Origin of the sequence: Sphingobium sp. (assembly GCF_041987595.1) — a bacterium.
Taxonomy (GTDB): Bacteria; Pseudomonadota; Alphaproteobacteria; order Sphingomonadales; family Sphingomonadaceae; genus Sphingobium.
Window position 1 is genome coordinate 1 of record NZ_JBHIWJ010000008.1, and the last position, 53370, is coordinate 53370.

At 63.3% G+C, this 53370-nt stretch carries 62 protein-coding genes and 1 tRNA gene (1 of these 63 only partly in view); 20 read left to right on the top strand and 43 right to left on the bottom strand.

The features are described from left to right. From ACFC3J_RS03650 to ACFC3J_RS03745, 20 genes are all read right to left on the bottom strand, one after another. Positions 1–309, bottom strand: a 309-nt coding sequence (locus tag ACFC3J_RS03650; RefSeq protein ID WP_375194851.1) for a phage baseplate assembly protein V, incomplete at its 3' end; no start/stop codon positions are given. A gap of 200 nt (positions 310–509) precedes the next feature. Next, positions 510–740 (bottom strand): hypothetical protein, encoded by a 231-nt coding sequence (locus ACFC3J_RS03655; protein WP_375194852.1) that lies wholly within the window; start codon positions 738–740, stop codon positions 510–512. Between the two features lie 432 nt (positions 741–1172). Continuing rightward, on the bottom strand, positions 1173–1508 hold the full coding sequence (locus ACFC3J_RS03660; protein WP_375194853.1) for a hypothetical protein: 336 nt from the start codon (positions 1506–1508) through the stop codon (positions 1173–1175). Positions 1509–1641: 133 nt separating this feature from the next. Continuing rightward, entirely contained in the window at positions 1642–2460 is an 819-nt protein-coding gene (locus ACFC3J_RS03665) for a DNA adenine methylase (RefSeq protein ID WP_375194854.1), read from the bottom strand. A gap of 171 nt (positions 2461–2631) precedes the next feature. Then, positions 2632–2889, bottom strand: a complete 258-nt coding sequence (locus tag ACFC3J_RS03670; RefSeq protein WP_375194855.1) for a hypothetical protein — start codon at positions 2887–2889, stop codon at positions 2632–2634. 30 nt (positions 2890–2919) lie between these two features. Next, entirely contained in the window at positions 2920–5133 is a 2214-nt protein-coding gene (locus ACFC3J_RS03675) for a phage tail protein (protein WP_375194856.1), read from the bottom strand. Next, positions 5100–5663, bottom strand: coding sequence for a phage tail protein I (locus ACFC3J_RS03680; RefSeq protein WP_375194857.1), 564 nt, complete (start codon positions 5661–5663; stop codon positions 5100–5102). Before ACFC3J_RS03680 ends, ACFC3J_RS03675 begins: the two co-directional genes overlap by 34 nt. Continuing rightward, positions 5660–6553, bottom strand: a complete 894-nt coding sequence (locus ACFC3J_RS03685) for a baseplate J/gp47 family protein (protein WP_375194858.1) — start codon at positions 6551–6553, stop codon at positions 5660–5662. The genes ACFC3J_RS03680 and ACFC3J_RS03685 overlap by 4 nt, the downstream gene beginning before the upstream one ends. 114 nt (positions 6554–6667) lie before the next feature. After that, positions 6668–7627 (bottom strand): DUF6602 domain-containing protein, encoded by a 960-nt coding sequence (locus ACFC3J_RS03690; protein WP_375194859.1) that lies wholly within the window; start codon positions 7625–7627, stop codon positions 6668–6670. Between the two features lie 39 nt (positions 7628–7666). Continuing rightward, a complete protein-coding gene (locus ACFC3J_RS03695; RefSeq protein WP_375194860.1) occupies positions 7667–8338 on the bottom strand; it encodes a phage virion morphogenesis protein in 672 nt (223 codons plus the stop codon). Beyond that, positions 8335–8853: a phage tail protein gene (locus tag ACFC3J_RS03700; protein WP_375194861.1), complete on the bottom strand. Its 519-nt coding sequence runs from the start codon at positions 8851–8853 to the stop codon at positions 8335–8337. The genes ACFC3J_RS03695 and ACFC3J_RS03700 overlap by 4 nt, the downstream gene beginning before the upstream one ends. 132 nt (positions 8854–8985) lie before the next feature. Beyond that, complete coding sequence (locus ACFC3J_RS03705; RefSeq protein ID WP_103001269.1) at positions 8986–9381, bottom strand: hypothetical protein; 396 nt, start codon at positions 9379–9381, stop codon at positions 8986–8988. After that, the gene (locus ACFC3J_RS03710) at positions 9378–9830 is read right to left on the bottom strand and encodes a D-Ala-D-Ala carboxypeptidase family metallohydrolase (protein WP_103001270.1); all 453 of its coding nucleotides are present in this window, start codon (positions 9828–9830) and stop codon (positions 9378–9380) included. Before ACFC3J_RS03710 ends, ACFC3J_RS03705 begins: the two co-directional genes overlap by 4 nt. 2 nt (positions 9831–9832) lie before the next feature. Then, positions 9833–10165 carry a hypothetical protein gene (locus ACFC3J_RS03715; protein WP_375194862.1) on the bottom strand — a complete coding sequence of 111 codons (333 nt, stop codon included), beginning with the start codon at positions 10163–10165 and terminating at the stop codon, positions 9833–9835. Between the two features lie 3 nt (positions 10166–10168). Beyond that, positions 10169–10393, bottom strand: coding sequence for a tail protein X (locus ACFC3J_RS03720; protein WP_103001272.1), 225 nt, complete (start codon positions 10391–10393; stop codon positions 10169–10171). After that, the gene (locus ACFC3J_RS03725; RefSeq protein ID WP_375194863.1) at positions 10393–10875 is read right to left on the bottom strand and encodes a head completion/stabilization protein; all 483 of its coding nucleotides are present in this window, start codon (positions 10873–10875) and stop codon (positions 10393–10395) included. Before ACFC3J_RS03725 ends, ACFC3J_RS03720 begins: the two co-directional genes overlap by 1 nt. After that, complete coding sequence (locus tag ACFC3J_RS03730) at positions 10872–11144, bottom strand: hypothetical protein (protein ID WP_375194864.1); 273 nt, start codon at positions 11142–11144, stop codon at positions 10872–10874. The genes ACFC3J_RS03725 and ACFC3J_RS03730 overlap by 4 nt, the downstream gene beginning before the upstream one ends. Before the next feature lie 120 nt (positions 11145–11264). Beyond that, on the bottom strand, positions 11265–12065 hold the full coding sequence (gpM, locus tag ACFC3J_RS03735) for a phage terminase small subunit (protein ID WP_375194865.1): 801 nt from the start codon (positions 12063–12065) through the stop codon (positions 11265–11267). A 39-nt stretch (positions 12066–12104) separates the two neighbouring features. Beyond that, positions 12105–13193, bottom strand: coding sequence for a phage major capsid protein, P2 family (locus ACFC3J_RS03740; RefSeq protein ID WP_375194866.1), 1089 nt, complete (start codon positions 13191–13193; stop codon positions 12105–12107). Positions 13194–13253: 60 nt separating this feature from the next. Next, positions 13254–14057 (bottom strand): GPO family capsid scaffolding protein, encoded by an 804-nt coding sequence (locus tag ACFC3J_RS03745; protein WP_375194867.1) that lies wholly within the window; start codon positions 14055–14057, stop codon positions 13254–13256. A 163-nt stretch (positions 14058–14220) separates the two neighbouring features. On the opposite strand from ACFC3J_RS03745, the gene ACFC3J_RS03750 reads away from it, so the two are divergent. Together ACFC3J_RS03750 and ACFC3J_RS03755 are read left to right on the top strand one after the other, a co-directional pair. After that, positions 14221–16077: a terminase large subunit domain-containing protein gene (locus ACFC3J_RS03750; RefSeq protein WP_375194868.1), complete on the top strand. Its 1857-nt coding sequence runs from the start codon at positions 14221–14223 to the stop codon at positions 16075–16077. Next, positions 16074–17123 carry a phage portal protein gene (locus ACFC3J_RS03755; RefSeq protein ID WP_375194869.1) on the top strand — a complete coding sequence of 350 codons (1050 nt, stop codon included), beginning with the start codon at positions 16074–16076 and terminating at the stop codon, positions 17121–17123. Before ACFC3J_RS03750 ends, ACFC3J_RS03755 begins: the two co-directional genes overlap by 4 nt. 70 nt (positions 17124–17193) lie before the next feature. Here the strand turns inward: ACFC3J_RS03755 and ACFC3J_RS03760 are convergent, their stop codons facing one another. Next, a complete protein-coding gene (locus tag ACFC3J_RS03760; protein WP_375194870.1) occupies positions 17194–17493 on the bottom strand; it encodes a hypothetical protein in 300 nt (99 codons plus the stop codon). Further along, on the bottom strand, positions 17490–17795 hold the full coding sequence (locus ACFC3J_RS03765; RefSeq protein WP_375194871.1) for a hypothetical protein: 306 nt from the start codon (positions 17793–17795) through the stop codon (positions 17490–17492). Before ACFC3J_RS03765 ends, ACFC3J_RS03760 begins: the two co-directional genes overlap by 4 nt. 88 nt (positions 17796–17883) lie before the next feature. Between ACFC3J_RS03765 and ACFC3J_RS03770 the strand changes: the two genes are divergently transcribed. Further along, the gene (locus ACFC3J_RS03770) at positions 17884–18543 is read left to right on the top strand and encodes an SOS response-associated peptidase (RefSeq protein WP_375194872.1); all 660 of its coding nucleotides are present in this window, start codon (positions 17884–17886) and stop codon (positions 18541–18543) included. On the opposite strand, the gene ACFC3J_RS03775 is transcribed toward ACFC3J_RS03770, so the two are convergent. After that, positions 18535–18735 carry a hypothetical protein gene (locus ACFC3J_RS03775; protein WP_375194873.1) on the bottom strand — a complete coding sequence of 67 codons (201 nt, stop codon included), beginning with the start codon at positions 18733–18735 and terminating at the stop codon, positions 18535–18537. The two genes, ACFC3J_RS03770 and ACFC3J_RS03775, sit on opposite strands and share 9 nt — an antisense overlap. Before the next feature lie 600 nt (positions 18736–19335). On the opposite strand from ACFC3J_RS03775, the gene ACFC3J_RS03780 reads away from it, so the two are divergent. From ACFC3J_RS03780 to ACFC3J_RS03820, 9 genes are all read left to right on the top strand, one after another. Continuing rightward, positions 19336–20208 carry a hypothetical protein gene (locus ACFC3J_RS03780; protein WP_375194874.1) on the top strand — a complete coding sequence of 291 codons (873 nt, stop codon included), beginning with the start codon at positions 19336–19338 and terminating at the stop codon, positions 20206–20208. Positions 20209–20315: 107 nt separating this feature from the next. Next, positions 20316–20391: transfer RNA gene (locus tag ACFC3J_RS03785), tRNA-Val, on the top strand. 80 nt (positions 20392–20471) lie between these two features. Then, on the top strand, positions 20472–20645 hold the full coding sequence (locus ACFC3J_RS03790; protein WP_375194875.1) for a hypothetical protein: 174 nt from the start codon (positions 20472–20474) through the stop codon (positions 20643–20645). A gap of 56 nt (positions 20646–20701) precedes the next feature. After that, a complete protein-coding gene (locus ACFC3J_RS03795) occupies positions 20702–20929 on the top strand; it encodes a zinc-finger domain-containing protein (protein WP_375194876.1) in 228 nt (75 codons plus the stop codon). A 50-nt stretch (positions 20930–20979) separates the two neighbouring features. Further along, on the top strand, positions 20980–22422 hold the full coding sequence (gene tldD, locus ACFC3J_RS03800) for a metalloprotease TldD (protein ID WP_375194877.1): 1443 nt from the start codon (positions 20980–20982) through the stop codon (positions 22420–22422). A gap of 93 nt (positions 22423–22515) precedes the next feature. Beyond that, positions 22516–23091 carry a DUF924 family protein gene (locus tag ACFC3J_RS03805; RefSeq protein WP_375194878.1) on the top strand — a complete coding sequence of 192 codons (576 nt, stop codon included), beginning with the start codon at positions 22516–22518 and terminating at the stop codon, positions 23089–23091. 156 nt (positions 23092–23247) lie between these two features. Continuing rightward, positions 23248–23586, top strand: coding sequence for a P-II family nitrogen regulator (locus ACFC3J_RS03810; RefSeq protein WP_013847864.1), 339 nt, complete (start codon positions 23248–23250; stop codon positions 23584–23586). Positions 23587–23599: 13 nt separating this feature from the next. Continuing rightward, positions 23600–25024 (top strand): ammonium transporter, encoded by a 1425-nt coding sequence (locus tag ACFC3J_RS03815; protein WP_375194879.1) that lies wholly within the window; start codon positions 23600–23602, stop codon positions 25022–25024. 151 nt (positions 25025–25175) lie between these two features. Continuing rightward, positions 25176–25679, top strand: coding sequence for a hypothetical protein (locus ACFC3J_RS03820; RefSeq protein ID WP_375194880.1), 504 nt, complete (start codon positions 25176–25178; stop codon positions 25677–25679). On the opposite strand, the gene ACFC3J_RS03825 is transcribed toward ACFC3J_RS03820, so the two are convergent. The 4 genes from ACFC3J_RS03825 to crtY form a co-directional block, all read right to left on the bottom strand. Continuing rightward, positions 25656–26594 carry a phytoene/squalene synthase family protein gene (locus ACFC3J_RS03825; RefSeq protein WP_375194920.1) on the bottom strand — a complete coding sequence of 313 codons (939 nt, stop codon included), beginning with the start codon at positions 26592–26594 and terminating at the stop codon, positions 25656–25658. The two genes, ACFC3J_RS03820 and ACFC3J_RS03825, sit on opposite strands and share 24 nt — an antisense overlap. Positions 26595–26690: 96 nt before the next feature. After that, the gene (locus ACFC3J_RS03830; RefSeq protein WP_375194881.1) at positions 26691–27272 is read right to left on the bottom strand and encodes a TIGR00730 family Rossman fold protein; all 582 of its coding nucleotides are present in this window, start codon (positions 27270–27272) and stop codon (positions 26691–26693) included. Positions 27273–27285: 13 nt separating this feature from the next. Next, complete coding sequence (locus ACFC3J_RS03835) at positions 27286–28767, bottom strand: phytoene desaturase (protein WP_375194921.1); 1482 nt, start codon at positions 28765–28767, stop codon at positions 27286–27288. 16 nt (positions 28768–28783) lie between these two features. Beyond that, a complete protein-coding gene (crtY, locus tag ACFC3J_RS03840; RefSeq protein ID WP_375194882.1) occupies positions 28784–29944 on the bottom strand; it encodes a lycopene beta-cyclase CrtY in 1161 nt (386 codons plus the stop codon). A gap of 76 nt (positions 29945–30020) precedes the next feature. Between crtY and ACFC3J_RS03845 the strand changes: the two genes are divergently transcribed. From ACFC3J_RS03845 to ACFC3J_RS03855, 3 genes are all read left to right on the top strand, one after another. After that, the gene (locus tag ACFC3J_RS03845) at positions 30021–30293 is read left to right on the top strand and encodes a metal/formaldehyde-sensitive transcriptional repressor (RefSeq protein WP_375194883.1); all 273 of its coding nucleotides are present in this window, start codon (positions 30021–30023) and stop codon (positions 30291–30293) included. After that, positions 30290–31342, top strand: a complete 1053-nt coding sequence (gene dmeF, locus ACFC3J_RS03850; RefSeq protein ID WP_375194884.1) for a CDF family Co(II)/Ni(II) efflux transporter DmeF — start codon at positions 30290–30292, stop codon at positions 31340–31342. The genes ACFC3J_RS03845 and dmeF overlap by 4 nt, the downstream gene beginning before the upstream one ends. Positions 31343–31696: 354 nt before the next feature. Beyond that, positions 31697–31939, top strand: coding sequence for a hypothetical protein (locus ACFC3J_RS03855; RefSeq protein ID WP_375194885.1), 243 nt, complete (start codon positions 31697–31699; stop codon positions 31937–31939). A gap of 5 nt (positions 31940–31944) precedes the next feature. Here the strand turns inward: ACFC3J_RS03855 and ACFC3J_RS03860 are convergent, their stop codons facing one another. Genes ACFC3J_RS03860 through ACFC3J_RS03875 form a run of 4 tightly spaced genes read right to left on the bottom strand, consistent with a single transcriptional unit; the run spans position 31945 to position 35746 of the window. Further along, positions 31945–33129: an NAD(P)/FAD-dependent oxidoreductase gene (locus tag ACFC3J_RS03860; protein ID WP_375194886.1), complete on the bottom strand. Its 1185-nt coding sequence runs from the start codon at positions 33127–33129 to the stop codon at positions 31945–31947. Positions 33130–33131: 2 nt separating this feature from the next. Continuing rightward, positions 33132–33560: a TIGR01244 family sulfur transferase gene (locus ACFC3J_RS03865; protein ID WP_375194887.1), complete on the bottom strand. Its 429-nt coding sequence runs from the start codon at positions 33558–33560 to the stop codon at positions 33132–33134. Between the two features lie 60 nt (positions 33561–33620). Then, positions 33621–35390, bottom strand: a complete 1770-nt coding sequence (gene recQ, locus ACFC3J_RS03870; RefSeq protein ID WP_375194888.1) for a DNA helicase RecQ — start codon at positions 35388–35390, stop codon at positions 33621–33623. A gap of 41 nt (positions 35391–35431) precedes the next feature. After that, on the bottom strand, positions 35432–35746 hold the full coding sequence (locus ACFC3J_RS03875; protein WP_375194889.1) for a hypothetical protein: 315 nt from the start codon (positions 35744–35746) through the stop codon (positions 35432–35434). 96 nt (positions 35747–35842) lie between these two features. Between ACFC3J_RS03875 and ACFC3J_RS03880 the strand changes: the two genes are divergently transcribed. Further along, positions 35843–36964 (top strand): serine hydrolase domain-containing protein, encoded by a 1122-nt coding sequence (locus ACFC3J_RS03880; RefSeq protein ID WP_375194890.1) that lies wholly within the window; start codon positions 35843–35845, stop codon positions 36962–36964. Here the strand turns inward: ACFC3J_RS03880 and ACFC3J_RS03885 are convergent. The 5 genes from ACFC3J_RS03885 to ACFC3J_RS03905 all read right to left on the bottom strand — a co-directional run bounded on the left by ACFC3J_RS03885 (position 36961) and on the right by ACFC3J_RS03905 (position 41968). Next, on the bottom strand, positions 36961–37749 hold the full coding sequence (locus ACFC3J_RS03885; protein WP_375194891.1) for a PhzF family phenazine biosynthesis protein: 789 nt from the start codon (positions 37747–37749) through the stop codon (positions 36961–36963). The two genes, ACFC3J_RS03880 and ACFC3J_RS03885, sit on opposite strands and share 4 nt — an antisense overlap. Before the next feature lie 347 nt (positions 37750–38096). Next, positions 38097–39173: a chorismate synthase gene (aroC, locus tag ACFC3J_RS03890; protein ID WP_375194892.1), complete on the bottom strand. Its 1077-nt coding sequence runs from the start codon at positions 39171–39173 to the stop codon at positions 38097–38099. A gap of 70 nt (positions 39174–39243) precedes the next feature. Then, the gene (gene fabI, locus ACFC3J_RS03895; protein ID WP_375194893.1) at positions 39244–40050 is read right to left on the bottom strand and encodes an enoyl-ACP reductase FabI; all 807 of its coding nucleotides are present in this window, start codon (positions 40048–40050) and stop codon (positions 39244–39246) included. After that, complete coding sequence (locus ACFC3J_RS03900) at positions 40050–41018, bottom strand: YihY/virulence factor BrkB family protein (RefSeq protein ID WP_375194894.1); 969 nt, start codon at positions 41016–41018, stop codon at positions 40050–40052. Before ACFC3J_RS03900 ends, fabI begins: the two co-directional genes overlap by 1 nt. Positions 41019–41032: 14 nt before the next feature. Further along, complete coding sequence (locus tag ACFC3J_RS03905) at positions 41033–41968, bottom strand: DnaJ C-terminal domain-containing protein (protein ID WP_375194895.1); 936 nt, start codon at positions 41966–41968, stop codon at positions 41033–41035. A gap of 127 nt (positions 41969–42095) precedes the next feature. On the opposite strand from ACFC3J_RS03905, the gene pdxH reads away from it, so the two are divergent. Both pdxH and ACFC3J_RS03915 read left to right on the top strand, forming a co-directional pair. Further along, the gene (pdxH, locus tag ACFC3J_RS03910; RefSeq protein ID WP_375194896.1) at positions 42096–42674 is read left to right on the top strand and encodes a pyridoxamine 5'-phosphate oxidase; all 579 of its coding nucleotides are present in this window, start codon (positions 42096–42098) and stop codon (positions 42672–42674) included. Between the two features lie 168 nt (positions 42675–42842). Then, complete coding sequence (locus ACFC3J_RS03915; RefSeq protein WP_375194897.1) at positions 42843–44174, top strand: dicarboxylate/amino acid:cation symporter; 1332 nt, start codon at positions 42843–42845, stop codon at positions 44172–44174. 161 nt (positions 44175–44335) lie between these two features. Here ACFC3J_RS03915 and ACFC3J_RS03920 read toward each other — a convergent pair whose 3' ends face one another. Beyond that, a complete protein-coding gene (locus tag ACFC3J_RS03920) occupies positions 44336–45220 on the bottom strand; it encodes a bestrophin family protein (protein ID WP_375194898.1) in 885 nt (294 codons plus the stop codon). Positions 45221–45381: 161 nt separating this feature from the next. Between ACFC3J_RS03920 and ACFC3J_RS03925 the strand changes: the two genes are divergently transcribed. Further along, a complete protein-coding gene (locus ACFC3J_RS03925) occupies positions 45382–46683 on the top strand; it encodes a dicarboxylate/amino acid:cation symporter (RefSeq protein WP_375194899.1) in 1302 nt (433 codons plus the stop codon). Beyond that, a complete protein-coding gene (locus tag ACFC3J_RS03930) occupies positions 46680–47297 on the top strand; it encodes a Pr6Pr family membrane protein (RefSeq protein ID WP_375194900.1) in 618 nt (205 codons plus the stop codon). The genes ACFC3J_RS03925 and ACFC3J_RS03930 overlap by 4 nt, the downstream gene beginning before the upstream one ends. A gap of 333 nt (positions 47298–47630) precedes the next feature. Here the strand turns inward: ACFC3J_RS03930 and ACFC3J_RS03935 are convergent, their stop codons facing one another. The 6 genes from ACFC3J_RS03935 to ACFC3J_RS03960 all read right to left on the bottom strand — a co-directional run. Further along, positions 47631–47993 carry a hypothetical protein gene (locus tag ACFC3J_RS03935; protein WP_375194901.1) on the bottom strand — a complete coding sequence of 121 codons (363 nt, stop codon included), beginning with the start codon at positions 47991–47993 and terminating at the stop codon, positions 47631–47633. Positions 47994–48264: 271 nt separating this feature from the next. Then, entirely contained in the window at positions 48265–48447 is a 183-nt protein-coding gene (locus tag ACFC3J_RS03940) for a hypothetical protein (protein WP_375194902.1), read from the bottom strand. An 89-nt stretch (positions 48448–48536) separates the two neighbouring features. Then, positions 48537–49826, bottom strand: a complete 1290-nt coding sequence (locus ACFC3J_RS03945) for an adenylosuccinate synthase (RefSeq protein ID WP_375194903.1) — start codon at positions 49824–49826, stop codon at positions 48537–48539. Between the two features lie 145 nt (positions 49827–49971). Then, positions 49972–51108, bottom strand: coding sequence for an ATP phosphoribosyltransferase regulatory subunit (locus ACFC3J_RS03950; protein WP_375194922.1), 1137 nt, complete (start codon positions 51106–51108; stop codon positions 49972–49974). Positions 51109–51165: 57 nt separating this feature from the next. Next, positions 51166–52746 carry a phosphoglycerate dehydrogenase gene (serA, locus tag ACFC3J_RS03955; protein WP_375194904.1) on the bottom strand — a complete coding sequence of 527 codons (1581 nt, stop codon included), beginning with the start codon at positions 52744–52746 and terminating at the stop codon, positions 51166–51168. A gap of 120 nt (positions 52747–52866) precedes the next feature. Beyond that, positions 52867–53370: the end of a phosphoserine transaminase gene (locus ACFC3J_RS03960; protein ID WP_375194905.1), read on the bottom strand. The gene runs 654 nt beyond the window's last position; the window shows 504 of its 1158 coding nt (coding positions 655–1158); the start codon falls outside the window, past its right edge — the gene reads right to left on this strand; its stop codon occupies positions 52867–52869.

The following is a 53370-nucleotide window of genomic DNA, read 5'->3' on the forward strand; positions in this document are numbered from 1 at the left end:
ATCGGGCATATCGATCTGGACGACGTCGGGGTCGTTGGACGGGGGCGGATTATCGTCGGAATAGAGGCCCAGAATGACCAGCCCATTCTCCAGATCCCCTTCGGGAGCCAGCACCACGCATTGTTCGCCTACAGACGGCGGCGACCAATAGCGCACCCCTCCCGCGCGCTGGGCGACCCACGGCAATTCTCCGCTGGTCAGGTCGCCGAGCGTGACGGTGCAGGTCGAGTTCGCATGATCGACCGACGCGATGACGCCATACTGGATCGCTTCGCCGACCTGCTGTTCGGGATCTTGGGTGCTTGCCATGCGCGGACCATGGCGCGGGCGCTCAGACCTTTCGCGGCCCTGCATTTGGACAGGCAGCTATCCAAATGCAGGGCGTTGCCGCCGGGGCATCCGTTGCCGGGCAGATCTGACTGATGGCAACAAGGGGGGGGTAGCGGAATGTCGGCTTTGGGAAGATAACCGACGATAGCTGACCTTCAGGAGCAAAAGTCGTCCGAAAGCTATCGCGCCAGCGTCAGGTCCAAGCCCATCTTCATCGCGACAGCGTAGGTCGCAAGCAGCAAGCTTATCAGGGACACCGCCAAGATCGCGGCGATCTTACCAACAGCGCTAATGACGTCACCCTTACGGGCCTTCTTATCCTGATCATAATGCCATTTAATGGCGAAAAACATGCCCAGCCCCAGCACGACCAATTTAAATATTATCAAGCCAACGGGAATTATCTCCATCGTTCTTAATCATCCCAACAATCAAAAATCGTCGCCTCGTATGCCAAGAATGCGGCGACGGACATTGGTCATATTGTCAGCCCTTCGTCTTGGTAATCCAGCCCGCTAACTCTGGATCGCGAATCACCCACAACGCCATACCCACGCGCCATGAACCGCTGTTCCGCCTATACATTTACCGCGTGGCACCCGACACATGCAGGCGCAAGATTGGTCGATGGCCGACCGGCAGCTTTTCCTTTGCAAGATAGGCCGGTCGAACCTGAACGAGTGGCCGCTTCTGAGAGATGACGATGGGCCGCCGAGTGACGACAAATGGTCGTTCCGGATCGGCAGCTTACTCGCCAGTAACCGGACCAGCGGCTGATCGGCGGCGCGAAGTGATCCGCTGGCCGGGAGCGGCGATACCGGGTGGGTAGCGGATGGTCGGGTTTAGATATTAAGAAGGGCGTTGTCGGACCAAACATCCTCATATCCCTCAGCGACCAGAAACCTCCAGCCCGGAGGCAGGGCTATGAACGGCAATGCCGCCGGACAATACTCCTCCAAATGGTAAACATGCAGCGGCCTAAAAAAATCCGGGTCATCGGACCACTCTCCTGACCAGATGAACCATCCTGTCGTCCCACTTTCCGGTGGATGACGAAGACCATTGAGCGGCAACTCACCTCGCAGGGCGCTCTCGGAAATACCGACCTTGTATGTCTCTTCGGACGGCATGAACTTTGCGCCATACCGCTGACATATCTCAAGCTGCATTTCATCCATGCGCTAGATTTAGCGGGGTCTGCCTATGTCCGCTATGGGGAAGCCAGAAAACTATCGTGATCGGCGAAAACTGGTCGCTTACGCTTTGGCAGCTTTGGCCCCCGTCATTGGTAGGATGCGGGGGCCGTCGTGACTAGCGATCGTTCGCGGGCTGCGGGAAATTGCTGATTAACACTTCGCCCGCCTTGGTCGGCTTGCCGCCGACGCTGTAGGTCGTGTCGATCCCGCTGATCGTGAAGCGGGAGAAGGTGTCCCGCACGCCCTCATTATCGTTCAAGGACATGAGGAACCGGCCTTTGATCCCGGCCAGCTGATCCGCCAGTGCGGCAAAGTCATCTCGCCCGAAAACATCAGGACCATAGTCGCGCTCGCATGCCCAATAGGGCGGATCGAGGTAGAACAGTGCGCCGTCGCGGTCATAGCGGCGGACGAAGTCGGCATAGGGCAGGCGCTCGATCACGACGGCTTGCAGGCGTTCATGCACATCGGCCAGCATCGGCTCGATCTTGCTGACGTCGAACCGCGCCGGGGCCGCCGCGTCCACACCGAAGTTCCGGCCTGACACCTTGCCGCCGAAGGCGAGGCGCTGGACATAGAGGAAGCGGACAGCGCGCTGCAGGTCGGTCAGGCGGTCAGGATCCTGCCCCAGCAGCCGCTCGAACTCGGCCCGGCTCGCCACGCGGAATCGCAGCATGTCGACCAGATAGGGATAATGTTCGGCAAGGCAGCGGAACAGCGTCACGACGTCGCCCGAAATGTCGTTGATCGCTTCGGCGCGGGGGCGGCGCGTGCGGCGCAGGAAGATGCCGCCCATGCCCACGAAAGGCTCCGCATAGCTGCTGTGCGGGACGCTATCGATGATGGCGCATATGCGCCGGGAAAGGTTGCGTTTTCCGCCGATATATCCGGCGACGGGCGAAACGGGGCGAACGGGAACAAAAGGGGTAGACATGTAGGAAATCCTGCACGATGTCCCGACGCGGCATGCCACGGAGGGAACTCAAAAACGGGCGGGCGCGCCGCCCTGAGAGTGCGAGTGCAGGCTCGCGGTTTGGAGATGTGGGGACATCCCAAGCCCCCTCCGTAAAGGGGGAGCGGCGGCGTTCATAGCCGCCGTCGGTCGTTATTCGGCTGTCGGTTCGACCGCGGGGATTTCCGGTTCCGGCGGCGGCACGGTGATGACGCCAAGGCCGATCTTTTGCGCGACGCCACGCGCCACTTCTGCAACGCGCTCTTTGGTTGCGGCCCTGTCATAAGTGCCATCGTCTTTCAGCACGGCGTTGACGCGGCGTTCGTGTTTGATGTCGCCGCTGGTGAAGGAGACGGGGACGCTCCGGCTTTCCGGGTCAAAGACGCCGATTTTGCTTGTCAGTTCGGTCATAGGGACTCCAGTGCTTGGGGTTGTAGAGGGTTAGACGCCGGTAGTGCGGACCCAAACCGTCACGGTGCGGTCATCAGCGTTCCAAAAAGTAATGCTGGTCGGAGGCGAACCGTTGATGGCAGTAACGCCGGTATTCTGCTGGATTTGAGTATTGCCGCCAGCCGTATTCACGCCATAGGTCGGATGGACCCAGGACGAATGCGCCGTAGGCAGCGTGTAGGTTGCATAGCTGTCCTGGCCGATCGTGATCGTGCCCCACGTTTCCTTCCGGCCGGACGCGTAAACGATATAGCCGCCGTTAGCCGTGAGGTTCTGAGAAACGATGCGGTCAAAATCGGTGGCCTGATATCCGTCCAGCAAATCGGCGTCGAGGCCGGAACCAGAGCCGTCGTTGCTAGCGCGCCATACATTGGCGATCTGCTGGTCAAAGACAAAGGCCCCAAGATCAGTGACATCAACCTGCCCCTTTAGCCGCAGGGATGGTCCGTGCCATCCGATATAGATTTTGTTGGTGCCTTGACCGGTTCCGCCGCCCTGCTGGACAGGCGTGAAGCCGAGGCGGCCAGCCACGTCGGAATAGTAGCTGCCCTGCTGGCCGTCGAGCAGATCGGCATCAAGGCCCGACCCTGCGCCGTCGTTGGAAGAATGCCAGGCAACGCCGCCTTGGATGTAGAAGGCGCCGCCATAAGCCCAATTCCAGACGCTGCCATATTGCGTATCGTAGAGGCCCAGTGCGACGTTGCTGGCATAGAGATAGGCCGTTTGACCAGCTCGCACGAACTCAACATGCTTCTCAGCGGTGTGAACCGAAGAAAAGACGAGGTTCCCAGCGCTGAAGGCCAACGTTCCCGACATGGTGTCCCCGGCCTTATTGACGGGTGTGTAGCCAAGACGCTGGGGGATATTTGAATAATAGCCACTGTCCTGACCGTCGAGCAAATCAGCGTCCAGCCCAGACCCTGCGCCATCATTGCCCGCATGCCATACAGTGGAGCCTCCCCATTGCAGCGTGCTATCCAAGGTGAGCCGAAGAGAGCCGGGCTGGATCAGAAGCCTAGTGTTCGCGCCCGACGAGGTATCTTCGCGAACGCTAAATGATGAACCGTCGGTGATGACGTGCCATTGTTTCCCGGTATCGGTCTCCGACATCGCAATCCATGGCACCGCGCTTTCGAGCGTCAGCTTGCCCGTCATGGTGCCGCCAGTGACCGGAAGAGGAACATAGCCGAGGCGCTGGGTGATGTTCGAATAGTAGCTGCCGTCCTGCCCGTCGAGCAGATCGGCGTCGAGGCCCGAACCCGCCCCATCGTTGTTCGGTCCCCAAAAGACGCCCTGACCCTGCGATGACGCCATGCCAGCAGGTGTCAGCATCAAACCGCTGACGAACGAAGAACCGAAATTGTCCGTGGTGTATTGCAGGTGAAAATTGCCGCCACTTCCCGCGAGATTAGTCCCGATGGCGCGCCATTTATAGTTCCCGGTGCCCGAAAAATGCAGTTCCTGACTGCCGATTTTGGAGATCGCGAGGTTGCCGGTGAAGGTGTCGCCCGCCCGATTTGCGGGCGTGTAGCCGAGACGCTGCGGGATGTTCGCATAGTAGCTGCCGTCCTGCCCGTCGAGCAGATCGGCGTCGAGGCCGCTGCCGGAACCATCCTGCGCCAGCAGCCACCCCAAGATTGCGGCCTTGGCGGCAACGGGCGTCAGGGCGCGCAGGGCGTCGATACCGGCCTGCGCCTCTGCGACGGTCGCGAGTTCAACCACGCCTTGCCGTTCCGTCGTGGCGGGCGGGTTGAGGAAATTGGTGTCGCCGAAGGTCAGCATGGTGGCGGCCACGTCGGCGAACTGCACGTCGATCGCGAGCAGCATGATCGCCTGCGCCGACTTTTCCAAGATGGCTTCCGCCTGCCCGTAAATGGCGAACAGGGTGCCGTCGGCCAGATAGAGGGCGAAGCTGCGGACCGTGAAAACGTCCGCGCTCTCGTCGCGCACGATCAGATGGATCGTATCGTCGGCAACGACATCGCCGGAGATCGTCGCGATGCGCTTATATTCGCCGGGCAGTGCCGTAATGCCGACGCCGGGAACAACGGCGGTGGCGGTAAGGCCGACCTGCGCGATGGCGACAGGTGCCGTGCCGGTGTTGCTGGCATTTACAAGCGCGGCGCGGCCCGCATTGGTGACGATAGCGGTAAGGGCCATGATTCCTCCGGTCAGGGGGCGGGAGTTTCGGGCGGCGCCGTGCAAGGCAGGCGGGCATAGATGATCGGGCGAACAGCCGCGATCAGGCCGATGCTGGCCTTGGCGGTGATGCCCTGGGTGAAGGTGAAGTGGCTGCGCACCGGCTTGGCGCGACTGACTTCGGCGATGACCTGATCGACAAAGGCCGCCGATGCGGGCGCGCCGTTCTGGTCAAGATTGAGGACGAGGTTGAAGGTGTGCGGATCACCCTTCGGCTCCATCTGCCACCATTCGCGGATAGCGACCGAGCCGCCGAAACTCTGGACGACGGCGCGCACGGATGCGGCGGTGCCCTTCTGACGGGCGATGATGATGGCCTTGCGGACGCGCTCGCGCTTGACGCCTTCCGGCCAATCGCTCGACCAATTGTCGAGCGACAGCCCCCACGCCAGCCATGGCAACAGGGCGCTGGGGCAGTTGGACGGCGACCAGACGTCCCTGACCAGCACGGCGATGTCGAGCAGGCGCGCAATGACCTGCTCCAGCGCCTTTTCGAGATCGGTCGATGCCGGGGGCAGAATGGACGGATAGGTCATTCGCCCGTCCCCGCGTAGCTGAGCGTGATGCCGGTGCAGTAAGGGGCCTGCTCGCGCGAGATCACGATGTCCGCAGCCGGGGACGTCAAGACGACATTCTGCACGCCCTCGACATGCAGGGCGGCGAAGATGCCCGATCGAGTGATGTCGCGGCCAAGGCGGTGGCTGGAGGCGACATAATCATCCAGCTTGGCGCGGGCCGCGTCGAGAACCACGCTGCCATCGGGACCGCTGAATGTCGTGATGGTGGCGTTGACGTTGTAATTGACGATCGCGGCGGACTGGACGGTCACAAAGTCGGTCAGCGGGCGGCGCGTTTCGTCGGAGACATAGGCGGCGACGGTGGCGATCAGCCCGGCGGACGCCGCGCCCGATCCGGTGCGGGACAGGACAGACACCAGAACTTCGCCGGGGTCGGGGCTGGTCGCGCTGGCGTCCAGCACATCGGGGTCCGCCGACAGGGCGTGGAAGATATAGGCCCCTTCCGGCCCAGCCACGGAATAGCCTTCGGGTGCCAGCACCATGCGGCGGCGGAAATCGGCGTCGCTCTCCATGACAGCCGGGATCCCCAGCACTTCATCCGCCGGGGTGATGGTCAGGCGAGTGATGCCGAACAGGGCGGCGATGTTGTCGAGATCCGCGCCCACCGCATAGGCGGGCATGACGGCGCGGGCAGCGTCGTTGACGCGCTGGCGCAGCAGCTGGGCGAAATAGGCGAAGGTCTGGAGCAGCTTGGATGCCGGGTCGCTGTCCCGGCTCACAAATTCCGGCATCAGCGTCTGCATGAATGCGACGGCGTCCGCGTAGATCGTTTCGAAATCTAGCGGGTCGATTATGTCCGGCGCGGGAAGGCGCGACAGATCAACGGCGGTGAAGGTTGCATCGGCCATGGCCGCCATGTCGGGGCAGGCTATGGGGGTGCGCTATGCCCCTGTATTTGGACAGGCGGCTATCCAAATGAAGACTTAGCGTGTGGATCAAAAGGCCGAGGGCCAAATCCCGTTTTAGAAGGAAGCCATTTCCCACTCGTCCCATGTGCCGGTGTTCAACAGTCGCCCACCGTCGATTCCTTGGCGGACTTCAGCGGAGAAAACGGACGGAGGCCAAAATTGCATTCCGCCCGATCCATTGCCCATGAGATCGGTCAGACGATAGTAATCAGCGATGTCCCGAATGCTGGGGTCAGTTTGTGCCAACCTTCTGGTAAGAGTGCAGATCATCGCACCTATCGGCTGAAAGGTGGTCTTCTGCCCGTCAGTTGCGACCGTCGCCCCAGAGAGTGATCCACCCACCCCCCATTCCCCGCCGAACAGTGTGCGCAAGGCCTGTTCTTCATTTGGCATCCAGCTTGCTCGATAGCAGGCCGCTAGCAAAGGTGCCCATGTGCCAACGTCGGCAACGCAGACAAGGTCGATCAAATTAGAGGGACGATTTGCGGCCTCTGATACATTTCGTAAAGCCGTTTCGATATTTTCAGCTGGGCGCGACGCACCGGCCTTCCAAGCATGGGAATGTGCCAAGACACCGTATATAAGAGGGGAGCGCAGTTCTGCAGCTGGGCTGCCCAACCGGTTAGGGAATAAGGCCTTGAATTTAGCGCACCTCTCACCGGAAGCCTTGATGTGTTCAGATCGGAGGGTGGTTTTGCACTCGAAGGCGGCCGCCACACCGCCCGCTAACCAGACCTTCTTTTCGCGCAGCTTCAACGGATAGGAGGGTTTGAGCACAAGGACGTCAATTTGGGGAGACATCCGGCCATCGGTCCCGATTATTCTGCCCTTGGTAGTGACGAAATAATGCGGCGGAAGCCATTCTCGCAGCAAAGTTGCCCAGTTTTCTTCCCCTTCATCACCGGCTGTGCCGGGATCCTCAGCCGTTTTCTCGAATATGCGTTTGTATTCCGAGGCCATTTCAAGGGCGACTTGAGCCATAAATGTATGAAGGTCGTGGACTTTTTCACTCATGCGCGCTGCATAAGAGCATTCACATCGCAGTCCAAGAGTTTAGCCACTCGCAATCTGTTGATAGAGTAGATCCAGCAGCTGCTCGCGATCGGCGGCTGTCGCGCCGAGCAGTTCGCGCTTCAGATAGGGCACGGCTTGCGCCCGCAGGGAAGGCTTGTCCCGCAGGCCATATTGGTGGACGCCCGCGATCTGCGACACCTTGCCGGAAAAACCTACCCAGAAGCCCTGATCGTCCGTGCCGGTGCGCAGGAATCGCCCACTCGCCAAGCGCCGGAACATGGCGCGGCGACGCAGGCCACCCCGGCGGCGCAGGCTGCTGCCGCCCGCGTTGCGATGCTCCTCCGGGACCGGGAGCCATTTGACGACCTTGTCGAACTCGAATGAGCGGATCCCGCCCGCCTCAATATCGAAGCCGGTCATCATGCGGCCTGTCGTCCAGGCGAAAGACTTCATGATGACCTTGCGCGGCTCGACGCCGCCGCCGGATGGATAGAGGAAGCATGTCGCGCCCCGCCCCGGCACCGGCGGGGCCTTTTCCTTTCGCGCCTCGAATTTCGAGCCGTCAGGCTGGCGCTGGGCGGCGATGCGCTCGCGCTGACTCTGGGCCAAGGTGCGGGCCATGCGGCGCATGAGGGTGCGGCGCTGGCCTGACGACAGGCTGCGGATCAGCGCCCCGGCAATGCGCTCGATCTCGGCAAGATCCTCGCTCATGCGTTCGGCGGAATCGCCGGGGTCAGATCCGCGTTGGGATCGGACGTCTCAACCAGCAATTCTGTGTTGCCGAAGCCCTGAAGGAATGAGGCTGTGACGCCGTCGAAGGCGTCGCAGAAATTCGGCTCCGCCGGGTGCTGGACGTCATAGCCGCTGCCATCGGCGCGGGGCAGGACAAGGACGGTTTCGGTCAGGTCGATCGAGATCAGGATGTCCGACGCTTCGCTGTCGAGCAGTTCGGCCTGAAAGGTGAAGGGCTGGGCATCGGTGCGGCGCAGCAGCTGGGGCTGTTCCTTCTCGATCCATGCCAGCATCGGCACCATGATCGTGTCGGCGTCCCCGGCAAATTCCCAGATCCCGACCTTGAGCGTATAGGCATAGACGAATGACAGCGTGCGGGACTGGCGCGTGCCGATCTGCCCGCCTTCCACATAGATCTGGAGGCGGTCAGGGTGGGTTTTCAGGTCGGGCAGGAAGGCGGTGAGCCACTGCCGCAGGCTGTCGGCCTTGCGCATCGTCAGTCCGCCTGTCCGTTCGCCATGCGGGCCTGCGCCTGCAATTCGATCAGGGTGGCGCGGATCTGGCCCGCGACGTCATAAATGCTGGTGAGACTGCCGAGGCATTGCGCCCCGGTCATCTCGCCCGCGTCAGTCCGCTGGACTTTCGGCAATGGGGCGGGTGTCGCCAGCAATCCCCCAGAGATCTTCGCTGTTGGCCGTGGCTGCGGCGCGGTCGAGCAGGCCGACGCCATCAGCATCGACGCACAGATTGCGATAGACCGGCTTTTCGATGACCTTCTGAGTTTCATTGTAGATTTCCCTGACATTGCCCTGCCGGGCATATTCCGCCGCCTGTGCGCGCTCGGTCGAGGCGTCCAGCTGGGCCTGTAGCTTCTTGGCGGCGGCCTCCCGCGCATCGTCGGCGCGTTTCTGCGCCGCCTGTTCCTGCGCGCTGCCGACGCTGGTGCCGTAGAAGAAGCCGCCGATTCCTGCCGTGCAGGCGGCCAGCGCGGCGGCCATGGCGAGGTGCGATTTCCCGATCATGCCAGTAGCCCCTTGAAATAGGCCCGGCGCGAATAGGTCAGGACGTCCTTGCGCAGCCGGCCATCCCGATAGCTGACATGGACCCAGCCGCTGTTGGGCTGGCCCCGCGTGTAATTTTCGAGGATCAGTTGATCAAAAGGCAGGTGGTCGCGGATGAAGGTCGCCACGGTCACATTGTCGATGCCGACAATTTCCAAATCACCGGCTTCGCCCTTCGGATGCTGGCTGCTGTCGGTCGACCCAACGGCGCGGTTCAGGCGCGACGAGCGGAACCCCGAATTGATCCGGACGGGCCGCCCGAAATGGGCGCGCAGCGGCTCCAGCACCTTGACGCATAGCAGGCGCATGGCGGCGATCTGGGCAGCGTTGGGCGTGTTGTCGATCCGCTGCGCGACGGCGGTCGCCGATGCGGTGAATTCGGCCAGGCTAAAATTGGGCGACAGCTGCATGGTCAGTCCTTTTTGGGCAGGAAGCGGTCAGCGAGGCGGCCCGGCACGCTGGTCAGCGTGTCGATCGCGGCCTTGGCGATGCGGGGGGTGGCGTCGAAGGCCAGCAGCGCGACGGCGAACGCGATCGACTGCGCGGCAAAGTGGTTCCATCCCGTCACGGCGATGATGGCGATGGTCGCGTAATAGCTGACCGTCGATCCAACCACCCACTGGAGGAAGCGCTGGCGGAAAGGCAGGGCGGGCTTCCACGCCTGCGCGACGGCGGAACCGATCAGCGACGGGGTTAGCGAGCCGATCAATTCGGCGGCGGATTCCAGAAGGTGGCGCAGGTCCATGGATCAATCCCAAAGCTGAATGAGGGGGCGCACGCGGGTTGCGCTTGCGTCGGCGGTTGCGGGCACGATGACGATGGTGCCGAGCGGAAGAATGGGGCCAAGATCGGCCAGCCCCGGATTGGCGTCGCAGACGCGGGAAATCTCGCTTGGACCAAGCCCGGCATCGCGCCACAGCAGCAGATCCAGCTTGTCCCCTGATCGGGCGACAAGGCGCTGCTCGGATGCCATCAGATGAGGTCCACCACGGTTCGGGTCTGCCCCAGAATGTCGCGCACCGCGTGCATGGCATCGCGGCGCAGGCTGCCGATCGCCGTGGCCGCGTCATTGCCTTCCGCGCCTCCCGCTGCGGTCGTATCGAAGTCAGGATGCCGCTCGATCAGTTCGGCCTTGGCGTAGAGCGCGACGGCGCGGTGATAGCGGAACAGCTGCACGCTCTCGCCGTCCAGCTGGGGCGCGGGGACGGCGGCAAGGGAGGCGTGCCCGGCTGCGATGGAAGCCGCGGCGAATTGCTGCAGGTCGATTCCTGCTGTCATGATCGCGCCAATAATGGCGGCGCGCAGCCGCGCGGGCGTGATGCTGGTCGGGATTCTCGCGGCATCACGCACCGCTGCCGGGGCGATGTCTGGGAAGAAACCGTCGTTGAGGACAGGCACTTCCCCTTCGGGCGGCTGATAGATCACAGACGCGGACGGGCGGGCGACGAAGGTCATGGGAACAGGAAAAGGATCTGCGCGAGCTTGTTCATGATCAGCACGATCAGCAGCAGCAGGGCGAGCGCCTTTGCCCAAAGGAGGAGGCTGACCCATCGCACCCAAGGCCATGTCCAGAATTTGACCGCCGCTACCGATGGGCCGCGAGCCTCGTCAAACATGATGGCCCCGCCGATCGCGGCAGCTACGCCTATGGGCGTCAGCACAAGGATGAGGCCCGCCATCAGCAGCGTCTTGAAAATAAGCCAGATTACGATTGCGATGCTCATGATGTCCTCCGATTTCGGCCCACCGGCTTACAGGGGTGAGGATCGGGGCAGAGTGCGGCCCTGCGGCCCGAAAGCCTCCCGCATCGCGCGATCCGCCCCTGAGCGCCGGGGGCGAGCCTGTCAGGCGGCAGCGCCGCCCTGTTCGTTGTTCGATGGAGCCGCCGTTTTGGCCGCCGCTACGGCGGCCAGCAGCTTTTCAGCCCGCTTAATGCGATCCTTGACGCCGATGCGGTCATTCAGGCGCTGGGCCTCGCGCAATGTCGCGATGGTCGCGTTCAAAGCCTCATCGGAATCTTCGACTACCAGCCCTTCGCATATGGTCAGCTGCTCGATGCCGATGGCCTTAAGCAGCTTGGCGCGGACTTCGTCATGGATGTCCAAAGCGGCGGTCAGACGAGAAGCGCGGACGAGAATTTCGAGAGGGAAGGAAGCGCCAGCGCCTTGCGCCTTAAGAGCGCCGGTGGCGATCTCTTCCACGATGATCGTCGCCGCGTCACGCTGATAGCGCGAGGGCATGGCGACCTTGTGCTTGAGGATGAAGGGCGCGAGATCGAGGGCATCGGCATATGCGCCAGTGTCGATCAGCCAGACCATGACGGTGGGCACGACTTCGGCGGCGAGGCCGGTTCCGACGCCCGCATCGGCGGCGAGGATTCCAGCGACCCAATCGCGATATTCGGGCAGCATTTCGCGCTTTGCCGCGATCTTGAGGTCGATCGAGCGGATTTCCTTGAGGCGTCGCAGATCGTGCGTCAGACGCAGGCCGATCTGCGCGGCGGCGCGGGCTTCCGGGGAAGAGTTGGCCGCCCCCGCTGCCGGGAGAGTTGCGACAGCGGGGGAGGCGTCCGCTCCACCTTCGGGAGCAGACGCGACGGTTTTGGCAGCAAGGATCCTGTCCCTGTGGCGGCGAGCGAGGCTCATGTGCGTGTCCTGTCAGATGGAGGGGATTGCGGGGTCAGATCAGGCGGGCTTCTTGCCCATCACGACGTTTTCCACGAGCGCGGTGCGCCCATAGTCTTCCACGACGTAATCCTCATTGACCGATTCATAATTCTCGATCTGATCGAGGGCCGGTTCGTCCCTGATCTGGCGACGGCGGGTCTCTTCCTGCCAATAGATCGACAGGTTATCGAGACTAGTGATCAGCATCGCGTCTTCCGGGAAGAAGGGCACGATGATCGCGCGCTTGCCCGCCAGCTGCATGGGCAGCGTCAGGATGCGGCTCGCGGCCTCGCGTTCGGTCGCGGTGTCACCGGCGGCTTGCAGCAGGTTCAGATACTTGTCCTTGACCAGCTTCCAGCCCACGATGACCACCAGATCGGTGTCCGAGCGATGCCAGGGGTCGAGCAGATCCAGCGCATCAAACGCCAGCGCGTCGAGATTGGCGAAATCTGCGTCGGCGGTGGCGACGTTGGTGGCGTCGGCGTCCACGATTTCGACACCTTCGCCAGCAGCGACGTAGATCGCCTTGGTGCCACCGGACGTCAGCGCACCGTCGTCCAGCACGCGCTCTTCGGCATGGGTGCGGACCTTGTGCAACCAGCCTTCATTGACGTCCTGCAATAGCGGATTGGCGGTGCGGTCCGTGGTGGCCGCCGCCGATGTGCCGTTGAAACCGATCATGATGCGGTCGCGGCCCTGCTGTTTCAGGATCACGTCGCGCAGCAGCGTCTGAAAGTTCGGCTTATGCCGCCATGCGTCCAGCTTCGTGTATTTGATGGCGTGGTCGTAATTGGTCTGGCGGCAGAAATAGCCGCCGTCGTCCGTGGTGTCGGTCGGATCGGTGGGCGTGCGGCGCGTGCCGCCTGCGGTGTTGGTGCGTCCAGCGAGCGGGCGCGTCACGGTGACGCCGACCTTATCGCCCGACTGCTCCGGTACGCCGACAATGTTGATCTGCTGGAGGAAGTCGCTCGATTCCTGAATTTTCTCTTCCAGCGTCTGTTCGACCGCCGGAGCGACGCTGAACTTGACGGAAGCACTCGCGACGCCGTTCAGCAACGCGATCTGTCTGACATAGGCGGTGAAAAGCAGGCGGGTCGAATTACGCATGTGCGTTGGCTCCTAGTGGGGCATTTGGGCGGGGCGGTCTGGGTCGGGCGAGGCGCGGGATCAGCAATCGGTCTGGATGGTGCCGTTGCCGCCGGTGGCGGGCGTGCGCTTGAAGGTCTGCTGCTGCTCCGTAGATTCCAACTTGGTCTTGAGCGCGGTCAGTTCGGACTGGAGGGCGGTGACGGCGTCGCCAACCGGCTTCACGGCGGCGGCGATCTGCTGACCCATGACCTTGCCGAAAGCCTCGACGTCGAAGCTATTGTCGTTCGCAGGCTTGGGCGCGGGCGGCGTGACAGCATCGTCCTTCTTCTCCTTTTTGAAGAAGGCGAGGATCGAGCGCCCGATGCTCTCCCCGATGGCTTCGCCGTCGATCGGCCCGGCCAAGATCTCGATTTCCGTCTCATGGGCGGACGAAAAGACGTTCGAGCGGGATTTGACGGCGAATTTCAGGGCTTCGGTGCCCAGCGAGGCGGGCTGATCGGTTACGGCAAGGCCGACCAGATAGGCTTTGCCCTCACCGGCGAAGTTCGGGTGGATTTCGCAGCTGGTGAACAGCTTCTGCCCGGCCTTGTTGATCTCGACCAGCTGATCGTTGGCGTCGATCTCGGCATAGAGCGCCAGCAGCGTCTTCTTTTCGCCGTTGATGGTCAGTTCGACCTCTTCGGCCTTGAGCGACAGGACGGAGCCATAGGCGTTGAAGGGGCGATCCGGGCTGTAACCGGCGATATGTTCGCAATTGATCCGCGCCGTGTAGGTGGCGGGGTCATAGCTGGCCGCCATCTGCTCGATCCATGCGCGCTCGATGACGCGGCCATCGACGGTCGCACCTTCGACTGCGACGCGGAAAAACTTGGTCTTTGCCATGATCGGTCCGGTTCCCTTGGTTGCTTGACGGCGAGGCCGTGGCCTGAATGACGGCAGAAAGGGGCTGTCGGGCGGGCAGGCTCAAGTCCCTGCATTTGGACAGGCGGCTATCCAAATAGACGCCAATGATCAGCGGCTTGGGCGCGGGGCATGGTCCGCCCCGATGACCACGCACGTCCTTCAACAGACCGGCCCGCTATCCGCCTATCTGCGGTTCGATCCTGAGCGCCACGCGCGCAGCCTCTACTGGCGCGGGTGGGGCATTACCCAGATCACCGAAGAATTCGCGCTGCATGGCGTCGTGGACGACAAGGGAAAGCCGTTCGGGCGGCCCACGATCGCATCATGGAAACAGCGCCAACGCTGGGATGATGCGCCGTCGATCAAGAAGATCGAGGATGGGCTGGAAATCCGGCTGCTGACCCTGATCGCCAAGGAAAAGAAAACCAGCGCCGATCTGGTCGAGATGGATGCGCTCAACCGCTCCATCGAAAGTCTGGCCAAGGTCCGCCGCTATGAAGCCCCCGGCGGCCACGCGGGCGACCTGAACGACAAGGTAGCGAACCGGAACAGTGGCGAGCGCAAGAAGCCTCAGAAAAACCACTTCACCGAAGAAAAAGCGGAAGAACTCAAGCGCATCTTCCTCGCCGGATGCTTCGATTATCAGTTGCGGTGGTGGAAGGAAAAGGATCAGCGCACGCGCATGATCCTCAAGTCGCGCCAGATCGGCGCGACCTATTATTTCGCCTTCGAAGCGTTGATGGACGCGATCGAGACGGGCCGTAACCAGATCTTCCTGTCGGCATCAAAAGCCCAGGCACATCAGTTCCGGTCCTATATCGTCAGCTTCGCCAAGCTGGTCGGCGTGGCGCTGGCGGGCGATCCCATGGTCATCACGTCCGACCTGCTCGCCCCGGAGGATGCGGGCGCGGAACTACACTTTCTGGGCACCAATTTCCGCACTGCACAGGGCCGCAGCGGCAATTTCTATTTTGACGAATTCTTCTGGGTCCATTCGTTCGAGGAATTGAACAAGGTCGCGTCGGGCATGGCGACGCACAAGAAATGGCGGAAAACCTACTTTTCTACGCCATCGACCATCGCGCACCCGGCGCATCCCTATTGGACCGGCGAGCGCCGAAACCGCCGCCGCAAGAAGGCCGATCGGGTGGAAATCGACGTCAGCCATGATGCGCTGGCGACGGGCAGCGTCGGGCCGGATCGGGTCTGGCGCAACATCGTCACGATCCGCGACGCGGAGGCGGGCGGATGCGACCTGTTCGATATTGAAGAACTGGAGGACGAATATGCGCCCGACGAATTTGCCAACCTCTATATGTGCAAGTTCGTGGACGACAGCCTGTCGGCCTTCAAATTCAACGACCTGATCACCTGCGGCTGCGACAGCCTGATCGAATGGGAAGATTTCAACCCGGAGGCGGCCCGGCCCTATGGCAATCGCTCGGTCTGGGCGGGCTATGATCCGCAGGAAAGCGAGAATGGCGATAATGCGGCGCTGGTCATCGCCGCGCCACCGTTGGTCGAGGGCGGCAAGTTCAGGATCCTTGAGCGCCATCAGCTGCGCGGCCTCGACTTCGAACAGCAGGCGGAATTCATCAAGGCGGTCCTGAGCCGCTATACCTGCTCCTATCTTGGCATCGACGCCAAGGGCGTGGGGGCGGGCGTCTATCAGCTGCTCGCCAAGCCGGGAGCCATGCCCGGCTGCTCGGTCGCCAAGATCGAATATTCGCTCGAACTCAAGACGCAGATGGTCATGAAGGCGCAGAATGTCATCCGCCGGGGCCGCCTCGCATTCGATAGCGGCCTGCTCGACATCGTGTCAGCCTTCGTTTCGATCAAGAAGACGCTGACCACCAGCGGGCGCAACGTCACCTTCAAGGCAGGGCGCGGCGGTGATGACGGCCACGCCGATCTGGCTTGGGCCACCATGCACATCCTCATGAATGAACCGCTCGACGGCAAGGAAGCGCCAAAGGGCACGATGGAGATTATCGAATGAGCAAGCGCGCACGCCGTATGAACCGCCGGGAATCGGCCGCAGCAGCTGACGGCGCGATCGTCGCGAGCAACGATAATCGCCGGGGCGTGGTCGAGGCGTTCACCTTCGGGGATCCTGAGCCGGTGCTGAGCCGGGCCACCATGCTCGACATGCTGGAATGTTGGGACAATGGCCGCTGGTATGAGCCGCCGATCGCGCTGGACGGCCTCGCCCGCGCGTTTCGCGCGTCGCCGCACCATAGCAGCGCCATCATGCTCAAGCGGAACCTGCTGGCGGCCAGCCTCGATCCCACGCCGTTTCTGTCGCGCAAAGCGTTCGCCGGTATGGTGCAGGACTATCTGGTGATGGGGAACGCCTATGCGCAGGAGATCCGCAACCAGCTGGGCGGCGTGATGCGGCTTGAGCATCCCCTTGCGAAATATACGCGGCGTGGTGTCGAGCCGGGGCGCTTCTGGTGGGTGCCAGGGTATCGCAATGAGCGCGAGTTCGAGCCGGGGACAGTGCATCAGATTCTCGCGCCTGACATCAATCAGGAAATCTACGGCCTGCCTGAATATCTGTCGGCGCTCCAGTCCGCCCTGCTCAATGAGAACGCCACGCTGTTCCGCCGCCGCTATTTCGAGAACGGGAGCCATGCGGGCTACATCCTTTATGCCACGGGCGAGTTCGCCAATGGCGACATCGACGCGATGCGCGAGGCGCTGAAACGCGCGAAGGGGCCGGGCAACTTCCGCAATATGTTCGTGCATTCGCCGAACGGGAAGGACGGCGGCATCAAGATCATCCCGATCGCGGAGGTCGGGGCCAAGGATGAGTTTCTGGGGATCAAGAACACGACGCGGGACGATGTGCTGGCCGCGCACCGCGTGCCGCCCCAGCTGCTCGGCATCATCCCGGCGAATGCGGGCGGCTTTGGCGATCCGGCCAAGGCGCTCGACAGCTTCTTCGAACTGGAGATCGAGCCGTTGCAGTCGGTGTTCCTCGACCTCAACGACCAGCTGGGCTTTGAGGCGCTCCGGTTCCTCAAGCGGGTGAAGGCGGTCTAGTCGTCGCATCCCTCATGATCGGCGATCATGGAAGGCGGCCCGGTTTCGGGCCGCCTTTTTCCTGCCTGTCCTAATCAATCACTATGTCAGGCGATGGAATGGAGGCGCGAAGATCAGCCGCGCTCACGCTCCATGCTCGCGCCAATGCTTCCAGTTCGGCGCCTGAAACACGATCGCCATATTCGATGGCGGCGAAGCGCTGAGAAGGTATGCCCGTGAGCCGGGACAGCTTTACATAAGGGATGCATTTTTGCCGTTGCCAAGCGCCGAACCAGTTGCTGCCGGTGCGGATCGCATGGGCGACCGGATGATCCGATGAAAAGGTGTCGAGGATTTTAGGGATTGGTTGCTCACCCTTCCGTCGGCTCATTCCACCAAGCCTCTCGCGTCGGCTGCAAAGAATGCCAGCGTTTCTTCGACCTCCTCGATCATTTCGACCCGCGATGCGACTGTAAGGTCATACTTGAGCGCATATTGGATCGCCGCATCGATCGCGTGGACAGGGGACGCATAGCCGGGATCAAGGCGCCTGTAAGTGAATGTCGGATGGGGTTCATCCTTGCGTACCGCGATGAACCAAAGGTCATCGCCAAATTCCAGTGCCACATCGGGCGCGGAAACAGGGGCCGGGGCAATAGCGGGTTCAGGGGAAAGATCGGGTTCTGGTTGCATCTTTCGTCTCCTTGCGAGTCGCATCGTTATAGAACAAAATGAGAACAAAAGGGAGTCGATTGACTCTCGGCAAGGCGCATTACAGGCTATGACCATGTGCAATAGGGCAGAACGCGGCGATACGCAGAAGGTGCTGAACCTGTTCGGCGCCCGACGCGGTGTCCGGTTCAATGAAGGGCCGCTGGAGACACACCCGGCTCAGCCCGGCACTGTCATCAGGCTGGAGGACGGCCAGCGGGTGCTGGAACAGATGACGTGGGGATTTCCGCTCGCGCAGAAGAGCAAGAAGACGGGACAGCCGCTCAAGCCGAAGCCGGTGAATAATGCCCGCTTCGACAAGCTGGGTAGCTATTGGAAGCGATGGGCTGTGGATCCGCGCAACAGATGCCTGATCCCTACGGCGCGATATGCCGAGGCGGTCGGTGAAGCTGGCCGGATGACGGAGACCTGGCTTTCCGTGAAGGACCAGCCAATCTTCGCTTGGGCGGGCCTATGGTCGAACAGCGATGAGTGGGGGGCGGTCTATACCGGCGTCATGACCGACAATGCTCCCGAACTCATCGACATTCACGATCGGTCGCCGGTGATCCTTGATCCGCAGGAATGGGATATCTGGCTGCATGCCCCGCTGGAAGAGCTTTATCAGTTCGACCGGCCCTATCCGGCAGACCGGATGATTGTCGAGCATACGGCAAACCCTTGGTTCAGGAAGAAGGGCAGCGCTCCAATGGGGCCAGCCCTACTGTGATCGACGGTTGAAGATCGCCCGTCCGAACATCGCGAAGGCCGCGATGAATATCCAGCGCATCGCGAACAGAGCGGCCAGTGTGGCCAACGCTGCATCATCCGGTGCGCGCCAATAGGAAATGGCGAGCGCCGCGATGGTAACGGCGGTCAGTAGGGGCCAGAGCGTGCGGCGGTGCTGTGAGTTCAACGGCATGCAGTCCGCCTGATGCCGATCAGACGACGCGAGCGCAACCAAACCGCCATCGGGCGCGGGGGGAGGCCGCTGGCACCCCTCAAAACGCGCTTTTCCCCCCGCCTCGCCCGCGCGCTTTTTATGTCCCTTTTGATGCACCACCGACACCCCCGGAAAGCGGCCTAGATCGTTGGCCGGTTACCGATCATCAGGCGGCCCGCGCTGATGCGTTTTGATGCACCCAGAGCGCCCTCTTTGGGCCGGTGCGACAATCCCGAAAAATGATGCTCCTTACCGTTGAAAGCGGGAGGGTCGGGGAAAAGGTAATCTCTATAATCTGCTGTCCAGAACTGCCGAAAAGTGGCGGGTTTCTGCCGTTTTTGCGGTTGGCCTTCCGCTATAATCTTCTGCAACCTCATAGGGGGTAAAACTATAATCCCTTTGAAAAGTAAGCCTTTTTTCGAGCCTCAAAATCACTCTTCAAAGCTATAATCTGGTTATAGAAAGATTATAGGTAATGTTAGCTGTAAACCATTGAATTTGCTCGATGGTTATAGATGTTATAGTTTTCCCGACCCCTACCGGCTTACTAATCCTGTCCCGCCTGTATAGGGATGAACCATGTTATCTGACCTGTTGAACATCTGGGCAGGGTTTGGCCCTGAGACAAAGGCCGCCCTGATCGGTGCGGTATCGACATTGGCCGCTGCCATAGGAGGTTTCGGGGGCTTAATCCTGCAGGTCCGGTCGCAAGGCCGACAAAATCGAGCAAGCGTAGCAGAGAACGAGCGCCGTCGCTTGAAGGCTGCGATGTATGAAGAAAGCGTCGGGATCTGCAACGAACTAAGCGACAAGAATATCGATTACACTACAAAGTTACGAAGTGCGGGTACCCAGATATTGATGGCCGCCAAAGTAGGCGAGCTTGCCGCTTCATCAATGTCGCCCAACTGCAGCTTAATGAGCTTAAGGCAATCTTTCTATCAGTGCCACGATGCTGCAGTGCGGTTCATCATAATGATCGAACGCAGACGGATCATAGATCCGCGTATGGCAGTTTTCCGCACCGTGATGAATGCGACACTCCACGACATGCGGCAGAATTTCGAACAGAGGATTGTCCCGATCGCGTGGCCCGCTTTCCCGACATTCGCGCCCGACGGCCGACAAAATCACTATGTTCCTCTCTCCGAGCAGAGCGCAGAGAAGATCAACCGAGATCTCACCGAGATCGCTGATCAGGCATCGGATGTTGGGTGCCACATCGAAGATTTTTTAGTTGAGATGCAAAACCATCTCCTTGGGGATCTGTTCGGTCATGAGGTAGCGCACCGGGTTCCCCTGGACCGTCGCTATCGGGTCACGACGCTTAATGCTGCACCAGAGATCGAACGCGATATCATGACGGAGAGTGAATGGGGGAAATTAGCTCAGCAAACTGAAAAGAACGTCCTGGCTGGCCTGACGGGAAAGGCTGAGGAGCTTCGGGAATAGTTCGGGACTCTCAGGTCCGCTCTGTTCCTCTCGTTGCCGATCTGTTCCGCAAATGTGCGCTTGACCGGAAGCCAAAATCGCCTAGAAGCGCCGGGAAATCCCCACGGGGGCGATTAGCTCAGTTGGTAGAGCGTCTCGTTTACACCGAGAATGTCGGCGGTTCGAGCCCGTCATCGCCCACCATCCCCTTGAAAAGATGCTTTTGCAGACGGGCCTCTTGCCCTATCATGACAGCGACCATTTTGGTGGAGGCACACCCGGTCATGTCTCTCACGGTCCTGTTTGGCGGTACAATTGCGCCCTTTCTGCTGATATTTTCGCCGATCACCCTGGCGAGCGTCCGCGATTGCCTGAACTGGGAAGCACCCGCCAAGGCAGCGAAGGCGGCAGTTGACCCGCCCTGCCGGAAAAAGCGGCCGCCCTTGCTGCTGATGTAAGCCATGCTTTTTCCGGATATTGCGGCGCAGCGTCAGCGCTGCTAATCGGTGCCGCCATGATCCAGCCGCCCGAAATCCTTCGAGTCACCAAATCCCGCGTCTGCTGCGATGGTTCGGGTGACATTCCGGCCGCCCTCGGCCATCCGCGCGTCTTTCTGGAAATTGACGAGCATGGCTATGTCGATTGCGGCTATTGCGACCGCCGCTTCGTGCTGATCGGCGGCCCGGCCGACACGCCGGAAATAGCGGGCCTGCCCGACATTTCCTCGGGCGCCAGCCTCTAAGCCTTCGATTTTGATTGGGCTTCGGCCATGCCGCTCCTATATCGAACGGCATGACCGACGCTGCTCCCCAATTTACTGATGCCCGCGGCCTGCTCTATCGCCCGGGCCTGCTCGACCCCGATGGCGCGCGCCGCCTGACAGCCGAAGCGCTCAAAAGCTGCGACGATGGCGAACTTTTCCTGCAATATCGGGCAAGCGAGAGCTTCGGTTTCGATGACGGAAGGCTGAAGACCGCCGATTATTCGACCGATGCGGGCTTTGGCCTGCGCGGCGTGTCAGGCGAGATGACCGGCTTTGCCCATGCCAACGACATCAGCGAAGCCGCGATCCGCCGCGCCGCCGAGACGCTCACCTTGCTCGATCCTGCCAAGGGCCAGCCTGCCTCGCCCCCACAGCACACCAACCGCCATCTCTACACCGACGTCAATCCGCTGGAGATCGTGCCCTTTGCCGAGAAGGTGACGCTCTGCGCCGCCATCGACGCCGCCGCACGCGCCCGCGATCCCCGCGTCGCGCAGGTGTCGGTTAGCCTCGCCGGAAGCTGGTCGGTGGTCGAGATCGTGCGCGCCGACGGCTTCACCGCGACCGACATCCGGCCGCTGGTGCGACTGAACGTCTCCGTCATTCTCGAGGAAAATGGCCGCCGCGAAACGGGCGTGTTCGGCATTGGCGGACGCTATCTCTACGATCAGGTGATGGATCCCGCGATCTGGAACAGGGCAATCGATGAAGCGCTGGCGCAGGCGCGGGTCAATCTGCGTTCCGTGGCCGCACCGGCGGGCGAAATGACCGTGCTGCTCGGGCCGGGCTGGCCGGGCGTGCTGGTGCATGAGGCCATCGGTCACGGCCTGGAGGGCGATTTCAACCGCAAGGGCACCAGCGCCTTCTCCGGTCGGGTCGGCGAACGCGTCGCGGCGCCGGGGGTTACCGTGGTGGATGACGGATCGATCACGAGCAGGCGTGGCTCGCTCTCCATTGACGATGAAGGCACGCCGACCCGCGAGAATGTGCTGATCGAGGACGGCATCCTCAAGGGCTATATGCAGGACCGGCTGAACGCCCGACTGATGGGTGTCGAGCCGACCGGCAACGGCCGCCGGGAAAGCTACGCCCATGCCCCGATGCCGCGCATGACCAACACCTTCATCAAGGGCGGGCAGGACGATCCGGAAGAACTGCTCGGCCGCATGAAGTCAGGCATTTTCGCGAAGAGCTTCGGCGGCGGGCAGGTCGATATCGTCTCGGGCAAGTTCGTCTTCTCCTGCACCGAGGCCTATAAGGTCGAGAATGGAAGGCTGGGCGATCCGATCAAGGGCGCGACCCTGATCGGCGATGGTCCGACCGCGCTGACCAAGGTCATCGGCGTCGGCAACGACTGGGCACTGGACGAGGGTATCGGCATGTGCGGCAAGGGCGGCCAGAGTGTGCCCGCCGGGGTCGGCCAGCCCACGCTGCTGATGGAAGGTCTGACCGTCGGCGGAACGGCGACCTGATTCAATCCACGACCTCGGGTCAGCGGAACGGCGACCGGAGGCCAGGGCGCCACGGGTTGCGGAACCTGACGGCTGTTTCGTCTTTGTCATGTTATGAACATGTTGACCGACAGTCATGACGCCGTGACCGCCGATTGGGCGGCGGCCCTGCTCGACTTCTGGTTCAATCAGGTCGGGGAAGAGGGCTGGTGGAGCCATGACCCCACCCTTGACCGGACATGCTCGGCCCGGTTCCGCGATGTGTGGGCCGAGAAACGCACCCTGTCCCCGGAAGAATTTCTCGAACGGGCTGATGACGCCCTCGCCGCGGTTCTGCTGTTCGACCAATTTCCGCGCAACATGTTCCGCGGGTCGGCACAGGCATTCGCGACGGATGAACTCGCCCGGGACATCGCGCGCGGTGCGATTGCGCATGGCTATGACATCCAGATCGGCGGCGCGGGCAGGCTGTTTTTCTACATGCCGTTTCAACATAGCGAGAATCTGGACGATCAGGAATTGTCGCTCACGCTGTTCGAAGGAGCCGGAGACCCGAAATCTCTGGCCTTTGCTCGACAACACCATGCCACCATTTTGCGGTTCGGCCGCTTTCCCCATCGAAATGCGCTGTTGGGACGTTCCACGCTGGCCGAGGAAAGGCAAGCAGCCGAGGAGGGCGCGCACTGGTAATTCCGCTGCCCGTTTTTTAGGCATCACTGACGCGCTGCCCAAATTTTTGGCGGCGCGCCTGCAATCCTTGTAGAAAATCCCCGCACTTACGGCCGCTTAAGAAACTGGCATGCCTCTTGCTAGGTGTGTTGTCGCACACCAGTAACAGGGGGCGACATGAAACTTGTCATGGCTATCATCAAGCCGTTCAAGCTTGACGATGTCCGCGAGGCTCTTTCCTCGCTCGGCATCGCCGGCATGACGGTGAGCGAAGTGAAGGGCTTCGGCCGCCAGAAGGGGCAGACCGAAATCTACCGCGGCGCCGAATATTCCACGAATATGGTCCCGAAGATCAAGATCGAGGTGGTCTGCGACGACGACCTCGCGCCGCGCGTCGTGGAAGCCACGCAGGCGGCAGCCAATTCGGGCGCCATCGGCGACGGCAAGATCTTCGTTCTCGATGTCGAACAGGCGGTACGCATCCGTACCGGCGAGACCGGCGAAACCGCTCTGTAAGAAGGGGGAATTAATGTCCTTTTCCAAGAAGCTTTGCGGCGTGATGGGGGCGGTCGGCCTGTCCCTGCTCGCGGCCGCACCGGCGCTGGCCGCGCCGATCAAGGCGCCAGACGCCACAGCCATGGCCGCGATGGTCAACAAGGGTGACGTCGCCTGGATGCTTGTCTCGGCCGCGTTGGTCCTGATGATGTCCGTTCCCGGACTCGCCCTGTTCTACGGCGGTCTGGTCCGCACCAAGAACATGCTGAGCATCCTGATGCAGGTGTTCATGATCGTTTCGGTCGCCGGTCTGGTCTGGTGCTGCTGGGGTTATTCGATCGCCTTCACCAGCGGTGGCGAAAACCACTTCTTCGGCGGGCTTTCCAAGGCATTCCTGATGGGCGTCGACGGCACGACCTATGGCGCGACGTTCAGCAACAACGTCTATCTGCCTGAGTTCGTGTTCGTGGTCTTCCAGATGACCTTCGCGATGATCACGCCGGCGCTGATCGTCGGCGCCTTTGCGGAGCGCGTGAAATTCTCCTCGCTGATCGTGTTCGTCGTGCTGTGGCTGACCTTCATCTACTTCCCTATGGCGCACATGGTCTGGTACTGGGCTGGCCCGGACTTCCTGGTTGACGCACCGACCGATTACGGCCTGCTCTGGGGCTGGGGCGCGCTGGACTTTGCAGGCGGCACCGTCGTTCACATTAATGCCGGTATCGCTGGCCTCGTGGGCGCCCTGATGATCGGCAAGCGCGTCGGCTTCCCCAAGGAACCCATGCCGCCGCACTCGCTCACCATGACGATGATCGGCGCCAGCCTGCTGTGGGTCGGCTGGTTCGGCTTCAACGCCGGTTCCAACCTGGAAGCCAATGCCGTCACCGGCGTCGCCTTCATCAACACCATGGTCGCCACCTGCGCGGCGGCGGTGAGCTGGTCGCTGGTCGAACAGGTCCACCATGGCAAGGCCTCGCTGCTCGGTGCGGTCACGGGCGCCGTCGCCGGCCTCGTCGCCATCACCCCGGCCGCTGGCTTCGCGGCTCCGATGACCTCGATCGCGCTCGGCTTCGTCGTCTCGCCGATCTGCTACATCTTCGTGGCGTTCGTGAAGGGCAAGGTCGGCTATGACGACAGCCTGGACGTGTTCGGCGTGCACTGCATCGGCGGGATCGTCGGCGCCATCGGCACCGGCATCGTCGCGGCCCCCTCGCTGGGCGGCCAGGGCGTGTTCGACTACACCGTCTTCCCGGCGGCCTTCCATCCGGAAGCCTACAGCATCGCCGGTCAGGTCTGGATCCAGATCAAGGCGGTCGTGTTCACCCTGCTCTTCTCCGGCATCGGCAGCGCGATCCTCTACTTCATCATCGACAAGACGATGGGGCTGCGTCCGAGCAAGGAAGCCGAAATGGAAGGTCTCGATCTCTCCAGCCACGGCGAGCGGGCCTACAACTACTGAGATTGGCAGGGCGGGCCGATCAAAGGCCCGCCCGCCTCACCCTGTTCCTCCTGCGAACATTCCTTGGGACCGGTACGCAAGTGCCGGTCCCTTTTTTTGGCACGAAATACATTGGGTTGGCGGGAAAGAAGCAGCGTGCCATGCTCAGGCCATGCGCTACGTCCTTCGACATCTGGCATTGTCGGCACTGACGGTCGCCTGCCTAAATCCTGCGTCATCGTTCGCGTGCGCCGTTTCCTTAACTGTACGGGATCGGGCGCAAGGCCCTTTTGATTCCGTAAACCTCGCGAGAATTGCGCAGTCAGGCTATATCAGCCCGACCGGTCCGGCCGATCGAGCCTGGAAAGCGACGGCCATCATCGAAGGCCGGATCGCAGAACGTATAGTCACCCTGTACAGCGATCCCTCGGACTGCAACGAAAGGGTCGCCATCCCCCATGCGGGCGAAGTCTGGGTGATCTATATCAAGCGCTTCGAAGACCACCGGAGCTTGGCGGTTCTCGCCATGTCGCTCGCGCAGGCGCGTAGGGAAGATCCAAGGTTTGGTGGCCTGCCTTATCCGGATTACGCCCGGCGCGACCGGGAAGTTCGTAAAGTGAACCGTCAGTTATCCCTTAGGCGGAAGCTCGGTTCAGACGCGAGGCCGAGTCCATAAGCTGGTGGCGCGGCTTTCCGTGACGGGCCAGCGGCGGGCGCGGCCCATCACCTGCAGACCCGCGCGCAGAACCCAGCCGAGCTTTTCCTTCCTGGGCGTCGTCACGCGATGATCCCAAGCATGTTCCCCCCGGCGGGCCACTTCGCGGGCGATGTCGCCATAGATGCCCGCCGCCGCCAGCACCGCCCAGGCGGCACGAGGGGGCAGGGCGCCGGTGCCATGACGGGCGCTCTCCTCATAGGCGGCCGCCATGTCGGCAAGACGGCGGGCGAGCAAGGCGAGGCGGGGGCGCACCCAGGGCTTCATATGCTCGCCCGGCGGGATATCCATCTCCACCAGCCATTCTTCAGGCAGGTAGCAGCGGTCGGCGGCTTCATCCTCGCTGATGTCACGGGCGATATTGGCGAGCTGGAACGCCAGTCCCAGATCGCAGGCGCGATCGAGCGTGGTCTCGTCGTCGGGATCGACGCCCATCAGGATCGCCATCATGCAGCCCACCGTGCCCGCGACATGATAGCAATAGCGCAGCATGTCCGCCTCGCTGCGCGGCCGCCACTCGCGGGCGTCGAGCGCGAAACCTTCGATCAGATCGTGGGCATAGCGCTCGGGGATCGCGCATTCGCGCATGACCAGGCCAAAGCCGTCAAACGCCGGATCGCCGGTCGGCTCGCCATGGAGCGCGGCGGCGGTGAGGACGCGGATGGCCGACAGCCGCGCCTGCCCGTCCGCCACTGCGCGCATGGTGCCGCCATGGTCCTGCCCGTCGGCGATGTCGTCGCACTTGCGGCACCAGGCATAGAGCAGCCAGGCCCGTTCCCGCATCTGCCGGTCGAACAGTCTGGACGCCATTGCAAAGGATTTGGAGCCTCGCGCGATGCTCTGCCGTGCATGGGCAACAAGGGCGGCGCGGTCCATGAAGATGTCGTTGGTCACGCTGCTGACATGCCCTCCCGGGCGATGAGAGTCACCCGCTTCTGATCGACCTCCCGTGTACGGAACGGGCCCATGCGATCAGAGCCGCTCAGCCTTCATCGTGAAGATGGTTTCATGGGGCTGATACGCCGCCATATGATCCAGCAGCGGCTCGATCGCATGGGCATGGATCAGAATATTGGCGTGCTGCGCCCGGATGAAGCCCGCTTCGACCATATGCTGGTTGAAGGTAATGAGCTGGTCGTAAAATCCTGCAACGTTCAGCAGACCCACCGGCTTGTGGTGATAGCCCAGTTGCGCCCAGCTGATCGCTTCCCAAAGCTCGTCCATCGTGCCGACGCCGCCCGGCAGGGTGACGAAACCATCGGAAAGGTCAGTGAACAGCTGCTTGCGCTGGTGCATGGTCTGGACGACGTGCAGTTCCGTGCAGCCGCGATGGGCGACTTCCGCGCCGACCAGCGCTTCCGGGATGACGCCGATCACCTCGCCGCCCGCTTCCAGCGCCGCGTCGGCCACTGCGCCCATCAACCCGAGTCGACCGCCGCCATAGACAACGCCAATGCCACGCCCTGCCAGCATGCGCCCGACATGACGGGCGGCTTCGACGAAAATGGGATCGGCCGGGGTGGCCGAGCCGCAATAGACGGCAAGTCTCTTCATTGCCCCTTCAACCTCAAACCAGATCTTCCAGCATCAGTGCGGCCGTAGCCTTGGCGCTGCCGACCACGCCGGGGATGCCCGCGCCCGGATGGGTGCCTGCCCCTACCAGATAAAGGTTGGGGATGACATCATCGCGATTATGTGCCCGGAACCAGGCGCTTTGGGTGAGCAGTGGCTCCAGACTGAAGGCACTGCCGAGATGCGCCGACAGATCGTGACGGAAATCCGGCGGCGCATAATGGAACTGGGTGACGATCCGCGAGCGGATATCGGGGATCAGCCGATGCTGGATTTCGTCCAGGATACGCTCGGCATAGATAGGCCCAAATTGCTCCCAGTCGATCGGCAGCTTGCCCATATGCGGCACCGGAGCGAGCGCATAGAAGGTCGAATGTCCATCCGGCGCCATCGACGGATCGGTGACGGTCGGATGGTGCAGGTAGAGCGAAAAATCCTGCGGCAGCACGCCATAATCATAAATATCGGTGAGCAGCCCTTCGTATCGCGGGCCGAACAGGATCATATGGTGCGGGATGCCCGGCCAGCTGCCCCTGATCCCGAAATGCAGCACGAACAGGCTGGGCGACCAGCGCTTTCGGGCAAGCTTTTCTGCCTGCTTACCGCCCCGCGGATGATGACCGATCAGGTCGCGATAGCTGTGCATCAGGTCGGCATTGGACGCAACGGCATCCGCCTCCCCGCGCCAGCCCGAAGCGCAACGCACCGCGACGGCGCGATCCCCATAGGTTTCGATCTGGACCACCGGATCTGCAAGGCGCAGCGTGCCACCCAGCCGTTCGAAATGGGTCGCCATCGCCTGCACCAGCCGATTGGTGCCGCCTTTGGCGAACCAGACGCCACCATCCTTTTCCAGCTTGTGAATCAACGCATAGATGGCGCTGGTCTGAAGCGGATTGCCGCCCACCAGCAGCGTGTGGAAGGACAAGGCCTCCCGCAGCTTCTCATTCTTCACATGGGAGGACACGACCGAATAGACCGAGCGCCAGGCCTGATGCTTCACCAGCGCGGGCGCCGCCCGTACCATCGAGGCGAAATCGAGGAAAGCGACCGAACCGAGCTTGCGATAGCCCTCTTCATAGACGCCGTCCGCATAGTCGAGGAAACTCTCATAGCCCGCGACATCTTCAGGATTGAGCCTGGCGATCTGGGCGCGCAGAGCGGTTTCGTCGTTGGAATAGTCGAAATTGGTGCCGTCGCGCCAGTTGAGCCGGTAGAAGGGCGATACCGGCACAAGGCTCACATCCTCCGCCATGTCATGGCCCGAAAGGCGCCAAAGCTCGCCCAGACAATCGGGATCGGTAATGACGGTCGGCCCCGCGTCGAAAACGAAGCCGTCCTTTTCCCACATATAGGCGCGCCCGCCGGGACGGTCGCGCGCTTCGACCAGCGTGGTCTCAACCCCGGCGGATTGCAGGCGGATAGCAAGCGCAAGGCCGCCAAAGCCCGCACCGATGACGATCGCTTTCCGGGTCATCATTATGGCCTGTTCATCAGGCGGGAGGGCTCATCAATGCACGCATGGCGCCCCTTATGGGCACCGGGGGCCGTCCGCACAAGATGCGGATGCGATCCTTGAGGGTTGATCGGCCTGAATAAAAGCGACCGATCAGGCCGGGATCGAGGCGATAGAAACGTTCGAAGATGCGCCAGCGCTGCTCCGGCACGGCGGCGCCGAACAGCATCCTGCCCAGCAGCCGGTAATAGCCGCCCTGCCGCCAATGCCGGGCTGCCCTGCTCCGCGTCATCTGCGCCAGCCCGCCGCCGTCCACCGGCCATGCCGCCGCGACGTCCAAGGCGAAGCGGACCGCATCGGGCAAGGAATAGCCCGTCATCGGCTGAAACAGGCCCGCCCGCACCCCGGCGCGCGCCACCGGGTCATCCTTGGGCCAGAAGCGGTCGAAATCTCCGCCATGAACCACCGGAAGAACGCCGCTCTCCCGATGAACCACCGCCTCCACCTGCCAGCCCTGCGCCTCGGCATAGGCAGCGATCCGGCGGTCGAGCGCAGCTCCCTCCAGATCCGGCCTGTCGCTGTAATAGGTGTCCTCGACGAAGATGCTGCGTTCATCCCAGGGCAGCACATAAACGAAGCGATAGCCGTCCGCCTGCTCGACCGTCGCGTCCATGATGACGGGGTGGGAGACGCCATGCGGCGCGCCGAGACGCAGCGTCTGGCCCACGAATTTCTGCCAGCCGCATTGCAGGGCGGCGAAGTTTGCTCCGCCCCGCGCATCGATCACGGCACCCGCCTGAAAGGTGCGGCCATCGGACAGGGTGACGCTGCCCGGCGTGAGGGCGGAGACGTCCGCGCCGGTCAGGACCCGCTTGCCAAGGGTCTGGCGGACATGGGCGTCCAGACGGGCCGACGTAATGCTGTTGTAGGGCGCGGCCAGCTGGCGCCCATGGCCGGGAAAGCGAACCTCGTGCCCCTGCGGCCAGCGATGCGCGACCATCGGCTCGATCAGCCAGCGATCGCAGGCGGCAACGTCGCCGTCGAAAAAGGACCAGATATGATTGCCGCCCAGCGTATCGCCGCTTTCCACCAACAGCAGGCGCGTATCGGGGTGCCGCGCCGCAACGGCCAACGCGATCAGGCACCCCGCAAGGCCGCCTCCCGCCACAGCAAGGTCGCAGTCTGTAATAATCGCCATCCCCCTCCTGTTAGGGCGCTATGCCGCAAAATGCACAGATTGTTTTTGGGGTTAATATAGGGTAGGGGGGTATCCTATGCATATTATTGCGGATCGGGATAAGCTGTTGGCGCGGGTGCGGCGGATCGCCGGACAGATCGGCGCGGTTGAGCGACAACTGGCAGGCGATGCCGGTTGTTCGGAAACGTTGCAACTGGTCGCGTCGGTACGCGGCGCAATCGGCAGCCTGATGGAAGAACTGATCGAGCAGCATATGCGCGAACATGTCGCCCGCCCCGGCCTCAGCGACGAGGCGCGCGAGGCGGCGGCCGAGGAAATGCTGGCCCTCATCCGGCGATACGGGAAATGAGCATGCACGACGAGCATGGCCATGGCAGCCATCACCATCAACATGACGATCATGGCCATATCCATGTCCATGAAGCGCCGCCCATCACCAATGATGAGGGCGAGGAAAGCCATTATTTCGATCATATCTACCTGACCGCCGGGCATGATCAGAATGCCCGCCGTACGCTATGGGTGTTGTGGCTGACCGCTGCGACCATGGTAGTGGAGATCGCCTTCGGCTGGATCACCGGATCGATGGCGCTGCTCGCCGACGGTTTTCACATGGCGACCCACGCAGGTGCAATGGCGGTGGCCGCGGCGGCCTATGGCTATGCCCGGCGCCATGCCCGCAACCCGCGCTACACGTTCGGGACCGGGAAGGTCGGCGACCTTTCGGGCTTCGCGTCGGCGCTGATTCTGGCCTTCACGGCGCTGTTCATTGCAGTCGAATCAGCCGCACGCCTGTTCGAGCCGGTCACGGTCGCCTTTGGCGAAGCGGCCTTTGTCGCGGCCCTGGGGCTGGTCATCAACCTCATCAGCGCGGTCATGCTGGGTCATGACCATAGCCACGATCATGGTCACGATCATGGTCACGGGCATGGGCATGGGCATGGGCATGGGCATGGGCATGGGCATGGGCATGACCCAGAACCCAAAAAGGGTCATGCCGACAATAATCTGCGCGCCGCCTATGTGCATGTGCTGACCGACGCGCTTACATCCGTGCTGGCGATCATCGCGTTGCTCGCCGGGCGGTATATGGGCTGGTGGTGGATGGACCCCGCGGTCGGCCTGCTCGGGTCGGCGGTGATCGCGCAATGGGCCTGGGGGCTGATGAAAGACACCTCCGCCGTCCTGCTCGACACGGCCGAACCGGCGCTGACAGCGCGCATCAAGGCACTGGCCGAAGCCGAAGGGGCTACGATCCGCGATCTGCATGTCTGGCGGATCGGACCGCACGCGCATGCGGCGATCATCAGCCTGGCGCGTGGAGCCAATGTGGGAGCGGTGCGGCAGGCAGTGAATGCCCTGCCCCGGATGAAGCATGTGACCGTCGAAACCGTCTGACCGGAAAGACGCTCCACCAACCGGCGGACAGGCCATGGCCTGCGACCACCGGACTCGTTCTGAACGATGGCTAACCGCCCCATCCAGCAAGCGTCAGGGCACAGGCCTCATATCCCTTCATATGACGGGTTTGTGGGAGGTCGCCATGTTCAGGACGATGCCCCCTGTCTCAAAAGCATTACCCCTTTCGGATTATTGCCCTTTGGTCGAATTGAGGCAGATCTCAAGCCGCTAAAAAAATATCCTACGACTCGGGCGATCCTGATCTGCATTGCTTGACTCGACTCGACCGTTACATTCACTTTCCCTTACGGAATGCGGCAAAAAAAGCCGCACCGTTGGAGAGGATGCCCCATGAACGCTGCCAGCCCGATCGGAGGAAAGTTTTTTCACGCGCTCCTGATGGAGTGCTTCGCTGAGCAGCGTCATCCCACCGAAGATGAGGTGGATTCCATCGCGTCCAAAATCTGGCGGGAAAGCCATGGGTCGTTGACGGGTCAGACGTGGCAGGATGTTGCGCGCGGCAGCGATGCCCATCGGCAGATGATCCATGCTGCTAGGGCGGCGCTGGGCGTGGACCGACAGATCGCAGCCTGATCCCGTCAGAGCGCCTGCGCCGCTGCCCAGCCGCTCGCCCAGGCCCACTGGAAATTATAGCCGCCCAGCCAGCCGGTGACGTCGACCGCTTCCCCGATCGCATAAAAGCCGGGAATGAGGCGCGATTCCAGCGTCTGGGAGGATAGATCGGCGGTCGAAATACCGCCGATGGTGACTTCCGCCTTCGCGAAGCCTTCCGTGCCGTTCGGGGCAAAGCGCCATCCGGCGAGGCGGCCTTCAGCCTCTTGCAGCTTGCGGTCGGGCAGATTGCCGAGATCGCCGGGCAGCGCGAGGCGTTCCGCGAGCGCGTCGGCCAGACGGTCCGGCAAATGGGCGCGCAGCATGGCCGTCACCGTGGCGCGGGGCTTGGCGCGCTTCGCCTGCGTCAGCCAATTGGCGGGCTGATCGGGCAGGAAGTCGAGACTGATGGTCTCGCCATGGCGCCAATAGGAGGAAATTTGCAGGATCGCGGGGCCGGACAGCCCCTTGTGCGTCAGCAACGCGGCTTCGCGGAATGCGGTCTTGCCATGGCGGGCGACGACGTCGGCGGAAACGCCGGAAAGCGAGCGAAACAGCAGATCCTCGCCCCCCAATGTCAGGGGGACAAGCGCCGGGCGCGGCTCGACGATCTTGTGGCCGAACCGGCGGCCCAGATCATAAGCGAAGCCGGTGGCGCCGATTTTGGGAATGGAAGGGCCACCCGTCGCCACGACAAGCGCCGGCGCCGAGGCGCTCCTGCCGCCGTGGATGACGCGATAACGGCCATCGGCATGGCTGACGTCCGTGATCGCATGGTTGAGGCGGATCGTCACCCCGCCCGCGTCGCATTCGGCCAGCAGCATGTCGACGATCTGCCGGGCGCTCCGGTCGCAGAAGAGTTGCCCCAGCGTCTTTTCGTGCCAGGCGATGCCGTGGCGCGCGATCAGGGCCAGGAAATCGCTGGGCGTATAGCGGCCAAGCGCCGATTTGGCGAAATGCGGATTGGCCGACAGATAGCGGTCGGGCGCGGTATGGATATTGGTGAAGTTGCAGCGGCCGCCGCCCGAAATCAGAATCTTCTTCCCCGGCTGGTCGGCATGATCGATGACGAGGACACGCCTGCCCCGCTGACCCGCGACGGCCGCGCACATCAGCCCGGCCCCGCCAGCGCCCAGGACGATAGCGTCGTAGCTTTCAGTCGGTCCGGACAAGGTCAGCCTGCGGCCAGCGCGTCCATGATCTGGCGGACGGGGGTGACGTCATAGCCCGCCGAAGCCGCCTGTTCGGTCAGCGCCGCCGGATGATCGCCCGCGCGGGCGCGGGTCAGCGCCCAGAGCAGCGTGCTGCGGGTGCCTGATCGGCAATAGGCCAGCACCTTCCCTTCTCCGGCCCCTTCGAGCGCGGCGGCCATGCCGTCGAGCTGCCAGGGCGCAAAGCCGCCATGCGCGACCGGAACGGCGGCATAGGCGATGCCCGCGTCCTTCGCGGCGGCCTCGATCTCCGCTCCGTTGGTCTGGCCCGGCTCCTCGTCGTCGGGGCGGTTGTTGACGATCATGGTCACGCCCAGCGCCTTCGCCTCTGCCACCTGATCGACGCCGATCTGGGGGGACACGTAGATGCTGCTGGTAAGCTGACGGAACATGGGCCGGAACTCCTTCTTGGGGGATGCCATGCGCCTCCGCACCGCAGGATTCAAGTGGCTTCAGGCGAAGGGCCGGATCGCCGCAAGGAAGGCATCGCCATAGGCGTCGAGCTTGCGCTGGCCGACGCCGCTGATGTGTCCCAGTTCGGTCAGGCTGGCGGGGCGCTGTTCGGCCATCTCGCGCAGGGTGGAATCATGGAAGATGACATAGGGCGGCACCCCTGCCTCCTGCGCCAGTTCGCGGCGGCAGGCGCGCAGCGCGTCGAACAGCGGATCGCCGACCGGATTTTCCGCGCCGCCGTTGCGGGCAGTGCGGCGGCGCTGCCTGCGCGGCGGCAGGACAAGGCTGACCTCTTCCTCCCCGCGCAGGATCGGGCGGGCATTGGGTCCCAGTTCCAGCCCGCCATGTTCGGTCGTCTGCAAGGCGTCGCGCACCAGCAGGGCGCGGGAAACCGGCCGCAGCAGCGCCGTCTCATCCCCCTCGACAATGCCGTAGACCGAGATCCTGTCATGCCCCCGCTCCCGGATCTTGTCGGTGACCGCGCCGGTCAGGACCGATTCGATGTGGCCCACGCCGAAGCTCTGGCCGGTACGATAGACGGCGGAGAGGAATTTGCGCGCCGTCTGGGTCGCATCGATGCTGGCGGGAGGGTTGAGGCAATTGTCGCAATTGCCGCAGGTCGCGGGCGGATCTTCCCCGAAATGCCGCAGCAATATCGCCCGGCGGCAGCTGCCGGTTTCGACCAGCGCCCCCAGCGCCGAAATGCGCGTGCGCTCGCCCTGCTGGCGGCTGGGATCGAGTTCGGCGATGCGCATCCTGGCGCGGGCGAAATCCTCCGCGCCCCAAAAAAGGTGCGCCTGTGCCGGTTCGCCGTCGCGCCCGGCGCGCCCGGATTCCTGATAATAGCCCTCGATCGACTTGGGCAGCCCGGCATGGGCCACGAAGCGGACGTCCGGCTTGTCGATGCCCATGCCGAAGGCGATGGTCGCGACCATCACCATATCCTCGCTGGCGATGAAAGCAGCCTGATTGGCGGCGCGGACCTGCGGATCAAGCCCGGCATGATAGGCGCGGGTGGGTCGGCCGGTGCGGGCGAGCGTTTCGGCCAGCTTTTCCGTCGCCGCGCGCGTGGGCGCATAGACGATGCCGGGTCCCTGATTGCTGGCGATCAGGTCCGAAAGCTGGCGGGGCAGGCCGTCGCGGGGATGCACCGCGTAACGGATATTGGGGCGGTCGAAACCCGCAATGACCAGCCCTTCGCGGGCAATGCCGAGCTGGACGAGAATGTCGTCGCGGGTATGCGCGTCCGCCGTGGCGGTGAGCGCAAGGCGCGGCACGTCGGGAAATTCATCGAGCAGCGGACGCAGCAGGCGATAGTCCGGGCGGAAATCATGGCCCCATTCCGAAACGCAATGGGCCTCGTCTATCGCGAACAGGGCGATTTTCGTGGCGCGCAGCAGGTTGCGAAAGGCTTCGCCGCTGGCCCGCTCAGGCGCGACATAGAGCAGGTCCAGCTCGCCGTTGCGCAGCCGGTCCTGCGTCTCCCGCCAGTCGGCATCCACGCTGGTCAGGCTGGCGGCGCGGATGCCGACGGCCTGCGCTGCGCGGAGCTGGTCGTGCATCAGCGCGATCAGCGGCGAGACGACGACGCAGCATCCATCCAGCGCGACCGCCGGCAGCTGGTAGCAGAGCGACTTGCCCGCGCCGGTCGGCATGATCGCCAGCGTCGGCTGGCCCGCCATGATGCGGCCGACGACCTGTTCCTGAACCCCACGAAAGCCGGGAAAGCCGAATATATCGTGCAGCAGTGTCGGAATGTCGGGGCGCATGTCCGGCGCTGTAGCGGGTTGGGGATGGCGGGGCCAGCCCCTCAGGGTTCGAGCAGGCAGCCCCACCCGTTGCGATAGCGGGCGGTACGGGAGGCGAGCAACGGAACAGCGGCGCTGACCGACCGCGATTCGGGAAGCTCCTTCAGCGAGACCACCCACATGCCGGGTTCCTTGTCTCCGCTGCAACTGTCCATCGACCGGCCTTCGACATAACGGCAGGAACAGGCGACGCGGGCGCCGAATGCCGCGCCGACCTGGGCGCGGGCGCGCAGGGCGCTGAAATTCCAGGCGAACAGCGCGATCCCGGCGACCGTGATCGCCGCCGCCGCATATATCCATTTCAATCGGCCTGCCATGCGCCCTTTCCAAGCCCGCCACGCGGTGTTCGCCGTCGCATTTCGCCATGCGGCGGACCATTTCATCCGCCCCGGAAATGCTCTAGGCCGCGGCTTATGAGGCTTGAGCGGAAAAGCGTAAAGCGCCTTGGCGCGGCGGGCGGCATTTTGGCGATGCTGGCGGTGGCGGGCATCTGGACGGTCCGGGCGCAGGCACCGGAACCCATCGCCCACATCAGCGGTGATTCGGACGTCGACGCCGCGTCCCTGCGCGCAGCGATCGAGCCGCTGTTCGATGACGCAGCCGGAGAAACCCGCGCCCTCATCGTCATGCACGATGGGGAGATCGTGGCGGAACGCTATGCCCCCGGTTTTGGACCGCAGACGAAATTGCTGGCCTGGTCCGCCGCCAAAAGCGTGACCGCGGTGCTGGTCGGGCTGATGGTGGCGGACGGACGGCTGGCGCTCGATTCGCCGGCGCCGGTCCCGGCGTGGGGCCAGCCGGGCGATCCCCGCGGCAGGATCACGCTGCGCCAGCTGCTCAGCATGACCTCCGGCCTCGATCATGTGGAGGACGCGGAACCGCTGGCGCAGGCGGACACGGTGCGCATGCTGTTCACCGACGGCGCGCAGGACATGGGGGCCTTTGCCGAGGCGAAGCCGCTCGCCCACAAGCCGGGATCGGTCTTTTCCTATTCGACCGGCAGCACCATGATCCTGACCGATCTCATGACCCGGATGCTGACCGGCAGCACCGATCCGGACGTGCGGCGGCGCGCCATGCAGATGTTTGTCGACGGGCGGCTGAAAATCCCGGCGCGCCTTCCCAGCCTGACCGTCGAATATGATGCGGCGGGAACGATGATCGGCGGCAGTTTCCTGCATATGACGGCGCGGGACTATGCGCGCTTCGGCGAACTGCTGCGCAATCATGGGCGCGGCGTGGCCGGACATCAGATCGTGCCGGAAAAGTGGATCGACTATATGCGCGCGCCTTCACCGCGCAACGCGGCCTATGGGGCGCATCTCTGGCTCAACAAGGATAGCGAGGAAAGCGCGCTGATGCCCGGCCGGGCGCCCGGCAGCCTGTTCGGCTGCGTCGGGCATGACGGCCAATATATCCTCGTTTCGCCCGCTCAGCGCCTGACCGTGGTGCGGCTGGGCATGTCCCCCGCCAGAGAAGAGCGGGAAGCGGTGAAGGACGGGCTGGCGAAGCTGGTGGGACTGTTTCCCCGCTAAAGGAAATATTGCCCCTCGATCACCGTGCGGCAGGCGCCGGTCAGGATCACCCGCCTGTCGGAGAGGCGGCAACCCAGATGGCCGCCCCGGGCCGAGGCCTGATAAGCGCTGATCTTCATCTTATCCAGGCGCTGCGCCCAGAAGGGCGTGAGCAGGCAGTGGGCCGATCCTGTCACCGGGTCCTCGTCGACGCCGCCGCCGGGGACGAAGACGCGGCTGACGATATCGCTTTCCTCGCCCGGCGCGGTGGCGATCAGCATGATGTAGCCCAAAGCCTTGAGGGCAGCGAAATCGGGCTTCAGCTCGCGCACCGCCGCTGCATCGGGGAACAGGAACAAGCTGTAGCCGCCGTCGCGCCAGTGCGATTCAATCGGGTTGCCGCCAAGGCCCGCCGCCAGTTCGGGCAGCGCACGCGGCTCCATCGCCCAGGCGGGCAGCGACAGCGCATAGCCGTCGCGATCGCGCGAGACGGTCAGGACACCGGCATGGCGCGTGCGGAAACGGACGGCGGTGTTGCCGCCCATCAGCACATGGCCGCTCGCCAGCGTGGCGTGGCCGCAGAGCTTGACCTCCACCGCGGGCGTGAACCAGCGCAGGGCATAGTCTGCTTCCGGATCATCCGGCGCAGGCACGGTGAAGGCGGTTTCGGAGAGATTATTTTCGGCCGCGATGGCCTGAAGCGTCGCGTCATCCAGCCATTGGCCGAGCGGCATCACGGCGGCGGGATTGCCGGTGAAAGGGGCGTCGGCGAAAGCGTCGACCTGGGTGAAGGGCAGGCTGGTCATGGGCGATCCTTTTTTGGCTTTGCCCGCCATCATGCCGTTGCGATTTGCAACCTGACAGGGCCGCTTGGACGGAACTGGTCTGCGCGTCCAGCCGATCGGCGCCCTTTTGCCGGAAACGAAATGGGCCAGCCATGATAACATGGCTGGCCCGTGTTCGCGGCTGAAGGGGACGCTTTGACCGTCAATCCATCTTTGGCCCAAGGGCCGGAGGAATGACGCTCCCCAGGCTTACGCACTGCCGCTCGCCCTCCCGCGGGCGATCTCTGCAGCGATGTTACCGCAGTTTACCTGAGTCGTCTCGCGGGAATCGCGCCTTTACCGAAAGAATGGCTCGATTCGGCGCGTTGTCAGTCCCCGCCGCACTGGGCGCGATGGAGAAGTTTCTGATCCGCCAGCACAAGCGCCATCATCGCTTCCACCACCGGCACGCCCCGAATCCCCACGCAGGGATCATGGCGCCCCTTGGTGATGATGTCCGCCGCTTCGCCCTGCCGGGTGATGGTATCGACCGGGATGAGGATCGAGCTGGTCGGCTTGAAGGCGATGCGGACCTTGACCGGCTGGCCGGTAGAGATCCCGCCCGCTATGCCGCCGGCATGATTGGCAAGAAAGACGGGCTTGCCGTCGGGGCCGGGCCGCATGGGATCGGCATTCTGCTCGCCGCGCAGACGGGCGGCGGCGAAGCCGTCGCCAATCTCCACGCCCTTGACCGCATTGATGCTCATCATCGCGGCAGCCAGTTCGCTGTCGAGCTTGGCATAAAGCGGCGCGCCCCACCCCGCCGGAACGCCGCTGGCCACGCATTCGACCACCGCGCCGAGCGAGGACCCGTCCAGCCTCGCATCGTCCACCAGTTTCTCCCAGCGCCTCGCGGCTTCCGGGTCAGGGCAGAAGAAGGGATTGTTGTCGATCTCGCCGGCGTCGAAGCGGGCATAGTCGATGGCGTCGCCGCCAATCTCGCTGACATAGGCGAAAATGTCGACGTCAGGGATCACCAGCCGCGCCACCGCGCCCGCCGCCACGCGCGAGGCGGTTTCGCGGGCAGAGGAGCGCCCGCCGCCGCGATAGTCGCGAAAGCCATATTTGGCGTCATAGGCATAGTCGGCATGGCCGGGACGATAGGCCTTGGCGACCTCGCCATAATCCTTGGAGCGCTGGTCGGTATTCTCGATCATCAGGCTGATCGGGGTGCCGGTGGTCCGCCCCTCGAACACGCCGGAAAGGATGCGCACCTCGTCCGGCTCGCGGCGCTGGGTCGTGAATTTCGAGGTGCCGGGCTTGCGCTTGTCGAGGAAAGGCTGGATGTCGACTTCGCTGAGCGACAGGCCGGGAGGGCAGCCGTCCACGACCGCACCAATGGCGGGACCGTGGGACTCGCCCCAGGTCGAGAAGCGGAAGACGCGGCCGAAGGTGTTGAAGCTCATGCTTGCCTGTTCCTCGTGAGGGGGTGCCCTCACCCTCCCTCTCCCGCTTGCGGGAGAGGGGTTCTCAAATTCACTTTTCGAGCGCGATGTCCGGGGCGTCTTCGGCCTTCATGCCGATGACATTGTAGCCCGCGTCGACATGGTGGATTTCGCCGGTCACGCCCGCCGCCAGATCGGACAGCAGATAGAGACCAGCGCCGCCCACATCCTCGATCGTCACATTGCGGCGAAGCGGGCTGTTCAACTCGTTCCACTTCATGATGTAGCGGAAATCGCCGATGCCGCTGGCCGCCAGCGTCTTGATCGGGCCAGCCGAAATGGCGTTGACGCGGATATTTTCGGGACCCAGGTCCATCGCCAGATATTTGACGCTGGTTTCCAGCGCCGCCTTGGCCACGCCCATGACGTTATAATGGGGGATGACCTTTTCCGCGCCATAATAGCTCAGCGTCAGCAGGCTGCCGCCCTCGCTCATCAGCTCGCGGGCGCGCTTGGCTACCGCAACGAAGCTGTAGGCGGAGATGTTCATCGTCAGCAGGAAATTTTCGAGGCTGGTGTCGACATATTTGCCGCGCAGCTCATTCTTGTCGGAAAAACCGATCGCGTGGACGACGAAGTCGAGCCTGCCCCACTTCGCCTTCAGTTCGTCGAAGGCGGCATCCAGCTTGTCCATGTCGGACACGTCGCAATCGATGAGCAGATCCGAACCCAGCTCGGCCGCCAACGGCTTCACGCGCTTGGCCAGCGCCTCCCCCTGATAGGAAAATGCCAGTTCCGCACCCTGCGCACGCAGGGCCTTCGAAATGCCCCAGGCCAGCGACTTGTCGTTCGCCAGACCCATGATCAGACCGCGTTTACCCGCCATCAAGCCCGTCATTATGTCGTCCCATTCCCTTTGTCGGCCTGCGCGGCAGCTTCAGCTTCCTCTTCCGGGAACTCCGCCAGCGCCGCATTCAATTCCGCGCCAATTACCACGCCAAGCCCGACTAGGAAGAAAAAAATGAGCGTAATCATCACACCTGCCAGACTGCCATAGGTCCGGTCATAGCCGCCAAGCAGGGAAAGCGTGAGCGGCAGCAGCACGGTGACGCCATACCACCATAGCGTCGTGGCGATCGCGCCGGGCCATTTCGGGAAGCGCGGGTCCTTGTAGAGGCTGGGCGTCAGCGAGACGTAGAGATAGTAAAGCGCCACGCCCAATATCATCATGGGCACCAGCTTGGTGAGGCTGACGATCTGGATCGCGTCATCGGCAAAGGGCAGGATCTGATGAAGAAACTGGTCGATGCCGGTGATGACCACCTGCAGGGAAAAGGCGAACATCACCGCGAACACGCTGACCAGGGTGATGCCGATGGCGGTCAGCCGATAATGCCAGAAAGGGCGCGTGCTCCTGGTGCCATAAGCGCGGCGCAGGATGTCCCGGATCGTCTCGATGAGGCTGCCGACGGTCCATAGCCCCACCAGACCGCCCAGCCAGAGCAGCGGACCCGTGCGTGCGTGGAGAACGTCCGCGATGGGTTGTCTCACGACATCGGCGACGCCGCGCGGGACAGTGTCCAGAAAGGCGTTGACCGCCGCCAGCCCATCCTGCGACCGGCCGAAGATGCTCGCCACAGCCGCTGCCACGATGAAGAAGGGAAACAGCGTCATCAGCGAAAGATAGGCAAGGTTCCCCGCATGAATGAAGCCGTCGCTATAGGTGCCGACGGCCACGCGCTTCATGATTTCAAAGGCATGGCTGCCGGGCCGCACGCGGTCGAGGTGACGGTTGAAATGGGCGCGGGCCTCTTGCGCGACGTGCTTGCGACGGGATTCGGGCGACAGGGGGGATGGTTGCGGCATCCCCCCCTAACCCCTCAAACGCCCAGATGGGTCCGCACGGCACGGCTGTCCTGCCAGCCATCGACCAGCGCCCTGATCGCCGGATCGTCAGCCGGAACGTCGATCAGCAGAGTGACGAGCTGGTCGCCGCGCTGCCCCCCCTTGCCATGAAAACCCCTGCCGCGCAGGCGCAGCGTCTTGCCGGAGGTCGCACCGGCAGGCACGCCCAGCATCACCGGCCCGTCGACGGTCGGCACCTTCACCTTCGCGCCCTTCACCGCTTCGTCGAGGGTGATCGGCAGGTCCAGCAGCACATTGTCGCCGTCGCGGGTGAAAAAAGGGTGCGGCTTGATTTCGATCGTGACGATGGCGTCGCCCGCGCCGGCGGGACCGGGCTGCCCCTTGCCGGAAAGCCGCATCTGCGTGCCGGTCTCGACGCCCGCGGACAGCTTGAGATCGATGGTCTTGCCGTCCTGCAAGGTGATCCGCTGCGGCGCAAGCGTCGCCGCGTCGACGAACTGGACCGCGAGGCGATAGGAGACATTGGCACCCTTTTGCGGTGGGGCGCCGCGGCCGAAACCGCCAAAGCCGCCGCCCCCGCTTCCCCGGCGACCACCACCGAACAGACCTTCGAAAATATCGCCGAAGTCCGCGCCGCCTTCGCTGAACTCAAAGCCGCCGCCCTGTCCCGGATGACCGCGAAAGCCGCCGCCCCCACCGCCACCGAAACCGAAAGGCGCGGTCGGATTGCCATCGCCGTCGATCTCGCCCCGGTCGAAGCGGGCGCGCTTGTCCTTGTCCGACAGCAGGTCATAGGCACTGGTGACGGCGGAGAATTTCTCGGCCGCCTTGGGATTGTCCTTGTTCCTGTCGGGATGCAGCTCCTTGGCGAGCTTCCGATAGGCGGACTTGATCTCTGCCTCGCTCGCGCCGCGCGCGACGCCCAAAGTGGAGTAGGGATCAGCAGCCATTGCCCGTCATGCATCCTTCTGGAGAAACAAATGAGATAGATTGGTTCTATTTGGCGAAACACGACCAATCCTTCAAGTCGGGGACGCCCATATCGACATGCATCGCCCACGCGCCTAAATCAGCGCCATGACCACCGATCCCTTCACCCTGTTCGACGACTGGTACACGCAGGCGCGCGAAACCGAAATCAATGACAGCAATGCCATGGCCCTTGCCACCGCCGATGCGCGGGGACGACCCTCGCTGCGGATGGTGCTGCTGAAGGGGCATGGGCCGGACGGCTTCATTTTCTACACCAATTTCGAAGGACGCAAGGCGGGCGAGCTGCTGGAAAATCCCCATGCGGCGCTGCTTTTCCATTGGAAGTCGCTGCGGCGGCAGGTCCGGATCGAGGGGCCTGTTGGCGCGGTAGACGACGCCACGGCCGACGCCTATTTCGCGACGCGCAGCCGCGACAGCCAATTGGGCGCCTGGGCGTCGGACCAGTCGCGGCCGCTGGAATCGCGCGACGTGTTCATGGCCCGCTATGAGGAGGTCAGCCTGCGGTTCGAGGGCGGTCCTGTGCCGCGCCCGCCGCACTGGTCGGGCTTTCGCGTGGACCCGCAACGGATCGAATTCTGGCAGGACCGCGAGCACCGGCTGCATGAACGGCGCCTGTTCGAACGGATCGAAACAGGATGGCGCGAGGGGTTGCTTTACCCCTGATCCATTACGGTTCCTTTTGAGGGCGCGGACTATTTTTCTTCATTCGTTTAAGCCGGTGACAGCCTGACGCGCTGCGATTGCGGGGGCTTCGGGTGCCTGTTAGGTGTAACCGCCATACGGGACCAGAACAGCTATGCGGCGCGTTCGCGAGCCGGTTAAAGGAACAAGATGCGAAATCGACTGACGGCGTTCATCCTGACGGGCATGGTTCTGGGGGTGGTCGTGGGCTTCGCCACCAATCTGTGGTTTGGCGGCGACAAGGCGCTGGCCAAGGATGTAGCGGGCTATTACCATCTGCTGGCCGACATCTTCCTCCACCTCATCAAGATGATCATCGCGCCGCTGGTTTTTTCCACGCTGGTCGCCGGCATTGCCCATATGGGCGACAGCGCGGCGCTGGGGCGGATCGGGGGGCGGGCGCTGGCCTGGTTCATCATCGCCAGCCTGATATCCCTGACTCTTGGGCTGATCTTCGTCAATTTCTTCGCGCCCGGCGAAGGACTGAACCTCGTACGTTCAGGCGCGGATGCGGGCGTGAGCACCGAGGCGCTGAATTTCCGCGACTTCATCCTGCACGTCTTCCCGACTTCCATGATCGGGGCGATGGCGGAAAATTCGATCCTTCAGATTGTGGTCTTTTCCCTGTTCATCGGCGTCGCGCTGACCGCCATCGGAGAGAAGGGCAAGCCGATCGTCACGGTGGTCGAGGCGATGGTCGAGCTGATGCTGCAAGTGACTGGTTATGTCATGCGCGTAGCGCCGCTTGCGGTGTTCGGCGCGCTGGCTTCGGTGGTGACGACAGAGGGGCTGGGCGTGCTCAGGACCTTTGGCGAACTGGTGGGCGAATTCTATCTGTCGCTGATCGCACTCTGGCTGCTGCTGTTCGGAGCAGGGTCGATCTTCCTTGGGCGTCGCATGCTGAAGCTCATCCGCTATGTGCGCGAACCGATCCTGATCGCCTTCTCCACCGCTTCGTCGGAGGCGGCCTATCCCAAAATGCTGGAGCAACTCGACCGCTTCGGCGTGCCGCGGCGGATCTACAGCTTCGTGCTGCCGCTGGGCTACAGCTTCAATCTCGACGGGTCGATGATGTATTCGACCTTCGCGACGATCTTCATTGCGCAGGCCTATGGCATCGACCTGCCGATCGCCACGCAGATCACCATTCTCCTCGTGCTGATGGTGACCAGCAAGGGCATCGCCGCCGTGCCGCGGGCGTCGCTGGTGGTGGTCGCCGCGACGCTGGGCCAGTTCGACCTGCCGGTGGAGGGTGTGGCCTTCATCCTCGCCGTCGATCATTTCATGGACATGGGCCGCACCGCTACCAACGTTCTGGGCAATGCCATCGCCACCTCCGTCATCACCAAATGGGAAGGCATGCTGGAAGTCGAGGAACCCGAATATGTCCCTCACCCCAAGGCGCCCGCAAACACGCCCGCCCATGGCCGCGCCGGGCTGGAGCTGGCGTCGGACATGGTGGATGATGAACGGCGGGGCTAGTGCGGGTTTCGATCCGACGAAATCGGATCGCCGCTCCGCATTCTTTGTTTTCCGCGATTTTTCGACCAGCGACCGGTTCCGGTCGCTGGCAAAAGGCTCCAGACGGGTTTCAAGTCAGATGGACACATCTGACGGCTCGGAAATCTCGGCAAAAAAGCGCCTTACCAGAGGATGCCCTTGACCGGCTGAGCCGGCGGAGGCGCCTCATCGCCGATGGATTGCAGCAGGTCGATCTCGATGGTCCGGCATAGCGCCGCCAGCGGGACATCATGCACCGTATTGGCGAAGGGATCGACCAGATCGTCCCCGATCCGGAGAACGGCAAGGAACATCAACCCTGCCACCGTCGAACCGAGCGGCGTCGCAAGGCCCAGCGTCTCCACCAGTCCGATCGGAAGCAGCACGCAGAAAAGATGCGTGAAGAAGGTCGGCAGGAAGCGATATTGGATCGGCAGCGGCGTGTTCTTGAGCCGTTCCATCCCGCCCTGCGCATTGGCGATATCGACCAGCACGCGCTCCATCTGGGCCTGCTGAACGGTGTCGAGCCAGCCCTCCCGCCGGGCGAGGTCTATCCGCCGTCCGGTGCTGTCGAGAAGGCCATTGGCGGGATTGGTCCGGGCAAGGGCGAGGCCCTGATCCCGCTCCTCAAGGAAGGCCGTCACTGTCTCATCAATCGGCTGGCGGCGCAGCTGCAGGCGCAGAGCGTTCACATAGGCGATCTGGCGCATGATGATCTCGCGCTTGAGATTCCTGGCCTGCGGGTCGGGCAGGAAATTGCGGACGGCGCGGGCCAGGCTGCGTGAGGCGTTGATCATCGCACCCCAGAGGATGCGCCCCTCCCACCAGCGCTGATAGGAGGAATTGCTGCGAAAGCCGAGGAACAGCGCCAGCGCCGACCCGAAGATGGTGAGCGGCAGCGAGGGCGCCTCGAATGGCAGGAGATAATAGCCCGCCGTGACCGCGCAGTCCCAGATGAAGAGCAAAGCCAGCGGCCTCCACACTTCGCTGGCCAGCGTGCGCATATTGGGTACGGCTTTGACGATCATGCGGTTCTCCGGAGATGGACGGCGTTAACGCGCCCGTCACGGCAATATGTCCGGTGCGCCATGAAAAATCATCGGCAGCGTAATGAAATTGCGCCATGATGGCCCAGCGGCAACCTTCGTCGACGATCGAAGGTTGGAAAGGCCATGGAAGGCGAGCAGCCATGACGAACGATGCCCCACCGTCCGGAACCGCGACGCTGTCCCTGCAATGGCAGATGCTGGCCGGTTTTGCCATCGGTCTGACCCTCGGACTTGCGGTTTATGTGGCGGCGCCGGACGCGCATTGGGTCGATATCGTGACGGGCTATGTCACCGGGCCGATCGGGCAGGTTTTCCTGCGGCTGCTGTTCATGCTGGTGATTCCGTTGCTGGTGTCCGCGCTGATCGTCGGCGTGGCGGAGATGGGCGAGATGCGCTCGCTGCGGCGGGTGGGTCTGCGGACGCTCGCCTACACGCTGGTCGTTTCAGGCATCGCCGTGGCCATCAGCCTGGTTGTGGTGAACCTGCTGAAACCCGGCGCCGGCGTCGATCCGACGCAGGCGCAGGCGATGCTCGACAATGCCGGGCAAGGCGCGCAGGCGATATTGGCGCGCGGCGGCGAGACGCCCAAGGGGCTGGACGCGCTGCTTGCCATCGTGCCGGACAATATCGTCAAGGCCATGGCAGCGAACGATATATTGGCGGTGATGATGTTCGCCCTGTTCTTCGGCATTGGGCTGGTGCTGGTCCGGACCGAGCAGACGAAATTGCTGTTCTCCGCCATGGAGGAGCTTTTCGAGGTGACGATGCGGCTGATGGGGCTGGTCATCCGTCTGGCCCCGCTTGCCATCGCCTGTTTCATGTTCAATCTGGCGGCGCAGTTCGGCTGGGAGTTGCTGGTGCGGCTTTCCGCCTATGTAGGGGTGGTGCTGCTGGCGCTGGGCCTGCAACTGTTCGGGGTCTATTCGCTTCTGATCGGGCTGGTGGCGCGGCGCTCGCCCCTGCGTTTCTTCGGATCGGTGCAGGAGGCTGCCATGATGGCCTTCGCCACCGCCTCCTCCAACGCCACCCTGCCGACCGCGATTCGGGTGGCGGAGGAAAAACTGCACCTTCCCCGGCGGATCGCCCGCTTCGTGCTGACCATTGGAGCCACCGCCAACCAGAATGGCACGGCAATGTTCGAGGGGATCACCGTCATATTCCTCGCCCAGTTTTTCGGAATCGACCTCAGCCTGACGCAACAGTTGATGGTGATGCTGGTCTGCATTCTGGGCGGCGTCGGAACAGCAGGCGTGCCTGCGGGGTCGCTGCCGGTGGTGGCGATGATCCTCGGCATGGTCGGCGTGCCGCCGGAGGGGATCGGGCTGGTGCTGGGGGTCGACCGCTTCCTCGACATGTGCCGCACGACGCTGAACGTGACGGGCGATCTGGTGGCGGCTACGGTGATCGCCGCTGGCGAGGCGGACGGGAGGCAGGCGGCTTGAAACAGGGGGTGCGGCGGGTCGGGGCGGGCATCATCGCCGCGACGGCGACGGCGGGACTGATGATCCAGTTCCGGGCGACCTTCGGGCAGACCGGAACGGTGGGCGAGACGCTGTGGGTCCTGCTGCGCTATTTTACGGTGCTGACCAATGTTGCGGTGGCGGTGATCTTTGGCGGGATCGCGCTGGGCGCAAGGGTGACGGCGCGGCGGATTGGCGGGGTGACGTTGGCGATCCTTCTGGTGGGCGTGATTTACGGGCTGTTGCTGCGCGGGCTGCTGGATCTCAGCGGCGGCGCCCTGCTCGCCGATATGCTGCTGCACAAGGCCGTCCCGGTGCTGGCGGCGCTATGGTGGATCGCCTGCGCGCCCAAGGGCAGGCTGCGGCGGCGCGATCCGCTCTGGTGGGCAGTGTTTCCGGTGACTTATCTGCCCTATGCGCTGCTGCGTGGGGCCATGGAGGAGAAATATGCCTATCCCTTCATCAATGTCGTCAGGCTGGGGATCGGGCAGGTTCTGCTGAATGCGATGCTGATCGCGGCGGGCTTTCTTATCGCAGGCGCTGCGCTGGTATGGCTGGACGGGCGGCTGGGCAACCATGGGGCGCGTCGCGCGTGAAGGCTTCCGACGATGAATGGCGGATTTGCGTCGAAGTTCACAGTGTATGCGCGCGCGTGCCCGGGCGCGCGTAGGCAGCGCGTGTCATGTGCCGGACATTTCAAAGACGGCAAGGGGGATAGGCCGGGCGGCGGGAAATAGGACAGGCCGGATTATGCCCTGTCGGGAAAATAGGATGTTTTTCGGGGATATTGTGTCCGATGGGTCACGCATCATTCCCGGCGGCCGTCAGGGCGGCTGGAATAACGGACGGTCTGGAAGCGACCAGAAATTGCCGTTCAGATCGGGCCTTCTTCTGCCTGCTAGCAGACTTTCAGCAATGGGAAGTCATAGCTATCGGGATAGCCATAAGCCGTAGTATTCGGCTTTATCATAAGTTTTCGCGTTGAAGCCGGGATTTGCAGCTTCATAGTCTGCGCGTGTTTTCTCGTATGTCCCGTCACGCCGATGCCAAGCATCGCCAACGTCATATGCGCCGTTCAGCAGTTTGCCTACACGGCTCTGCCAATCTCGAACGACTTCAGGATCGTGGTCCCGATCGAGAACTGTGAGCGGGATGGCATCGAGATGGGCACGCCTTTCACGCTGATTGTAGTAAATAATGGTAAAAACCGCGTCTGGAAGTGGAAGGGCTAGGGCGCGCTCCAAAATGCGCGCCTGTTCACCCTCGTAGATATGATTGATGCCGTCTTCCACGTTTCACTCCGACTTGTCCGTCCGTCATATATGCAGTTCGTTACCGGGCCACTCCCTTCCGGTCGTTAGCCGTCGGCATTGCCCATGCTTTGTAAGAAGTAGGTATCGAAGTATGATGCCCCAAAGCAGTCGTTCGCCTAACCACCCCAATCAGCCGTTCGCGCCGATATATGTCAGCTCGTCTGTCCCGGTGGAAAACCGGAGGAGAAGGGGACATGTGCGCTCGTGCCGCTGCCGCGCCGCGGGCGCATGGCGGTGGGCCTCAGGCGGTTCAGCGCAGCTTGGCGATGGAAAGCCCGTCCTGCTTGGCGCGGGCCTTCACCGATTCCTCGCTGCGGGTCAGGGCCTTGGCGATCGCCTTCAATGCCATGCCCTTCTTCGCCAGCGCGTGGAGCTTTTGCAGCTCATCCGCCGTCCAGGGTTGCTTGTGGCGCTCGAAGCGTTCGCCGGCCATGGGAGTCTTCCTTTGTTGGGGACCGCACCGGCCCACTTTCCCGTGGGCCGGTGCCGATGGGTTTCAGCTTGGCGGAAACCCGGAAACCCTCAATCCGCGAAGGGATCGCGCACGAGGATGGTGTCCTCGCGCTCGGGGCTGGTGGAGACGAGCGTGACCGGGCAGCCGATCAGTTCCTCGATGCGGCGGATATATTTGATCGCCTGCGCCGGCAGGTCGGCCCAGCTGCGGGCGCCGGCCGTGGTGTCCTGCCAGCCTTCGATGGTTTCATAGACCGGCTCGGCCCTGGCCTGGTCCTGCGCATGGGCGGGCAGATAGTCGAACGTCTGGTCGCCGATCCTGTAGCCGACGCAGATCTTCAACTCCTCGAAGCCGTCCAGCACGTCCAGCTTGGTGAGCGCGATGCCGGTGACGCCCGATACCGCGACAGACTGGCGCACCAGCACGGCGTCGAACCAGCCGCAGCGGCGCTTGCGGCCGGTGACCGTGCCGAATTCGTGGCCGCGCTCGCCAAGGCGCTGACCGACGTCATTCTCCTGCTCGGTCGGGAAGGGACCGGAGCCGACGCGGGTGGTGTAGGCCTTGACGATGCCCAGCACGAAGCCCGCGCCGCTCGGGCCAAGGCCCGTGCCGCTCGCCGCCGTGCCGGCGACCGTGTTGGAGGAAGTGACGAAGGGATAGGTGCCGTGGTCGATGTCGAGCAAGGTCCCCTGAGCGCCTTCGAACAGGATGCGCTTGCCCTGCGCCTTCGCCTTGTTGAGCGTCAGCCAGACGGGCTTCACGAAGGGCAGGATGAAGCCGGCGATGTCGCGCAGTTCGGCCATCAGCGCGTCGCGATCGATCGGCGCTTCGTTGAAGCCCGCGCGGAGAGCATCGTGATGCGCGGTCAGGCGGTCGAGCTGCGGGCCGAGATCGTCGAGATGGGCGAGGTCGCAGACGCGGATGGCGCGGCGGCCGACCTTGTCCTCATAGGCCGGGCCAATGCCGCGGCGGGTCGTGCCGATCTTGCCCGCGCCCGACGCGTCCTCCCGCAAACCGTCAAGATCGCGGTGGAAAGGCAGGATCAGCGGGCAGGTTTCCGCGATCTGGAGGTTTTCAGGCGTGATCTCCACGCCCTGTCCCTTCAGCTTGGCGACCTCATCGCGGAAGTGCCAGGGGTCCAGCACCACGCCATTGCCGATCACCGACAGCGTGCCGCGCACGATACCCGAAGGAAGCAGCGAGAGCTTGTACACCTTCTCGCCCACGACCAGCGTGTGGCCGGCATTGTGCCCGCCCTGAAAACGGGCGACGACGTCAGCGCGTTCCGACAGCCAGTCGACGATCTTGCCCTTGCCTTCGTCACCCCACTGGGCGCCGATCACGGTAACATTTGCCATGGATACAGTCCTCCGCCCGCCGCGCGGACCGGCCATGCCCTTCGACGGGACTCGGCATGCCGGTGGGATCAATTGGGCATGTCGCCCTGTTGCGGGGCGCGCGTTAGCCGCGCTGCCCCAATGAAGTCAAGCCCAACCCGTCAAGTCAGTAAGGGCGCGGCGTGTCGCCTTCCAGCCAATGGGTGCAACGCAGCGTCTCGCCATTTTCCTGCCCGGTCAGCGCGGCGATGGTTTGCCAGCCTTGCGCGCGAAGTTCGGCCGCGCGGGCCGCGTCATGGTGCAGCGGCAGGAACAGGCGCTTTGGCGCTTCGCCGCCGAAGCCCGCATCGATCAGCGGATCGGGATAGAGCGAGAAGCCCATGGCCGGTTCTTCCGAACCATCGGCCCGGATGATCGCATAACTCCCGCCCCGGCCGATCTCGCCGGTAAAACCCTCGGCGAAGATCGAGAAGCCGAACCAGTTCTGATATTCAAAGCCATGGCGCTCGGTCGGATCGAGCGTCAGGGTGATGTCCCAGCCGATCGGCCTGGCGATGGCGCGCAGGCCCGCGATGCGGCTGTCGATGGCGCCGCCCAGGCTGGCGCTGAACGCCTCGAGCCGCTCCATCGCGGCATGGAAGGGGCCGGTGGCCTCGATCAGCGGCAGATAGGCGGCCGCGGCAGGGCCGATCTCCGCCAGCGCGCCCGCGTCCTTGGCGTCAAGTTCCGTGCGGACGGCTTCAATTTCTTGCGGAGCCAGCGGCAGCGGACCGGCGGCGAGCGTGTCGATCAGGTCCGGCAGCGTGAAATCGATGGTGATACCCGTGACGCCAGCAGCCTGCAGCGCTTCGATGGCGACGTTCACGATCTCCACCGCGGCAGCGACGCTGTCGCTGCCGATGAGTTCGGCGCCGACCTGAAACCGCTCACGCTCCGGGCGGAGCTGATTCGCGCGCAGGCGGATGACCGGCCCCGCATAGGACAGCCGCAACGGACGCGGTGCGGAGGCAAGGCGGGTGGCGGCGATGCGGCCGACCTGCGCGGTCATGTCAGGGCGCAGGGCCAGGCTGCGCTGGGAAACCGGGTCAATGGCGCGGATGAGGTCCTGCGCCTTCATCGATTTCAGGCGGCCGACCAGCGTTTCCTCAAACTCCGCGATCGGCGGCATGACGCGCTCATAGCCATGGGTGGCGACAGTATCGAGCACATGGCGGGCAAGGCGCGCGGAAGCCTCTGCCTGCGGCGGCAGGCGGTCCGACAGTCCTTCAGGAAGGAGACCGGGCGGGATCGTGGCACTCGTCATGGTCATGGGGCTGGCCCTTTAGCGCATTATACGCAATAGGCCAGCCCGAACCATCTTTTACGCGAAGCGCAGCAGCTTCACCGTCTTGACGCCTGCCAGCTTGCAGATGTCGCCAAGGACGGTTTCATTGACCGCACCGTCGACCGAGAGCAGCAGCACGGCTTCACCGCCCTGGTTGCGGCGGCCCAGGTGGAAGGTGCCGATATTGACCTGCGCCTCACCCAGCGTCGAACCCAGACGGCCGATGAAGCCCGGCGCGTCCTGATTGACGATGTAGAGCATGTCGCCGGCGAGGTCGGCTTCGACCTTGATGCCGAACAGTTCGACCAGACGCGGCTGCGAATGGCCGAACAGGGTGCCCGCGACCGACTTGTCGCCGCTTTCCGTCTTCACGGTCACGCGAACGAGGGTCTGATAGTCGCCTTCGCGGTCGTGGCGCACTTCGCGCACGTCCAGACCCCGTTCCTTCGCGAGGAAGGGCGCGTTGACCATGTTCACCGTGTCCGAATAGACGCGCATCAGGCCAGCCAGCACCGCAGCGGTGATCGGCTTCTGGTTGAGTTCGGCGGCATGGCCCTCGACCTCGACCGAGACGCTCTGGATGCGGTCGCCCTCGAGCTGGCCGACGAGGCTGCCCAGTTCTTCCGCCAGCGCCATATAAGGCTTGAGCTTCGGAGCTTCTTCAGCCGACAGCGACGGTACGTTCAGCGCGTTGGTGATGCCGCCGTCGAGCAGATAGTCGCTGAGCTGCTCGGCCACCTGCAGAGCGACATTGACCTGCGCTTCATCGGTCGACGCGCCCAGATGCGGGGTGCAGATGAAATTAGGCGTGCCGAACAGCGGCGATTCCTTCGCCGGTTCGGTCACGAACACGTCGAGCGCGGCGCCCGCCACATGGCCCGAATCCATCGCCTCCTTGAGCGCGGCTTCGTCGATCAGGCCGCCACGGGCGCAGTTGATGATGCGCACGCCCTTCTTGGTCTTGGCGAGATTTTCCTTGCTCAGGATGTTGCGGGTCTGGTCGGTCAGCGGCGTGTGCAGCGTGATGAAGTCGGCCTTCGCCAGCAGCGTGTCGAGATCGGCCTTTTCCACGCCCATTTCGACGGCGCGTTCCGGGGTCAGGAAGGGATCGAAAGCGACGACCTTCATCTTCAGGCCCAGAGCGCGGCTGGCGACGATGGAGCCGATGTTGCCCGCACCGATCAGGCCCAGCGTCTTGCCGGTGACTTCCACGCCCATGAAGCCGTTCTTGGGCCACAGGCCCTGCTGGGTCTGGGCATTGGCTTCGGGCAGCTGGCGGGCCAGCGCGAACATGAGCGCAATGGCATGTTCGGCGGTGGTGATCGAGTTGCCGAACGGGGTGTTCATCACGATCACGCCCTTGGACGAGGCGGCCGGAATGTCGACATTGTCGACGCCGATGCCCGCGCGGCCGATGACCTTCAGGTTGGTGGCGTGGTCGAGAATGTCCTTGGTGACCTTGGTCGAGCTGCGGATGGCGAGGCCGTCATACTGGCCGATGATCGCCTTCAGTTCGTCCGGGGTCTTGCCGGTGATTTCGTCAACCTCGACGCCACGCTCACGGAAGATCGCAGCGGCGCGGGGGTCCATCTTGTCGGAAATAAGTACCTTGGGCATGGAGAATTCCTATGTTTCCTCGTCACCCCGGACTTGATCCGGGGTCCCGCTTGTCTGCGGGCGGACATGAAGAAGAAGCGGAACCCCGGATCAAGTCCGGGGTGACGCGGTTAAGCTGAATCAGCCAGCCTTGGCGGTCGCATAGGCCCAGTCGAGCCATGGACCGAGCGCTTCGATGTCGGCGGTTTCGACGGTAGCACCGCACCAGATGCGCAGGCCCGCCGGGGCGTCGCGATATCCCGCGACGTCATAGGCGGCACCTTCCTTCTCCAGCAGGGCCGCGAAGCTCTTGATGAAGGCTTCGTCCGCACCCTCGACGGTCAGGCAGACGCTGGTGGTCGAGCGCGACGCTTCGTCGGCGGCGAGATGGCCGAGCCAGTCGCGTTCCTCGACGATCCTGTTGAGCGCCGCCGCATTGGCGTTGCTGCGCGCGATCAGGCCGGCGGAACCGCCGATCGACTTGCCCCATTCCAGCGCGAAGATCGCGTCTTCGACCGCCAGCATGGAGGGGGTGTTGATCGTTTCGCCCTTGAACACGCCCTCGGCCAGCTTGCCCTTCGCCACCAGGCGGAAGACCTTGGGCAGCGGCCATGCCGGGGTGTAATTTTCCAGACGCTCGACCGC

Excerpts from the sequence above, each read along its gene's own strand:
- ACFC3J_RS03790 (WP_375194875.1), top strand. The coding sequence starts at position 20,472 with ATGTCTCTCACGGTCCTGTTTGGCGGTACAATTGCGCCCTTTCTGCTG.
- ACFC3J_RS03900 (WP_375194894.1), bottom strand. The coding sequence starts at position 41,018 with ATGCCGCAACCATCCCCCCTGTCGCCCGAATCCCGTCGCAAGCACGTC.
- ACFC3J_RS03950 (WP_375194922.1), bottom strand. The coding sequence starts at position 51,108 with ATGACGAGTGCCACGATCCCGCCCGGTCTCCTTCCTGAAGGACTGTCG.
- ACFC3J_RS03875 (WP_375194889.1), bottom strand. The coding sequence starts at position 35,746 with ATGGCAGGCCGATTGAAATGGATATATGCGGCGGCGGCGATCACGGTC.
- ACFC3J_RS03905 (WP_375194895.1), bottom strand. The coding sequence starts at position 41,968 with ATGGCTGCTGATCCCTACTCCACTTTGGGCGTCGCGCGCGGCGCGAGC.
- ACFC3J_RS03825 (WP_375194920.1), bottom strand. The coding sequence starts at position 26,594 with ATGGACCGCGCCGCCCTTGTTGCCCATGCACGGCAGAGCATCGCGCGA.
- ACFC3J_RS03780 (WP_375194874.1), top strand. The coding sequence starts at position 19,336 with ATGTTATCTGACCTGTTGAACATCTGGGCAGGGTTTGGCCCTGAGACA.
- ACFC3J_RS03685 (WP_375194858.1), bottom strand. The coding sequence starts at position 6,553 with ATGGCCGATGCAACCTTCACCGCCGTTGATCTGTCGCGCCTTCCCGCG.
- ACFC3J_RS03810 (WP_013847864.1), top strand. The coding sequence starts at position 23,248 with ATGAAACTTGTCATGGCTATCATCAAGCCGTTCAAGCTTGACGATGTC.
- ACFC3J_RS03915 (WP_375194897.1), top strand. The coding sequence starts at position 42,843 with ATGCGAAATCGACTGACGGCGTTCATCCTGACGGGCATGGTTCTGGGG.
- ACFC3J_RS03715 (WP_375194862.1), bottom strand. The coding sequence starts at position 10,165 with ATGGACCTGCGCCACCTTCTGGAATCCGCCGCCGAATTGATCGGCTCG.
- gpM (WP_375194865.1), bottom strand. The coding sequence starts at position 12,065 with ATGAGCCTCGCTCGCCGCCACAGGGACAGGATCCTTGCTGCCAAAACC.
- ACFC3J_RS03760 (WP_375194870.1), bottom strand. The coding sequence starts at position 17,493 with ATGAGCCGACGGAAGGGTGAGCAACCAATCCCTAAAATCCTCGACACC.
- ACFC3J_RS03720 (WP_103001272.1), bottom strand. The coding sequence starts at position 10,393 with ATGGCATCCGAGCAGCGCCTTGTCGCCCGATCAGGGGACAAGCTGGAT.
- ACFC3J_RS03880 (WP_375194890.1), top strand. The coding sequence starts at position 35,843 with ATGAGGCTTGAGCGGAAAAGCGTAAAGCGCCTTGGCGCGGCGGGCGGC.
- ACFC3J_RS03670 (WP_375194855.1), bottom strand. The coding sequence starts at position 2,889 with ATGACCGAACTGACAAGCAAAATCGGCGTCTTTGACCCGGAAAGCCGG.
- ACFC3J_RS03815 (WP_375194879.1), top strand. The coding sequence starts at position 23,600 with ATGTCCTTTTCCAAGAAGCTTTGCGGCGTGATGGGGGCGGTCGGCCTG.
- ACFC3J_RS03740 (WP_375194866.1), bottom strand. The coding sequence starts at position 13,193 with ATGCGTAATTCGACCCGCCTGCTTTTCACCGCCTATGTCAGACAGATC.
- ACFC3J_RS03750 (WP_375194868.1), top strand. The coding sequence starts at position 14,221 with ATGACCACGCACGTCCTTCAACAGACCGGCCCGCTATCCGCCTATCTG.
- ACFC3J_RS03665 (WP_375194854.1), bottom strand. The coding sequence starts at position 2,460 with ATGTCTACCCCTTTTGTTCCCGTTCGCCCCGTTTCGCCCGTCGCCGGA.
- ACFC3J_RS03940 (WP_375194902.1), bottom strand. The coding sequence starts at position 48,447 with ATGGCCGGCGAACGCTTCGAGCGCCACAAGCAACCCTGGACGGCGGAT.
- ACFC3J_RS03820 (WP_375194880.1), top strand. The coding sequence starts at position 25,176 with ATGCGCTACGTCCTTCGACATCTGGCATTGTCGGCACTGACGGTCGCC.
- serA (WP_375194904.1), bottom strand. The coding sequence starts at position 52,746 with ATGCCCAAGGTACTTATTTCCGACAAGATGGACCCCCGCGCCGCTGCG.
- ACFC3J_RS03700 (WP_375194861.1), bottom strand. The coding sequence starts at position 8,853 with ATGCGCAAGGCCGACAGCCTGCGGCAGTGGCTCACCGCCTTCCTGCCC.
- ACFC3J_RS03835 (WP_375194921.1), bottom strand. The coding sequence starts at position 28,767 with ATGACCCGGAAAGCGATCGTCATCGGTGCGGGCTTTGGCGGCCTTGCG.
- ACFC3J_RS03655 (WP_375194852.1), bottom strand. The coding sequence starts at position 740 with ATGGAGATAATTCCCGTTGGCTTGATAATATTTAAATTGGTCGTGCTG.
- ACFC3J_RS03745 (WP_375194867.1), bottom strand. The coding sequence starts at position 14,057 with ATGGCAAAGACCAAGTTTTTCCGCGTCGCAGTCGAAGGTGCGACCGTC.
- ACFC3J_RS03885 (WP_375194891.1), bottom strand. The coding sequence starts at position 37,749 with ATGACCAGCCTGCCCTTCACCCAGGTCGACGCTTTCGCCGACGCCCCT.
- ACFC3J_RS03855 (WP_375194885.1), top strand. The coding sequence starts at position 31,697 with ATGAACGCTGCCAGCCCGATCGGAGGAAAGTTTTTTCACGCGCTCCTG.
- recQ (WP_375194888.1), bottom strand. The coding sequence starts at position 35,390 with ATGCGCCCCGACATTCCGACACTGCTGCACGATATATTCGGCTTTCCC.
- ACFC3J_RS03865 (WP_375194887.1), bottom strand. The coding sequence starts at position 33,560 with ATGTTCCGTCAGCTTACCAGCAGCATCTACGTGTCCCCCCAGATCGGC.
- ACFC3J_RS03710 (WP_103001270.1), bottom strand. The coding sequence starts at position 9,830 with ATGCAGCTGTCGCCCAATTTTAGCCTGGCCGAATTCACCGCATCGGCG.
- ACFC3J_RS03920 (WP_375194898.1), bottom strand. The coding sequence starts at position 45,220 with ATGATCGTCAAAGCCGTACCCAATATGCGCACGCTGGCCAGCGAAGTG.
- ACFC3J_RS03845 (WP_375194883.1), top strand. The coding sequence starts at position 30,021 with ATGCATATTATTGCGGATCGGGATAAGCTGTTGGCGCGGGTGCGGCGG.
- ACFC3J_RS03795 (WP_375194876.1), top strand. The coding sequence starts at position 20,702 with ATGATCCAGCCGCCCGAAATCCTTCGAGTCACCAAATCCCGCGTCTGC.
- ACFC3J_RS03755 (WP_375194869.1), top strand. The coding sequence starts at position 16,074 with ATGAGCAAGCGCGCACGCCGTATGAACCGCCGGGAATCGGCCGCAGCA.
- ACFC3J_RS03775 (WP_375194873.1), bottom strand. The coding sequence starts at position 18,735 with ATGCCGTTGAACTCACAGCACCGCCGCACGCTCTGGCCCCTACTGACC.
- pdxH (WP_375194896.1), top strand. The coding sequence starts at position 42,096 with ATGACCACCGATCCCTTCACCCTGTTCGACGACTGGTACACGCAGGCG.
- ACFC3J_RS03695 (WP_375194860.1), bottom strand. The coding sequence starts at position 8,338 with ATGAGCGAGGATCTTGCCGAGATCGAGCGCATTGCCGGGGCGCTGATC.
- ACFC3J_RS03660 (WP_375194853.1), bottom strand. The coding sequence starts at position 1,508 with ATGGATGAAATGCAGCTTGAGATATGTCAGCGGTATGGCGCAAAGTTC.
- ACFC3J_RS03725 (WP_375194863.1), bottom strand. The coding sequence starts at position 10,875 with ATGACCTTCGTCGCCCGCCCGTCCGCGTCTGTGATCTATCAGCCGCCC.
- dmeF (WP_375194884.1), top strand. The coding sequence starts at position 30,290 with ATGAGCATGCACGACGAGCATGGCCATGGCAGCCATCACCATCAACAT.
- ACFC3J_RS03805 (WP_375194878.1), top strand. The coding sequence starts at position 22,516 with ATGAACATGTTGACCGACAGTCATGACGCCGTGACCGCCGATTGGGCG.
- ACFC3J_RS03765 (WP_375194871.1), bottom strand. The coding sequence starts at position 17,795 with ATGCAACCAGAACCCGATCTTTCCCCTGAACCCGCTATTGCCCCGGCC.
- ACFC3J_RS03945 (WP_375194903.1), bottom strand. The coding sequence starts at position 49,826 with ATGGCAAATGTTACCGTGATCGGCGCCCAGTGGGGTGACGAAGGCAAG.
- ACFC3J_RS03690 (WP_375194859.1), bottom strand. The coding sequence starts at position 7,627 with ATGAGTGAAAAAGTCCACGACCTTCATACATTTATGGCTCAAGTCGCC.
- ACFC3J_RS03680 (WP_375194857.1), bottom strand. The coding sequence starts at position 5,663 with ATGACCTATCCGTCCATTCTGCCCCCGGCATCGACCGATCTCGAAAAG.
- crtY (WP_375194882.1), bottom strand. The coding sequence starts at position 29,944 with ATGGCGATTATTACAGACTGCGACCTTGCTGTGGCGGGAGGCGGCCTT.
- aroC (WP_375194892.1), bottom strand. The coding sequence starts at position 39,173 with ATGAGCTTCAACACCTTCGGCCGCGTCTTCCGCTTCTCGACCTGGGGC.
- ACFC3J_RS03705 (WP_103001269.1), bottom strand. The coding sequence starts at position 9,381 with ATGATCGGGAAATCGCACCTCGCCATGGCCGCCGCGCTGGCCGCCTGC.
- ACFC3J_RS03770 (WP_375194872.1), top strand. The coding sequence starts at position 17,884 with ATGACCATGTGCAATAGGGCAGAACGCGGCGATACGCAGAAGGTGCTG.
- ACFC3J_RS03925 (WP_375194899.1), top strand. The coding sequence starts at position 45,382 with ATGACGAACGATGCCCCACCGTCCGGAACCGCGACGCTGTCCCTGCAA.
- fabI (WP_375194893.1), bottom strand. The coding sequence starts at position 40,050 with ATGACGGGCTTGATGGCGGGTAAACGCGGTCTGATCATGGGTCTGGCG.
- tldD (WP_375194877.1), top strand. The coding sequence starts at position 20,980 with ATGACCGACGCTGCTCCCCAATTTACTGATGCCCGCGGCCTGCTCTAT.
- ACFC3J_RS03830 (WP_375194881.1), bottom strand. The coding sequence starts at position 27,272 with ATGAAGAGACTTGCCGTCTATTGCGGCTCGGCCACCCCGGCCGATCCC.
- ACFC3J_RS03730 (WP_375194864.1), bottom strand. The coding sequence starts at position 11,144 with ATGAGCATCGCAATCGTAATCTGGCTTATTTTCAAGACGCTGCTGATG.